Below are 55071 nucleotides of genomic sequence, written 5' to 3'. Positions count from 1 at the left end.
AATTAGCGCCTTTTTGATTACTGTGTAATTGTTATAATTGCCATTCTCTGGCTATCAGCTCACTTGGTTTACTAGTTAGCCACTCTTGCGGGCGTAAGTAATACTGATATAGGTTAGCTTCTGGGCTACTTGGCTCTGGTTTATAGTTATATTCCCAGCGTGCAAGTGGTGGCATAGACATTAATATAGACTCAGTGCGCCCGCCACTTTGTAATCCAAATAAAGTGCCTCTATCCCATACTAAATTAAACTCTACATAACGTCCGCGACGATAAAGCTGAAAATCACGTTGTTGTTCTGTGTATTCGTCATTTTTGCGACGTTCAATAATAGGTAAATAGGCATCTAAAAATCCATTACCCACCGATTGCATAAACGCAAAACTCTTTTCAAAACCAAGTTCGTTTAAATCGTCAAAAAACAAACCGCCTACTCCGCGCGTCTCGTCTCTGTGCTTTAAATAAAAATACTCGTCGCACCATGTTTTATATTTTGGATAAACTTCACTACCAAATGGCGCACAAATGTCGTGAGCAACTTGATGCCAATGCTGTACGTCTTCTAATACTGGATAAAAAGGAGTGAGATCAAATCCGCCACCAAACCACCATATTGGCTCTTCGCCTTCTTTTTCGGCTATAAAAAAGCGCACATTGGCATGACTTGTTGGTACATGAGGGTTTTTAGGGTGAATAACTAACGACACACCACACGCATGGAAGCTGCGTCCTGCAAGCTCTGGTCTATGTGCTGTTGCAGAACCTGGCATTGAAGCGCCAAATACATGAGAGTAATTAACTCCGCCTTGCTCTATTACAGCGCCATTTGTGGTTACACGTGTACGACCACCACCGCCTTCTGCTCGCTGCCAGTTATCCTCTATAAATTTAGCACTGCCATCTGCAGCCTCCAAACCTTGGCAAATAGTGTCTTGCAAAGCCATAAAGTATGCTTTTACTTGATTTAATAATTCGCTTTGCATATTAACCTCTAAATATTTTGCCAGTCATGGCGTCTTTTATTGTGCTTGGTTGAGTATTACCACCTAACGGCTCGTCAACGTAAAAGCCAACTTGTTCTGCAAATTGCGCTTTGGCTTGCTCAATACTAATTACCGTTTCTTGACCGGTTAAGTTTGCACTGGTTGATACCAGTGGCTTACCAAACTCTTGGCACAAACGCTTTACTGTTGGATGGTTTGTTACTCTTACCGCGATGGTATCAAACTGCCCTGTGAGCCATTTAGGCGTATTTTTAGATGCAGGCATAACCCATGTAATTGCAGCAGGCCAACTCGAAAAAATATCAGCGCGTTTATCCATTGGTATTTTTGCATCATCTACGTATTTTAATAATTGTCCGTAGTTATCAGCGATTAAAATAAGCCCTTTTTCAACTGGGCGCTGCTTAATAGCTAATAGTGCCTCAACGGCTTGTTGATTATCTGGATCACAACCTAAACCATATACAGCTTCTGTTGGGTATAAAATAACTTCGCCTTGCGTTAAGCATGTTATTGCAGTGGGCGTATTTGAAAGGTCTGACAAAGTAGTCTCCAGATATAATTAAACGTTATTCAGTTGGGGTGAGCTTATGCATGCAGCTTTTTTGTGGGCATTGCAATAATGTGCCGTTTGCCATATTTCTCTCTATGACGATAGGCCAGTTACATTCAGGACACGGGTGTTCAACCGGTTTATTATTAAGTGTGTATTTACAACTTGGATAGCAATCACAAGAATAAAATACTTTACCAAATTTATTACTGCGCGCGACTAAATGACCTTTTTTGCATTTAGGGCAACTTGGCAAAGTGTCTTCGCTTTGTTTTTCTTCATTTTCGTTAGCAATGTAATGACACTCTGGATATCCCGTACACCCAATAAACATACCGTAGCGCCCATTTTTAACCACCAGCTGTTTGCTGCACTGCGGGCATGCTGAATCTTCAAGAACTTTAATTTCGTTACTATCGTGATGTGCCAACGGCCTAATAAAATCGCATTTGGGATAACTTGCGCATCCTAAAAAAGGGCCTGATTTACTATTGCGGATCACTAACTCTGAACCACACTGTGGGCATATCTCGTATTCTTTTTCGAGGGCGTGCTTGTTCGCCGAGAAAAGCGAATGGTCGATTTTACTCATGGTGATCCTAATAGGTTAGTGAATTTTCGCCTAATATACCCAAACCACTTAAAGATACAAGCAATGCCGTGCTTATCCGTTTAAGTAATTTGAGTACAATTAAGATAATTATCTCTAATGAAGAAGTTCGCTGGGTTCATCAAAAATCAAATCTTCCATTTGCTCATATGCCTCTTCAGAGCCAGGAACATTAAACAAAATCATAAGTACAATCCATTTTAAATCTTCTAGGCTTATGGTTGGTTTATCTAGTGAGGCTAAACAGTCCATTACCATCTCACGAGTTACATTGTTAATTACGCCTATTTGCTCAATAAACATTAAAAAGCCACGACACTCAGCACTGAGCCTTTGGCATTCACTATCGGTAAATATACGCACAGCATCTTTAGGGTTAGTAATAAGATAAGGAGACTCGTCACTGTGTTGTAAATCGGCGAGTTGCTCTAACCAATCGAGTGCTTTAAATATCTCAGGCTTATTAAAGCCCGCGCGCAGTAGCTCATCGGTTAATTCATTTTGCTCTGCAAATATATCCGCTTCGCTGTGAATGTAATTTTCAAAAAGATATAAAAGAATATCAAACATATTACCTTCCTGCGCTTAACTTGATGTAACCATCTAACACTCGCTCAATCTGATCGTCTAATTCTAAATCGAGCAACCTACTGAGTACTTTATCTATTGGCCACTGCGCACGACGCACAATGTCATCTACACTGGTTACTTCAAAGCCAATACTATTTAAAACCTCACATTGAGAATTGGCTTGAATCGGCTGCTCTTTATTACATACATTATTGTCGTAAGTAAAACTCACCTCATCAAGAATGTCAGCCACGTTTTCTACCAGTTTAGCACCTTGCTTTATTAAAAAATGACTTGCCTGCGCTAACGGGTTTTTAATAGAACCCGGTACTGCAAATACCTCTTTATTTTGTTCAAGCGCATAGCGTACTGTAATTAACGAACCACTTTTAATTTCAGCCTCAACAATAAGTACTCCTAACGATAACCCAGAAATAATACGATTACGGCGCGGAAAGTTGTGCGCATGAGCAGCTGTGCCTGGTAAGAACTCACTCACCAGCAAACCGCTTTCTAAAACTTGGTCTGTTAATAGTTTATGGCGTTTGGGATAGTAAATATCAACCCCAGTACCAAGCACCGCTATGGTTTTACCCGTACCAGCAAGAGAGCCCTTATGTGCTGCTCCATCTATTCCCCGTGCCATACCTGAGGTAACTGTAATACCCGCTAAAGTTAACTCGTATGCAAATTCTGATGCTATTTCAAGCCCGGTAGGTGTGGCATTACGACTCCCTACAATTGCAATTTGTGGAGTAGATAATAACGAGACATCTCCCCTACAAAATAGTAATAAAGGCGCACTGGCAATCTGTCGGAGATCTTCTGGATAAAGCGCATCAAAAATACAGACAACCGTAATGTTGTGCAGCGTAATTAGTTGCTCATAATGGCTGACTTGTTGCCAATTGGTGTTGAGTAAATTACTCGCCTGATTAGCGGTTAATCCAAGCTGTAAAAGCTTGTCATGAGGTAAGTCGAATAACGACCCAAGGGAATAATTTGTAGATAGTGCTAAAAGGGTTTTGATACCCAACCCTTTACACATATAAAAGGCAAGCCAGTGGGCTAGCTTGCCAGATGACTGATCCATGCTCTCTCCTAGAGCACCGACTCGCTACTTCTTAATGAATAACTGCAATATCTCCAATGCGAATTGGGTGCTGGTTTTTAGTTATTAATGCATAACTTATTTTGTCATACACTTTAAAGACAATTAGCTCGCCAACTTTTTCTTTAGGCATAGTCCACGTTGTGCTCTCTTCGTCAGACTCATCACCAAATAATTGGCTCACATCAGATAAAAGCTTCTCGTATTTACTAGAATCTTCTGGGTAACGAGGGCCACGAGGACCATCAATAACCGTTGGCGATTGACGTTCTAGATCTAATACATGACCCGCTTCTATGTTTTGTTCACTGCCTAAGTTTAGCACTACAACATCCATTGTGCTGAATTCTCTAACTTGTCGTGGGGAAGCAATAATATTCCCTGTTACGGGCTCAGAAGGACGGTGAATATTAAAGTACGCAGGAAGCATTTGACCTTCCATTGCCGGCATTAAAAAATCGCCTTGCTGAATTTCTCGTTTAACAGACTCAACACGTAATGACGAAGGCACACCATTGTGTTCATCACCCGCTCTAAACGCACGTGCGATACCCACGTAAGATGCACGCGTTGCTAACACTTCACCGGTTAAATCAGTGTAAGGATCACCTTTATGGTAAATGGCATATGCCTTATGTACTTGTAAGTCGCCTTTAACATATAAAATATGGCCTAACGTTTGTGTTTTAGTATTTTCGTTAGCACCTAAAATATAAGGTTTGCCTTTAATATCGTCACTATTCATTGCTTGCTCGTAACTGATATACGGTTTGATCATTTCAAGCGGCAAAGTAGTAATAGCATTACGCCCTTTTGGTGTAATACGACCCTGAGGAGATAGCTTTCTATATCCTTTATTAATCACTAAACGTGGGTTTCCATCTGCATCGTATATCAGCGCTAATGCATCACCGGGGTAAATTAGGTGCGGGTTGTCAATTTGTGGATTCATTTGCCAAAGTTCAGGCCATAGCCAAGGCTCATCTAAATAGATGCCAGAAATATCCCAAAGTGTATCGCCTTTTTTTACAACATACTGTTTTGGTGCATCTTTTTTTATTTTAAGCACGTCAGCAATTGCGGGAAACGCAGCACTTAACGTAAGCATGATTGCAAGTAATGGAGATTTCATTGAGCTTCCTTGTATTGTTTTTTCATTATTATTGCCCAAAACCTGTTAAAGGTGAACGCGAATGGCTAAAATAAGAGCATACAATACCCTAAATTAAGCACAAGTGAAAAAGGTAACTATGGCTAGGTTAGAAGTTTTAAGATTTCCAGATGAACGTTTACGTACTATAGCAAAAGATGTTGCACAAGTTGACGACACAGTACGCCAAATTGTAAAAGACATGCTAGAGACAATGTACGATGAAAATGGCATTGGACTTGCGGCCACGCAAGTAGATATTCATCAACGAATCGTTGTTATTGATGTATCAGAAGAGCGCGACGAGCCACTGGTATTAATTAATCCACAAATCATTAAAAAAGACGGCTCTACCGTTAGCGAAGAAGGCTGTTTATCAGTACCTAACTCGTATGCAAAAGTAGACCGCGCTGAAACAGTAACAGTCGCTGCACTTAACGAAAACGGTGAAGAGTTTGTACTAGATGCAGATGAATTACTGGCTATTTGTATTCAACACGAACTAGATCACCTACAAGGTAAGCTGTTCATTGATTACTTATCTCCATTAAAGCGCCAACGTATTCGTAAAAAGCTTGAAAAAGAAGCTAAATTTGCAGATTAGTAATAAGTACCTTAGGAAAACTCAGTGACTCAACCATTACGCATTATATTTGCCGGTACGCCGGACTTTGCAGCACGTCATTTACAAGCGCTGATACAAAGCGAACACCAAATAGTGGGTGTATATAGCCAGCCAGATCGCCCTGCTGGTCGTGGTAAAAAATTAAAAGCCAGTGAAGTGAAAGCGCTAGCGCTTGAGCACAACTTACCGGTTTTTCAGCCACAGTCATTAAAAAATGATGAAGCACTAGCAGAGCTAACAAGCTTAAATGCCGACATTATGATTGTTGTAGCCTATGGCTTAATCTTACCTAAAGCTATATTAGAAGCCCCACGTTTGGGTTGTTTAAATGTGCATGGCTCTATATTACCGCGCTGGCGCGGCGCTGCACCTATTCAACGCGCAATTTGGGCAGGTGATGAACAAACCGGCGTAACAATAATGCAAATGGATGAAGGGCTAGATACCGGCGATATGCTACATATACGTCGCTGCCCTATTAGCACGACAGAAACTAGCGCTAGTTTATATACAAAGCTTGCTGAGCTAGGTCCAGACGCGTTAATTGAAACCATTAATAAATTAGCTAATGGCGAGATCACCCCTGAACCTCAAAATGATGAACTTGCTAACTACGCTAAAAAGCTTTCTAAAGAGGAAGCTAATATCGATTGGTCAATGAGTGCACTGCAAATTGAGCGAAACATTCGCTCTTTTAATCCATGGCCAGTGTGCTTTACCCAAATGGGTGGGCAAACAGTAAAGATTTATCAAGCGCAGGTTGTGCTGCAATCAGGTGATCCTGGGCAAATTTTATCAAGCGACAAAAATGGCGTAGTAGTGGCGTGTGGCGAACACGCTTTATGTATTACGCAATTACAGCCGCAAGGTAAAAAACCAATGGCAATTAACGACTTTTTAAATGGTCGTAGTGACTGGGTTACCCCTGGCACAATATTAGGCGAAAACAATGAGTAATGTTCCAAACGTACGAGCGCTGGCCGCTGAAACTTTATATAACGTAGTTGATAAAGGCGCATCGCTTAATCAAGAACTTCCATTTGCAAGCCAAGGCCTGCCGCCTAAAGATAAAGCGTTGCTACAGCAAATTTGTTATGGCGTTTTACGCTACTTACCGAGCCTTGAAAATTACTGCCAACACTTAGTAGAGCAGCCATTAAAAGGTAAACGTAGAATATTTCAGTTTTTATTATACGTAGGTATTTATCAACTGCAGCATATGCGCGTACCACCACATGCTGCAATTTCAGAAACTGTAAACGCACTGGCTCAACTGCGCGCTTTAGGATTAAAAGGGCTGATAAACGCCATTTTACGTAGTTTTCAGCGCCAACAAGCAGAGCTTGAAGAAAAAGCGAAGCTTATTCCGGTATGTTTATACAACCATCCAAATTGGTTTATTAAACAGGTGCAAACAGCCTACCCAGATAGTTGGGAAGCACTACTTGAAGAAAACCAGCAACAAGCGCCAATGTGGCTTCGTGTAAATCAAGCTCAATTTAGCACGCAAGAATACAGCGACATGCTTAGCGCTAACGATATTGAACACACCTTAAACCCTGATTTTATTGATGGGATTAAGCTTGCCAAACCACGTGATGTATTTTCGTTGCCTGAGTTTGATACAGGTGCATGTTCAGTACAAGATGCTGCAGCACAGTTGGCAGCCCGCTTTTTAGAACCTAAAGCAGATGACTATATTTTAGATGCCTGTGCAGCACCTGGCGGAAAAACGTGTCATATATTAGAGCTTGCTGATGCTGATGTACTTGCACTTGATAGCGACTCAACTCGCCTTGAACGCGTTAAGCAAAACTTAACTCGTATTGGCTTAGGTGCAGACCTTCAATGTGGCGATGCCTCACAACCACATACTTGGTGGGACGAAAAATTATTTGATCGTATTTTGCTTGATGTGCCTTGTTCAGCCACTGGTGTAATTCGCCGTCACCCTGATATAAAATGGTTACGTCGCGCATCAGATATCGAAGACTTATCTAAGTTACAAAACGATATTCTTGATAGCATTTGGCCACTGTTAAAACCAGGTGGCACATTGGTATATGCTACGTGTTCGGTTCTTCCACAAGAAAACCAACAGCAAGTTGCTAAGTTTTTAGCTAATAACGATGATGTAGAACATATACCTCTACACGAAAATGATACCGTAACAACTCCTGGTTTGCAGTTACTGCCCGGTGAAAGTGATGGATTTTATTACGCTAAGCTAGTTAAAAAAGCCTAATAGCCGTACACTAAATAGTTAGCCATTTATGAAACATTAAATGGCTATTTTTTTAATTAAATTATGATCAATACCACGGGTAAATAATGAAAATAATTATACTCGGTGCCGGGCAAGTTGGTGCTACGCTTGCTGAAAACTTAGTTGGCGAACAAAACGAAATTACCGTTGTTGATATAGACGGTAACCGATTACGTGAACTTCAAGATAAGTACGACTTACAAGGGGTTATGGGCCACAGCGCGCATCCTGATGTATTACGCCGTGCAGGCGCTGAAGATGCCGATATGATTATAGCAGTAACCAGTTCAGATGAAGTGAACATGGTTGCATGCCAAGTGGCGTACAGTATTTTTAAAACGCCCACTAAAATTGCCCGCATTCGCTCAGAGCAATATTTAAAATACCGCGAAAAACTATTTCAAAACGATGATTTACCAATCGATCATTACATTGCCCCCGAAGCACTGGTCACTAAGTATATTCGCCGTTTAATTGACTACCCTGGTGCTCTGCAAGTATTGCAGTTTGCTGATGGCATGCTCTCGTTAGTAGCCGTAAAAGCTTACTATGGGGGTTTATTAGTAGGTTATGCGTTATCTGCACTTAAAGAACATATTCCTAATGTAGAAACTCGTGTTGCCGCTATTTATCGTCAAGGTAAAGCAATCAAACCACTGGGTACCACCGTTATTGAAGCCGATGACGAAGTATTCTTTATTGCCGCTACAAAACATATACGCGCGGTAATGAACGAGCTACAAAAACTTGAGCGTTCGTACAAAAAAATTATGATAGCTGGTGGCGGTAACATTGGGGCAGGCCTTGCCCGCTCACTTGAAAAAAACCACACCGTTAAACTAATTGAACGCAGTAAAGAACGTGCCGAGCAACTCTCAGAAATGCTCGATAACACGGTCGTTTTTTGTGGTGACGCATCTGATCAAGAACTGCTCTCAGAAGAGCATATTGAACAAGTCGATGTATTTATTGCCGTAACTAACGACGATGAAGCAAACATTATGTCGGCCATGCTTGCAAAACGTATGGGCGCACAAAAAACCATGGTACTTATTCAACGTGGAGCTTACGTTGATTTGGTACAAGGCGGCGAAATAGATATTGCCATATCGCCACAACAAGCAACTATATCAGCGTTATTAACGCACGTACGCCGTGGTGATATTGTTAACGTGTATTCACTGCGTAAAGGCGCAGCGGAAGCCATTGAAGCGGTTGCTCATGGTGATGAAAACACATCTAAAGTGGTTGGTCGTGCGATTGCCGACATAAAACTTCCTGCAGGTACAACCATTGGGGCAATAGTACGTAATGACGATGTGCTGATAGCTCACGATGATACAATTATTATGTCGGGCGATCATGTCATCATGTTTTTAATCGACAAAAAACACATTACCGTTGTAGAAAAACTATTCCAAGTAAGTGCTATATTCCTTTAACTAGTTACTCTAATCAGTTAATTTAATACACAAAAAAGCCGCTGACTAAGGCGGCTTTAATGGAGTATGCTTAAATATTGATTACTGTACTTTTGAAAACTCTTCTTTAGAGATTTCACCATTACCATCAGTATCCAAATCATCAAAAATCTTTACAAGCTGAGGGTTAACCTTTGCTTCTTCCATTGTAATAGCACCGTTACCATCTGCATCAAAAGAGGCAAAATCTACTGCGGCATATGCTGCTGATGAAGATGCTAAAACGATAACTACAAGTGTTGTATTTAATGTTTTCATAATAATATTCCTAGTAATATGGGAAGTCCTTTTCAAAGATCCCTGACTGTGAAAAATGTTTAATCTGAAAAGATTAATTAGTAATTAGTAATTAGTAATTAGTAATTAGCGAATTCTTCTTTAGAAAGCTCGCCGCTACCGTCGGTATCTAGCTCAATAAATTCAGCCATTAAATCGGTATCGACTGCCGCTTCGCTTGGGCTAATTGTGCCGCTACCATCGATATCAAGGCTGTCAAAATCTGATGCTGCAAATGCAGCGGAAGAAGATGCTAGTACTATAAGTGCTAATGCTTTATTTAAATGTTTCATAACTTAATCCTTCAATGTTCTATCAAAAAAATTGCTTCGTTTAACTTAAAACGTAATTTTTCACTTCCTAGTTATCCTCTTTCGTAAGCTCCCTTGCCTACTTAGGTTGTCTTTGGCAACTCAGGATAAATACTTTTTAATTAAGCTTCTGAAAATTCTTCTTTTGATAACTCACCATTTTGGTCAGTATCAAGCTCAGAAAACATGCTCATTAGCTTTGCATCAACTGATGCTTCTGCTTGGCTAATTGTGCCACTGCCGTCTACATCCAGTGTGTCAAAATCTGTTGCAGCAAAAGCGGCTGAAGAAGATGCAATAGCGATAAGTGCTAAAGTTTTATTAATGCTTTTCATAATATGTATCCTTCAAATTTATGTGTGTGCGATTAAGTATTTCACTTTGAATCACGATTTCGTTCAGTACACTTAGACTATTACAACTTAGATGCCAACATTTAAAAGTCAATAATTTTCAATGAGTTAAATTCAAAACGTACAACAAGAAGGCGTTTTTAGAATAATCATTGTTGCCCTTTAGCAACACGTTTTAAAGGGTCTACATTAAAACCATTAAAAACATATAGTTATGTTTATATAAAAAGATACATTTTTAAATGTATGGTTTTAAAAGGAGGGATTTAAAAGAATAATTGAGATAAATTTTAACGAGGAAGCTTTAATAACAAAAAATAAGCTGTAAAAAATAATACGTAATCATTTGTTTTATTTAAATAATAATTTTAATTATGAAAGAGAAAAAAACATTTTATAAATACTGACGTAAAATGCCTTTTTGTTGCAAATAAGCGAAAACCTATTTATTCAACGGTAGGCTCAAGCGCAGAAGGGTCTATAAAATGCTCTTTCATAAAGGCTTTCATTTCATCCTCGCTTGCTAGTAGCTTAATTCCACAGTGCACACCTGCGGCATGCTCTTTAACACTGCAAATTTCACCTTCAAAATCTTTATCACTGCTATTAAGTACGACAGTGCATTGCATATCTTTAATACTTTCAACTTGCTGATCGCCTCTAATATCAAACATTACACCAGTGAGTGAAATGTCTTTAATAAGGCCTTCAAGTACCCTATCGTCACTTAGTTTTAGCTTTGCAGGTAATAAGGTAGGTATGCGTGTTTGTGAGCGTAGCGCAAATAACTGCACTTGCTTTGGAAAGTTTATAAACACGAGTTTAGCGGGATGAGAGGCTACCGACATAATTTGCTGGCGAAACGCAATAACTTGCCCACCACTACCTTCAATAAGCGCTCTTACAACAACCATTACGCCATCACGTAAATAGTCACTCGCCGCAGGTAAACGCTTTGCATTGGGATAATTTAAAATAATAAACTGTTTATCGAGTAAACCAACTAATTCAGTTTTAACACGCTTACTGCTTGTAGGTGTTAATATTTCTAGGTCGACTAAGCTGCCTACACTTATATGCTTTAGCTTTTCTAAATTTGTTGGCATATCCCTTTCCCAATAGTTCGTAATTTAAAACTTAAGCCGCTCGTTTATCCACGCCAAAAAGTAGGCGTAAATAACACTAATAAAGTAAATATTTCTAAACGACCAAACACCATTGCAATGGTAAGCAACCATTTAGCACCATCGGTTATAGCGCCATAATGCGATGCTACATCCCCCAGACCTGGACCTAAGTTATTTAAACAAGCCGCAGTGGCTGAGAACGCAGTTATGTTATCCATACCCGTGCCCATAAGCGCTAACATAATAATAATAAACACCAACGCATATGCAGAGAAAAATCCCCACACGGCTTCTACTACTTTGTCTGGCAACGCCTTTCGACCCAGCTTGATTGAATATATAGCCCGTGGGTGCACCAAACGATTAAGCTCACGCACACCCTGCAAGTACAGTAAGAACACGCGCACTACTTTCATACCACCACCAGTAGAGCCTGCACAGCCACCAATAAAGCTCGAAAATATAAGTAAAATAGGTAAAAACAAAGGCCATGTTGAAAAGTTATCAGTAGCAAAGCCTGCTGTTGTACTCATAGAAACAGCCTGAAATAACGCCTGATCGAGGGTTTCATCGCCATTAGCAAATATTTCGTTAGAGGAAAGTACGGTAAAACAAATAACCACCAGCGCTAATTGAATACACAAAAATACCTTAAACTCAGGGTCTCGAATATAAACTTGTACGTTTCGACTCGCCACTGCCGCGTAGTGCAGGGAGAAGTTAACAGCGGCAATAATTAAAAAGAACACACAAATAAAGTTAATTACAGGGCTGTCAAAGTGCCCCATGGAAGCATCGTAAGTAGAAAAACCACCTATCGCGACCGTTGAGAATGCATGACATATCGCATCAAACCACTCCATCCCTGCTGCCCAATAAGCCAGCATACAAGCAATAGTCAGTGACACATAAATATACCAAAGGTGCTTTGCTGTATCGGCAATTCGCGGGGTCATTTTGGAATCTTTTACAGGCCCAGGTATTTCAGCGCGATATAACTGCATACCACCAACACCTAGCATGGGGAGTATAGCAACAGCGAGTACGATTATACCCATACCGCCAAACCACTGGAGTTGCTGGCGATAAAACAACACCGACTTGGGTAAGTACTCAATACCGGTAAGTACTGTAGCGCCTGTTGTTGTTAAGCCAGAGAATGCTTCAAACACCGCATCGGCGAGCGATAAATTAGGTTCTTGTAAAAATATAAGCGGCAAGGACGCAAACGCCCCAAGTACCAGCCAAAACAAAACAACAATTAAAAAGCCTTCACGCGCTTTTAAGTCACCGTTTTCATGGCGGTTTGGGTAATAAGCCATCATGCCAATAACAACACTAAAGATAAATGCTAAAACAAAAGGAACACCACCACCGTCTTTATATATTAAAGACACCAGTGCCGGAGGCACCATGGTAATACTAAACAGCGCAACAAGTTGGCCAAGAATTTTTATGATGGTACGAAATTGCATTTAGCTTGTCGCTTTTATTATTAGTAAATTCAGGCTGAGTAGTATCAACCAAATTAAATAGGGTCAGTATGCATTACATGCAATTTGTGTAGGTTATTACTCTTTAATAGTTAACTCAACTGCGCCGTGACTTAAATCAAAAATATCTTTGATTGCTTGCTGAGCTTCGCGGCTATCTATTGTAATCACCCATTCAATATTAGCAGTAAATTGCTTATCAATATTAAGCACTTGATACTTTGTTTTTAATAACTGCTCAATCGCACCTTGCATGCTGTACTCACTACTCCCTGTAATTTCAACACTGGGAACTTTAAGTACCGTTTGCAATTTTACTAATGCATTATTTAATGAGCCACCATAAGCACGTACTAATCCGCCCGTGCCTAATTTTATTCCGCCAAAGTAACGTGTAACAACAGCTGTGATTTCGCCAAGGCCTGAACCCACCAGCACATTTAACATAGGTTTTCCTGCAGTGCCATTTGGTTCACCATCGTCCGAAAAACCATAAACATGGCTGCCACCGGGGTTGCCTGCCACATGTGCCCAGCAGTTATGACGCGCATCGCTATACTTTTCTTCAATGCTTTTAATAAATGCTTTAGCTGAATTTAAATCGGGGGTATGTGCAATGTGAACTATAAACGTACTTTTTTTAATTTCTTCTTGATGAAAAACGTCAGCAGCGGGATATTTATATTCAGGCATATTTTAAACTTGTAAAAAGGGGGCCAAAAGGCCCCTTTAAATAATGTACGTATTTTAACGTGTATAAACTAATTAGTGTTAACTAGAATTAATCGAGCGCTAAATCTCGTGTCATATTCTCTAAGCTATCTTCGTGAACAATAACGTTGTCTTCAATACGAATACCGCCAAATGGTTTAAATGACTCAATCTTTTCCCAATTAATAAACTGCTTATTATCGGTTTGCGCTAAATCACCAAGCAGTGAATCAATAAAATATAAGCCTGGCTCAATGGTAAACACTTGGTTTTTTTCAATCAGGCGAGTACAACGCAAGAACGGATGCCCTTCAGGCGATGGTTGATGTGTGCCCTTTTCGTCACTCATAAAACCGCCCATATCATGCACTTGTAAACCAAGATGATGCCCTAGCCCATGTGGGAAGAAAGTAGAGGTAATTTTACGCTCAACAATTTCTGTCGCTGGTAGGTTAACAATTTTAAAGTCACTGAGTATTTGTGCAATACGGTTATGGCATTCAACGTGTAAATCACCATAAAGCATACCCGGCTTTAAACCTTTACCTAACTCGATTTGTTGAACCGTCATCGCTTGTACAAGCTCAGCAAACTCACCCTGCTTTTTAAAATCATACGTACGAGTAATATCAGCGGCATAACCATTAAAGTTTGCACCAGCATCAATTAAAAATGAGTTATGAGTGTGTGGCGCTTTTGGATCAAAGTGCGTGTAATGCAAAATAGCGCAGTTTTCGTTAAGCGCAACAATGTTGCCGTACGGCATTTCATTTTCGCTTTGACGTGTTGCCATTAAGTACGCTTGCTGAATATCGAACTCGCTACCACCATTAAAGAATGTGTCGCGTGCAGCTTTATGCCCATCTACTGCAATGCGGTTAGCGTTGCGTAAACATTCAAGTTCGTACTGCGTTTTATAAGCGCGGTGGTAATGAAAATAGTTAAGTACAGGCTCAGGGTTCATAATACTAAAACCAAGTGCTTGCGCTACTTCAATATATTCGCCCATGTAAGCGTATTTAGCTTTATCGTATGGTAATAACTTTTCAACTTGATCAGGCTGAAGTAATAGCTCTATATCAAAGTACTCAGCCCAAAAGTCGCGAGGCTCGTCTGGTACTTTATGCCAAAAATCTACTGGACGATAAAATATTAGTTTTGGTTTGTCGCTGCCATTTACCACAATCCAGCAATGAGGATTGTCAATAACCGGTAACCACGCTTTAAACTGTGGATTAACTTTAAATGGATAATACATATCATCTAAAAACTGGCGCTTAGCTTGGCCTGAATGAATTACTAATCCTTCTAACCCTTCGCTATTACAAATTGTACGAGTACGCTGTTGCAGTGTTGCAATATGTTCGGCGTATAAAACGGCTAATTTATCCATTGTTAATCCATCTGTTAAATTTAACTTGCTCTGAGTCTACCACTTAAACACTAAGCGCTCAAAAAAGGGGGATATTTAACATGTAAACATCCCCCTTATTAATACCTATACCAATCGTGTTAAGTTATTGGTCGATTGGTATCATATATTCAACCGCCCATTTTCATTTCGAGTAGCGGCGCTAATACATTACCTTCTCGGCCCATTCTTGTATGGTAAACCTGCCTGTACGCAAATACATTTTTTACGTAATCACGGGTTTCGCGATACGGAATAAGCTCTACCCATAACTCAGCCGGAATAGCGTCATCAGGTAACCAACGCTTTATACGATGATATCCTGCATTATAAGAAGCTGTTGCCAGCACTTCATTGCCATGGTTTTTCTTTTTTAAGTATTGTAAGTAACTAGTACCTAACCTAATATTTGTTTTAGGTTGATATAAACGACTACTTGTCACACTGCCTTTATTTACATACTCAGCAGTACTAGGTAATAACTGCATTAAACCACGCGCATTAGCATGCGAGCGTGCATCTGGCGCAAAAGAGCTTTCGCGCCTTGCAATAGCAATACTCCAGGCAATATCTATCTTGCTACGTTTACTGTAGCGCTCAAAAACATCTTGAAACGCAAACGGAAAACGTTGCTCTACGTTATCCCACGCTTTAATTTTTGCTAAAGTAAAAATAGTACTGTCGTGCCAACCTAAATCGGTAGATAGTTGTGATGCTGCTAGCTTTTCTTCATCGCTAGACGTATCCGTTAAATAATTCCACTCACGGCGCGCCGACGTAAAGCGCTCAATATCATAAAGTGCTTTTGCACGCTTAAAGCCAGGTGCATTACTTACTTTATCTACAAGTACCTTATCGACTGCTAAAGGTTGATTATTTAAATCAACGGGCAAACCTAAACGTGCTGCTGCTAAAAAGCCGTAATAATCACGATTAGCCGCTACTTTTTTCCAAATATCGTCTGCTTTTTGCTGCTCGCCACGTTTAGCATAGCTATAAGCTAACCAATATTGCTGGCCAAGGCTTAAATCCTCTTTACCTGTAAAAAACGCAGCAATCCCTTCCCAATCTTGGGTTTTGAGCATATTGCCCAGTTGCCATTGAATAAGCTTGCTGTCTAATCGCTCTTTCGGCACTTTATTTAGCCAAAAGCTCGCTTGCTTATGCCCGCTTGAAGCAAGTGACAACGCAAAGGTGTAATACACGTCAGCTTTATCTTCATCACTATACTTAAATATTTTTTCTAGTTTTCCCCATGCTTTTAAAGCAAGCTCTTTATCGCGCCAAACCAAGCGTTTAACACCATAAATTGCTATTTGGCTTTCTTTAGCCGACTTATTTTTATATCGATATAATCCAGCTGCCGTGCTTGGATCTTTTCGCACTTTTAAGTATAAATCAGCTAAGTAACGATCCTTACTTGGCAATAAAGTTTTTAAGTAAGGTAATAAGCTTTGCGTCCCGCCTTGTGCAGCAAGTGTTACACGCTTCCAAACCGTTTCTTCTTTCATGTAGCCTTTTTTACGCCACGTAGAAAACAAACTATCACAGCTATTAGGTTGCGATTTACCAACGGCCCATAAGTCGGTCACCTGATTTAGAATCGCCTTTTCAGGCGCGCCCAGGTCGAGCTGAAAATCTAAATAAGTACAGGTAAGCCCAGTATTAGAAGTTTCACGGTAGTTGCGTATATACGCCGCTTTTTCATTGTTCTCTTTTAAATACTCCAACCACGCTTTGCGCACAGGCCACTCAAGCGGTGTATGCTGATATATATTTAAATAGTCTTCTATCTCTGCCTGATGCTTAATACTCGGGTGACGTTGCCAATATGTTTTTTCAACATACGGTTTTAACGGATGATTTAGGTTACTAACCGCTTGTTTAAAGTCTTGGTAACTTCCGTACCTTACTTTTTTTTCGGCATCTAAAAAGGCATCGTTATCGATACTTGCCTCGGCAGAGTGAAGAGGGAAAATGAATGCAGCTGCCGCAACACTTAGTAAATATTTTTTCATAATGTCCTTTAATAAAAATTAAAGTAGTGAATAAAAACTTTTCAACCACCTTAGCACCAAACCAGCTATATTTTAACCAGTCGATTGTAACCGAGTTAAATTTTTCGTTGCATTTTTAATTTAAAGCAAGCACACTGATTGAAATGCAAACTCATCGTACCAGTCTTAGTTCGTCAACTAGGGAGAATAATAATGTTATATAAAAGCGATTCCTTTGAAGTTAGCTTCCTAAAGGAAAACATCGCCGAGTTTAAGTTTTGTGTTGCAGGTTCTGTAAACACATTATCTCAAAAAACTCTTTCAGATTGCGCAGCAGCATTAAAAGAATTAGCTGCCAATACTGATATCAAAGGCATGATTTTTACCAGTGATAAAGACCACTTTATTATTGGTGCCGATATCTTCGAATTTTTACCTACATTTACTAAACCTGAAGAAGAATTAGTAGTGTGGATCAAAAACGCAACCGACGTTTTTGATGCAATCGAAGATTTACCATTCCCAACTCTAAGCGCTATAAACGGTATGGCACTTGGCGGTGGTTGTGAGTGGGCACTTGCTACCGATTATCGTGTGGCAAGCGAAACAGCTAAAATGGGCCTACCAGAAGTTAAACTTGGCATAATGCCTGGTTTTGGTGGCACAGTGCGCTTACCACGTATCATTGGCGCCGATAACGCGATGATGTGGATTACCTCAGGCGCAGAAAACCGCGCAGCAGATGCCCTTAAAGTAGGTGCGTTTGACGCGGTAGTTAGTGCTGACAAACTTTTAGAGTCAAGTGTATCAACACTTGAACTGGCAATTGCTGGCAAGCTAGATTGGCAAGCAAAACGCAACGTAAAACTACAGCCACTTAAATTAAACCGTGTTGAGCAAGGCATGAGCTTTGCTATGGCAGAAGGTATGGTAATGGGTAAAACCAAAGGCCACTATCCTGCACCGGTTATGGCTGTACGTACTATTAAAGCAGCGGCAAACTGTACTCGCGATGAAGCAATGGCAATCGAAAACGCTAACTTTGCTAAATTAGCACGTACACCAGAAGCAGCTGCACAAACAGGTATATTCCTAGCTGACCAATACATTAAAGGTAAAGCACGTAAATTTGCTAAACAAAGCGATGTAGAAATTAAACAAGCCGCTGTATTAGGTGCTGGTATTATGGGTGGCGGTATTGCATACCAGTCTGCTTATAAAGGCACACCTATTATAATGAAAGACATCCAACAAGATGCGCTTGATTTAGGTATGGGTGAAGCGTCTAAGTTATTAGGTGCAAAAGTTAAGCGTGGCCACATGCCAATGGAAAAAATGTTGGCAACACTTAGCAAAATTAAGCCAACACTTAACGCGTCAGACCTACAAAGTGCCAACATTATTGTTGAAGCCGTTGTAGAAAACCCTAAAGTTAAGCAAGCAGTACTCGCTGATCTTGAAAAGACCATGCCAGAAGGCACTGTACTTACTTCAAACACATCAACTATTTGTATTGATTTACTAGCACAAGCGCTAGATAAGCCAGAAAACTTTTGTGGTATGCACTTTTTCAACCCTGTGCCAAAAATGCCATTAGTAGAAATTATCCGTGGTGCTAAAACGTCAGATAAAACAATTAATGCAGTAGTCGATTACGCACTTAAATTAGGTAAATCACCAATTGTAGTTAACGATTGCCCAGGCTTCTTTGTAAACCGTGTTTTATTCCCTTATTTTGCAGGTTTTAGCAAATTAGTGGTTGAAGGCGCTAACTTTGCAAAAGTAGATAAAGTAATGGAAAATGTATTTGGCTGGCCTATGGGTCCGGCTTACCTACTTGATGTTGTAGGTATTGATACAGCGTTCCATTGTACTGGCGTAATGGCTGACGGTTTCCCTGAGCGTATGGCTCGTGCTGATAAAGACCCTGTGACTATTTTTGCCAACGAAAAACGTTTTGGTCAAAAGAACAAAGCCGGTTTTTACAAATACGAAACAGATCGTCGCGGTCGTCTTAAAAAGTCTCATGACGAGACAGCAATTGAGCTATTAAGCCCAATTACAGACGCACCAAAAGAATTTGATAAACAAGAAATCATCGACCGTTGTATGATTCCAATGATCAACGAAGTGCTACTGTGCTTGCAAGAAGGTATTGTTGCCTCTGCGCAAGAAGCAGATATGGCATTAGTTTACGGTGTTGGTTTCCCTCCATTTAGAGGCGGCGCGTTCCGTTACTTAGATCAAACTGGTTTAGCTAACTTTGTTGCAGCAGCAGACAAATACGCTCACCTAGGTGCGATTTACCAAGTATCAGAGCAAACTCGCAAGTGGGCCGAAGAAGGTCGTGTTTTCTATAAGGTGGAAGGTTAATATCATGAATAATCCAGTAATTGTAGATTGTATCCGCACACCAATGGGTCGCTCTAAAAGTGGTGTATTCAAACATAAACGTGCTGAAGACTTAAGCGCACATTTAATGAAAGGCTTACTTGATCGCAACCCAGCAGTTGATCCAGCATCAATTGACGATATTTATTGGGGTTGTGTACAGCAAACATTAGAGCAAGGCTTTAACGTAGCACGTAACGCAGCATTACTTGCCGGTATCCCACACAGCGTACCTGCTGTAACGGTTAACCGTTTATGTGGATCGTCAATGCAAGCATTGCATGACGCTGCACGCGCAATAATGACAGGCGCTGGCGACACTTACCTAATTGGTGGTGTTGAGCACATGGGTCACGTACCTATGACTCACGGCAACGACTTTCACCCAGGCCTTGCAACAACAATTGCACAAGCATCGGGCTCAATGGGTTTAACAGCAGAATACCTTGCAACGCTTCATGGCATTAGCCGTGAGCAACAAGATGAATTTGCTTACCGCTCACATCAACGTGCACAAGCGGCAACTGTTGAAGGCCGTTTCCGCCGAGAAATTTTAGCAATGGAAGGTCATGCAGCAGATGGTTCGCTTATATTAGTTGAAGACGACGAAGTAATTCGCCCAGAAACAACAGTAGAAGGCCTATCAAAGCTTCGCCCTGTGTTTAATCCTGCATCGGGTACGGTAACAGCCGGTACTTCTTCTGCGCTTTCTGACGGCGCATCTGCAATGTTAGTAATGAGCGAAGAAAAAGCCAAAGAACTTGGTTTACCAATTCGTGCACGTATTAAAGCAATGGCAGTCGCTGGTTGCGATCCATCAATTATGGGTTACGGCCCAGTACCAGCAAGTAAAAAAGCACTTGCTCAAGCCGGTATTACAATTGATGACTTAGGCGTAGTAGAGCTTAACGAAGCCTTTGCAGCACAATCATTACCTGTAATGAAAGATTTAGGGTTAATGGATGTTGTTGACGAAAAAGTGAATTTAAATGGCGGCGCAATCGCACTTGGTCACCCACTGGGTTGTTCGGGTTCGCGTATTAGCACATCGCTTATTCACTTAATGGAAGACAAAAATGTACGATACGGTTTAGCAACTATGTGTATTGGTTTAGGCCAAGGCATTGCCACTGTATTTGAACGTGTTCAAGACTAATTAGTTTGAGCATGTAAACCATCTTGGTGATTAAAAAGGCGGACTGATTTTATTCAGTTCGCCTTTTTTATTAGCTTTAATTTAGTAAAAATTATCAGCTATAACACCAGTATGTAGTATTACGGAATTATGTGATCGGGCGTATTATTAAATAACGTGTTTTGCAGCAATAATGTTTCAAATGAAATGGGCATATTAAGATAAGTAAAATAGTTAAATTACACTTAAAATTGCGTTAAACTCCCAAACTTATTAATTGCTATACCTAAGCACTCGCGTACGCAGCAATCACTTTAATTAAACAGGTCAATTTATTATGAGCTTTGATAATCCCGATCACCAATTAGATGCCATAGGCCTTCGCTGTCCAGAGCCAGTAATGATGGTACGTGCTGCTATTCGTAAAATGAGTGATGGTGAAACGTTATTAATAACTGCTGATGACCCGTCAACAACTCGCGACATTCCGAGTTTTTGTACGTTTATGGATCACACGCTGGTGGCTAAAGATGCAGAAGAAGCACCGTATAGATATGTGGTTAAGAAAGGGCTTTAAAATAACGTAGGTTGGGTTGAGTTTTACGAAACCCAACGTATTTAATAACCACCAAAATAGTTTTATGCGCCACACATGTTGGGTTTCGTTTCACTCTACCCAACCTACGAACCCCCCTTGGTGTTAATGTTGAATAAACACTACAACGTCCTTGTCACAAATCCATTAATTCACTCGGGCTGCTTTAAAAATACAGCTATCACTTCTTCGTTATCGTCACTTGTGGCTTGTCGTAGTCACTGTAATCAATACTTACTATGTATGTGCCTTTGATTGCTGGTGTGAAACTAAAGTAGTTATAAATAGTATTACAGTCTGCGATAGCTGGCTGGCCGAGTGTTAGGCTTTGTCCTGCTGGTTGTGCATCGCTGTAACCACAGTTGTAGCCTTCACTAAAATCGGCATCGGCTATTTTAAATTCGTACACTTTACCAGGCGTACTAAATTTAACTTGCGCTTGATAAAGCGCGGGTCCAACTGGCGCAAACTGATACTGGGGTTCTGCATCCCACAGTGTAAAGTCGCCACGTAAGTAAATTGTGCGGTCAAGCTCTTGCTGTGGCAATACATCGTTAATCGAAATTTGGCTTGTACAGGCAGTAAGTAAACCAGCAATTGCTAAAGTTAAAATTCGTTTCATAGAAATCATCAATGGGGTTTCCTTTGCATACAGTGAAAACTAAAAAGCCAGCAAAACGCTGGCTTTTAAAATTGCTAATCGGTGTTATTTTTGTAAAACAGAAATATCTGCAATACCTAAAAACAATCCGCTTAACTGGCTTAGCAGCGCAAGACGATTTTGCTTAACAGCTTCATCGTCGGCCATAACCATTACGTTGTCAAAAAAGTTATCAACACTTTCGCGAATACCTGCCAATTGGCTTAATGCTTCTTGGTAGTTTCCATCTGCGTAAAGTGGTGCAAGGTCAGTGGCAAATTTTGCTACTTGTGATGCTAATACTTTTTCAGCGTCGTCGCTTAATAAGCTCTCATCAACACTACCTTGGCTGGTAATGTCGTTTTTAGCCAGAATATTACCTACACGCTTATTAGCTGCTGCAAGCGCTTCTGCTGCGTCTAATGTACGGAAGTGGCTTACGGCTTTAACACGGCGATCAAAATCAACAGGTTTAGTCGGACGACGTGCAAGCACTGCTTGAATTACGTCTACTTCAATACCTTCGTCTTGATACCAAGCACGGAAGCGCCCTAGCATAAATTCAAATACGTCAGTTGATACATTTAAGTTAGTTAACTTGTCGCCAAACAATGTTTGCGATTTAGCTACTAGGTCTAAAATATCAAGTGGTAGTTCTTTTTCTACCATAATGCGAAGTGCACCAATAGCAGCACGACGAAGAGCAAATGGGTCTTTGTCACCTTTAGGTGCCTGGCCTATACCAAAAATACCCACCAGCGTATCAAACTTATCAGCAATAGCTACTGCACAGCTAATTAAATTTGTAGGTAAGTTGTCGCCTGCAAAGCGTGGCATGTACTGCTCGTTTTGCGCTACGGCTACATCTTCGGCTTCACCATCGTGGCGAGCGTAATGCATTCCCATTACACCTTGCACGTCGGTAAATTCCATTACCATTTCAGTCATTAGGTCAGTTTTACTTAATAAGCCTGCACGCTGTGCTAGTACTTTATCAGCACCTAATTGCTCAGCAATGTAACCCGCAAGTTCACTAATACGCTGAGACTTATCTTTAAGCGTACCAAGTTGCTTTTGGAACAATACGCTATCAAGCGATTCTAATCGGCTTTCTAGAGTTTTCTTTTTATCTGTTTCAAAGAAGAACTGTGCATCGGCTAAACGCGGGCGCACTACTTTTTCGTTACCAGAAATAACCACACTTGGATCTTTACTTTCTATGTTAGATACAAACAAAAATTTATTTAAAAGTTTGCCGTTTTGATCTAATAACGGGAAGTATTTTTGATCGTCTTTCATGGTATAGATTAACGCTTCGGCTGGTACATCTAAAAATGCTTCTTCAAATGTTGCCGTTAAAGTAACTGGCCACTCTACAAGTGATGTTACTTCTTCTAGTAAATCTTCATCCATAGCAACAATAGCGTTAACTGCTTTTGCAGCTTCTTCTATTTGTGTACGAATTTGCGCTTTACGTTGTTCGTAATCAGCAATAACGTAGGCAGATTTAAGTACGTCAAAAACGTCGTCCGCATGGTTTATGCTAATTTTTTCTGGGTGATGAAAACGATGACCCTGAAGCTGGTTAGTTATTTTCTTACCAAGGATCTCACCTTCAAGTAACTCATCACCAAACAAAATAGTTACCGTATGCACAGGACGAATAAATTGTGTTTTATTCGCGCCCCAACGCATTGGTTTAGGTATTGGTAATTTAGCTAGCGCTTTAGTGATTGCAGCTGTCATTAGCGTTTTAGTTTCTTTCCCTGCTACTTTAGCAATGTGCAATAACCATGCGCCTTTGTCTGTTTCGAGTGTTTGTGCATCTTTTACTTCAATACCACAACCACGTGCCCAACCCATTGCTGCCTTTGTTGGGTTACCGTCACCGTCAAATGCAGCTTTAGTTGCTGGACCACGTTTTTCAACTTCTTTGTCTTGTTGCTTAGCTTCAAGCGCTTTTACTTGTAAACCTAAACGACGAGGCGATGCATACCAGCTTACGCCCTGGTGTGCTAATTCTAGTGTTTCAAGCTCTGCAGTTAAGTTTGCAGCAAACGCTTCTGCTAATTTACGCAGTGCTTTTGGTGGCAACTCTTCTGTGCCTATTTCTACTAATAAATTTTGTGCTGACATACTTACTTATCCTTACACAGCGGGAAACCAAGCGCTTCGCGTTTGTCATAGTAACTTTGTGCACACGCTTTTGATAACGCACGAACGCGTAAAATATAACGTTGACGTTCGGTTACCGAAATTGCGTGGCGTGCGTCTAGTAAGTTAAATGCGTGCGATGCTTTCATTACTTGCTCGTAAGCCGGTAGTGGTAAGTTTGCTTCAATTAACTTTTGGCTTTCTGCTTCACATTTATCAAACTGAGCAAATAAGTCTTCTACGTTTGCGTGTTCAAAATTGTAAGTAGACTGCTCTACTTCATTTTGATGGAACACGTCGCCGTAGGTTACGCGCCCTAGTGGACCGTCTGCCCATACTAAATCGTAAATACTATCTACGCCTTGAATGTACATTGCTAAACGCTCTAGGCCGTAAGTGATCTCACCCGTTACTGGTGAACACTCAATACCACCAACTTGTTGGAAGTAGGTAAACTGCGTTACTTCCATGCCGTTTAACCAAATTTCCCAACCTAGGCCCCACGCACCTAACGTAGGTGATTCCCAGTTGTCTTCTACAAAGCGAACTTCGTGAGTTAGTGTATCGATACCCATAGCCGCTAAAGAGCCTAAATAAAGCTCCTGGATGTTATCTGGCGATGGCTTTAAAGCTACCTGGAATTGGTAGTAATGTTGTAATCGATTTGGATTTTCACCGTAGCGACCATCGGTAGGACGACGACACGGTTGCACGTATGCACTCGCCATTGGCTCTGGACCAATAGACTTTAAAAAAGTTTGCGGGTGAAATGTCCCTGCGCCCACTTCCATATCAAGTGGTTGAATAATGACACAGCCTTGCTGCGCCCAATAATCCTGTAAAGCCAGGATCAAACCTTGAAAGGTTTTTACGTCATATTTTTGCATATTTGGCTTTTTACTATCTAAGAAGTAGCGTGAAAATTACCCTTAGTATACCGTGTGTACACTCAGGTTTTAAGCAGTTTGTGTAATTGAAGAAAATAAAAAAGGAGCCAATAGGCTCCTTTTTTTCTACGTAAGCAATTTTTTACACGTCTAAGTTAACTACACGTAGTGCGTTCTTTTCAATAAACTCACGACGAGGCTCTACTTGGTCACCCATTAAGGTCGCAAATAATTGATCCGCGCCAACAGCATCCTCGATCGTTACTTGTAACATACGACGAGCACTAGGATCCATTGTGGTCTCCCAAAGCTGGCTTGGGTTCATTTCGCCCAGTCCTTTATAGCGTTGAATATAGATCCCGCGCTTCGATTCTGTGATCAACCATTCCAAAGCATCCACAAAGTTATCAACAGGTTTTGTTTTCTCACCACGTTGAATATATGCACCTTCGCTAAGGATGTTTGCGATGTTAGTACCAGTCACAGCAATGCGTTGGTAGTCACGTGACGCAATAAAGTCATAATGAAGTACGTGTGCTTTATCCACACCGTGCTGACGAATATTCACAACCGGGTAATACATATTACGCTCAGCATCATGCTCTGTACCAGCATGGAAAATAGTCGCATCTTCATCACGTGCAATCAGGTCGTCAACCAACACTTTAGTCCAAGCAATTACTTTAGCTTCGTCTTTAAGGTCATCAGTTTTCAACTCTGTTTGGTAGATTAAGCGTTCCATTACCGTGTTAGGGTATTTACGTTTTAAACGCTCAATAACCTTAACTGTATTTTGGTAATCGTGAACGATTTCTTCTAGTGCTTCACCTTCAAGAGCAGGTGCATCTGTACTTGCATACAACGCTGCACCATTAAGAGCAAGCGATGTTAGGTATTCAACTAATGCAGGATCATCTTTAATATAACGCTCTTGCTTACCTTTTTTCACTTTATAAAGTGGTGGTTGAGCAATATAAATATAGCCGCGTTCTACAATTTCAGGCATTTGACGATAGAAGAATGTTAATAGTAACGTACGAATGTGAGAACCATCCACGTCCGCATCGGTCATGATTATAATGCGATGATAACGTAATTTCTCAGGATTATATTCGTCACGACCAATACCACACCCTAATGCAGTAATTAGTGTTGCTACTTCTTGCGAAGATAACATTTTATCAAAACGTGCTTTTTCTACGTTTAAGATTTTACCTTTAAGCGGAAGAATAGCTTGGTTTTTTCGGTTACGTCCCTGCTTGGCTGATCCGCCAGCAGAGTCCCCTTCCACTATATATAGTTCAGATTGGGCAGGATCTTTTTCTTGGCAATCAGCTAGCTTACCAGGTAAGCCTGCTAAGTCCATTGCACCTTTACGACGTGTCATTTCACGGGCTTTACGCGCCGCTTCTCGAGCACGTGAGGCATCAATAATCTTACCTACAACAATTTTGGCATCCGTTGGGTTTTCTAATAAAAACTCAGTGAATTTTTCAGCCATTGCTTGTTCAACTGCAGACTTAACTTCACTTGAAACAAGCTTGTCTTTAGTTTGCGATGAGAACTTAGGATCAGGAACTTTAACACTAACAACAGCCGTTAAGCCTTCACGGGCATCATCACCGGTAGCATTGCTGGTTGTTTTAGCTTTTTTGTTAAAGCCTTCTTTTTCCATGTAGTTATTAAGTGTACGTGTTAGCGCTGATCTAAAACCGGCTAAGTGAGTACCACCATCACGTTGTGGAATATTATTTGTGAAACAGTAAATATTTTCTTGGTATGCATCATTCCACTGCATTGATACTTCAACGCTAATACCATCTTCTTCACGTTCGTGAGTAAAATGGAATACACCTTTATGTATAGGTGTTTTATTACGGTTTAAGTATTCAACGAAAGCTTGAATACCGCCTTCGTATTTAAAGTGGTCAGATTTATTTTCTTCACGTTCATCATTTAAAATGATGCTCACACCTGAATTTAGGAATGAAAGCTCGCGTAAACGCTTAGCTAAAATTTCGTAATGAAAATCTAAGTTTGTGAATGTTTCACCACTTGGCCAAAAACGCAGTTCTGTACCTGTCGTGTCCGATTCGCCAATAACAGCTAAAGGTGCATCTGGAACACCCATAGTGTAAAACTGCTCATGAAGTTTACCTTCACGGCGAACTGTAAGTTTTAGCTTTTCTGAAAGTGCATTTACAACAGAAACACCAACACCGTGTAAGCCACCTGATACTTTATAAGAGTTATCATCAAACTTACCACCGGCATGAAGTACCGTCATAATAACTTCGGCTGCTGATACGCCTTCTTCTTCATGGATAGAAGTTGGAATACCACGACCGTTATCTCGTACTGAGACAGAACCGTCTAAGTGAATCGTTACATAAATATCATCACAATGACCTGCTAAGGCTTCATCGATCGAGTTATCAACGACCTCAAACACCATGTGGTGTAAGCCTGTGCCATCATCGGTGTCCCCAATATACATTCCAGGACGCTTTCTTACTGCGTCTAATCCTTTAAGTACTTTAATACTCGACGAGTCATAATTCTCAGACATGGTTAATCCCACTTATCTTGTTATTAGGTTGCCATGTTTCACGTGGAACATTTGTAGTTCTCGTTGCATGGGTTCCACCACAGCAGAAATACTTTCAGACAAAATTGAAGAGATAAAAATTTGAGAACTGCAGTGAGCAAGTAATTGTCCCACTTTCTCTTTTGTATCTTCGCCTAACTCTGAAGGTAGATCATCTATTAGCAATATAGATTGCTTATCTGTCTCTGACTCAATTAAGCTATTTTGCGTAACTTTTAACGCATATAATAGTAACTTCAATTGACCGCGTGAGAATGTATTCTCCACACTGTTGCCAGCGACACTAAAACTAAAATCGGCCTTATGAGGGCCTTTACTTGTAAATCCTTGGCGAGCATCTCGCTCAAAGTTTTGCTCTAACGCATCTGCAAGAGATTCGGTCTCTTTCCAGCCTGCATTAAAGGTCATTTCTAAATCACGTACAAGCGTTAATTCTGCACACATTTTATCAAAAAACTGCTGCTTAAACCTACTTATATACGCCAATCTTAATTTATTTATTTCTTCAGCCAGTCTAACAAATTCTTTGTCCCAAAACTTAATTTGGTCAAAATAATTCTTGGGCTTAGTTTTTAACAATGCATTACGTTGTTTAAGTACTTTATTAAACGATTGCCATAAAAAAAAGAACTCATGTTCCACGTGGAACAAACCTAAATCTAAAAACTTTCTGCGCTCTTTAGGCCCACCAAAAAATAAAGAATAGCTCTCTGGTGTAATAATTTGCACTGGCATGAGTTGAGCTAGTTCGGATATTTTACGGCTCGCCTTACCTTGAATTTTTAAATTAGTTTCACCCGTTTGAGTTTTACTAATACCAATTGGAATAGATAAGTCGTGTATTGTTTTGCGCCCGTGAATTACAAACTGCTCTTGCTGATGCGCGATAATACTTTTGTGTTTTGGAGTACGAAAAGATTTGCCGTGAGAAAGGTAATAGATAGCCTCTAAAAGGCTGGTTTTTCCGCTGCCATTTTCACCATATATTATATTAACGCCGTTAACTGGTTCTAGCGTCAGCGCCTCAATATTACGAAAATATTTGAGGCTCAAATGACTTAAGCTCATTATGTATTTATAGTCTTATAAACGCATAGGCATAACAACGTACATTGCTTCTTCATCGCCTGCACCTTCAATTAATGCACTGCTGTTTGAGTCGGCTAATGTAAATAGTACGTCTTCTGTTTTTAATGTGTTTAGTACGTCTAATACGTAAGACACGTTAAACCCTATTTCTAGGTCAGCACCTTCGTAACTTACTTCAACAACTTCTTCAGCTTGTTCTTGCTCTGGGTTGTTGGCCGTAATTTTTAATAAACCATTTGATAAGTTTAAGCGTACGCCACGAAACTTTTCATTAGATAAAATAGACACTCGTTGGAACGCATTACGTAACCATTCTCGGTTAGCTGTAATTACTTTGTCGCCACCACGTGGTAATACACGACGGTAATCTGGAAAACGCCCATCAACCAGTTTACTTGTAAATGTAAACTCAATATCAATAATACGGATATGGTTAGCACCAAACTGAATTGTTACCAATTCATCGTCAGCTACCATAAGGCGCATAATTTCTTGCACACCTTTGCGAGGTATAATTAATTGACGTTGTGTATTAAGCGATTGCGTTAATTGCTTTTGCGCTATAGCTAAACGGTGACCATCTGTTGCTACTGTTTTTATATCGGTATTATCTACTTCAAACGACATACCATTTAAGTAATAACGTACGTCTTGATTTGCCATCGAAAAATGCGTGCTTTCGAGTAACTTACGAAGCTCTAAACGAGTTAGTTGAAATTCAACCTCTCCGTCCCACTCTTCTAAATTAGGAAAATCATCAGCAGATAAAGTCGTCAATGAAAAACGGCTTTTACCACTGGTTAAAAGTAATTGATGCTCTTGCAAGCTTAAAGTAATGTCTGAACCATCTGGTAGACTTTTACAAATATCGAGTAACTTTTTAGCGGGTAACGTTAGTTTTGTATCGGCAATATCATCACCTACAAATACGCCAGAAACTAGTTCAATTTCAAGGTCAGTACCCGTCATTGAAAGTTGTCCGTTTTCTACCACTAACAAAACGTTAGATAAAATTGGCAACGTGTGTTTGCGCTCTATTGCGCCCGACACTTGCACCAATGGCTTTAAAAATTGTTGTCTTGATATTGTTATTTGCATAATAAAGTCAGCCCTAAGATGACAATGTTCTTATTAAGTTTTGGTAATCTTCTTTAATTTCGTGGCTTTCGTCACGTAGTGATTTTATCTTACGACATGCATGTAATACGGTCGTATGATCGCGTCCACCAAATGCGTCACCAATCTCAGGTAAGCTGTGATTAGTTAATTCTTTAGATAAGGCCATAGCTACTTGGCGCGGCCTCGCTATAGAGCGGCTGCGGCGCTTAGATAACAGGTCTGATATACGAATTCGATAGTACTCAGCAACAGTGCGCTGAATATTGTCTATGGTAACCAGTTTATCTTGCAAGGCAAGTAAATCGCGTAGCGCTTCTTTTACAAAATCGATTGAAATAGGACGACCGGTAAAGTTCGCATTAGCGATTACACGGTTAAGTGCACCCTCTAGCTCACGAACATTTGAACGTAATTTTTTGGCAATAAAAAAAGCAACTTCGTGTGGTAAGTTAATCTTACTTTGCTGGGCTTTTTTCATTAAAATAGCAACGCGTGTTTCAAGCTCTGGTGGCTCAATCGCAATTGTTAATCCCCAACCAAAACGTGATTTTAGCCTGTCTTCGACCCCTTCAATCTCTTTAGGGTAACGGTCAGAGGTTAAAATAATTTGTTGGTTGCCTTCAAGCAATGCATTAAAGGTATGAAAAAATTCTTCTTGTGAACGCTCTTTGTTAGCAAAAAATTGAATATCATCAATCATTAATGCATCAACACTACGGTAATAACGCTTAAATTCTTCTATCGCATTATTTTGAAGTGCCTTTACCATGTCTTGAACAAAGCGTTCTGAATGCATGTAAACAATTTTAGCATCTGGCTTATTTGCCATAATGCCATTACCTACTGCATGTAATAAGTGAGTTTTACCTAAACCAGTGCCACCGTATATAAATACAGGATTAAAAGCAGAGCCAGGATTGTCGGCAACCTGTGTGGCCGCAGCTTTTGCTAATTGGTTTGATTTACCTTCAACAAAGCTATCAAAAGTATAGTTTTCTTTAATGTTAGATTTGTAACCTGACTTAGGTGCAGGTTCAACAACTGGCTTTTGCTCGCGAGGCTGTTGTTTTGCTGAAGCGTGTGCACTTGGTGCCGATTGAGTTTCTATAACCGGTGCAGCTTGTGCATTTAATAAAGGTTTACTACCTACATCAAAACGTAGTTTTGGTGCTTCAACACCACAAATCTCTACTAGTAATTCGTTAATTCTATTTAGGTACTTTTCTCTCACCCAATCAAGCACAAAGCGATTAGGTGCATAAATCGTCAAGGTATCTTCGGTACTTTCTGCTTGTAGCGGTCTTACCCACATACTGAATTGCTGCGAAGGCAGCTCATCTTGCAATACATATAAACAACTTTGCCAAACCGACAGATACACAGTTAAACTCCCAGAGATATAATTTTTATTCCCGCACATCATTAATGATTATAAATCATACATTTATTGCGTTCAAATGGTCCAATAAGCGACCCAAGACCGCGTATTATGAAGACACTTTATCCACAAGTAAAAGATTGATTTTTATAAAATTGTTGATATCGATGTATAAAATCATTAACAAGCTGATTTAAAACAGTTTTTATTTTAGATCCTGAGAGGAGATCATAACAAAATAACACCAAGATCGCGAACCAAATTTACGATCCAATTTACTTTTCCCCCGCTTTTATTCACTTTTTATACAGGGGCTGTGGAAAACTTCTTATTTATGATGATCCTAACAGATCGCCTTATATGATCTCTTATATAGTAGTAGGTGGGTTATATACCCTTAACGTAATTATGATTGACTTTACATTACTTACTCTATAATATCTCGCGCTCGCAATGGCACCTATGCCAGGATCGCGACCTGTATAGGATGTTTTAACTTTAACCGATCGGATGAGATTGTTATGAAAAGAACTTTTCAACCTAGCGTTTTAAAACGCAAACGTGCACACGGCTTCCGTGCTCGCATGGCAACTGTAAATGGCCGTAAAGTATTAGCACGTCGCCGCGCTAAAGGCCGCAAAGTTCTTTCTGCTTAATTTATAAGTGGAAGACTTTAGCTTTGGCAGGGAGTTACGTCTGTTAACTCCCTCGCATTACTCTCGCATATTTAATGAACCCGCTCGGGCTGCAACTCCTTTCTTTACTCTATTAGCTAAACCAAATGACCAAGAAAAACCTCGGTTAGGTCTTACTGTTGCTAAAAAACGTGTAAAAAAGGCATGCCAACGAAACCGTATTAAACGTCTCGCTCGCGAAAGTTTTCGTTTAAATCAACACAGCATCGATAATATTGATATTGTGCTTATGGTTAAAAATGGTATTGATGAGCAGTCTAATGAAGAAATAACCAAACAACTTACTAAATTATGGCGAAAAATTAACGAACGCTGTAAACCAGGTGCACCTAAACCGCCACCTTTTAAGAAACGCCCAAACAAATCAGCTAAATCTAACAAACAAACCTAATTGCAATAGAATTGCAGGGTTAATTAATGTATCTTTAGCTCACCTTTTAATCATGCATTTAAATTTTCTAATTGAGTCTTTAAATACATGATATCTATCTCACTAAACTTAAGTAGGGGCATAAACATCATGAGGTTACTTAAACCACTTGTTGCTTTACCAACTTTTTGTTTAGTGTTATTTATCCGCGGTTATCAAAAGTGGATTAGCCCGCTGTTAGGTCCGCATTGTCGTTTTAATCCAACCTGTTCTAGTTATGCTATTCAAGCAATTAAATTGCATGGATCGGTAAAAGGTAGTTGGTTAGCTTTAAAACGCATATTAAAATGCCATCCTTTACATTCAGGCGGAGACGACCCCGTTCCTGAAAAATTAACCCATATTAACCACCAACACGAGAAATAAGAGCTGTTATGGAATCGCAACGCACGTTTTTATTAATTGGCCTAATGCTAGTGTCGTTTTTATTGTTCCAAGAATGGGATAATGATTACAACAAGCCTAAAGTCGATCCAAGTGCCACAACACAAACACTACAAGCAAATTCACCAGAGTCGGATGATTATATTCCTTCATCGTCAGATTCAGAGTTACCTGCTTCAGCAACTTTAGCTAAGCGTTCAGTTATTGAAATTACAACTGACGTTTTTAAAGTTAAAATTGACACCAAAGGCGGTGACATTGTTGAAACAGACCTTCTTCAATACGAAGAGACAAAAGGCAGTGACACGCCTTATATGCTTCTTGGTCAGCTTGATGGTGGCAAACAATACTTTTCACAAAGTGGCTTAATTGGTTTAAATGGCCCTGACGGATCAGCTAATGGTCGCCCTACTTATAGTACCGAACAAAAATCATATACCTTAACGGGTGATGAGCTTCGCGTTCCACTTCAGTTTACTGATAGTAATGGTGTTAGTTTTACTAAAACGTATGTATTCAAAAAAGGTCAGTATGACGTAGGCTTAGAATACAAAATTAACAACACTACCAGCGCACCTCTTCAAGTACAGCTATACACGCAAATTAAGCGTACCGTACAAGAAAAAGGTAGCATGGTTGATCAAAACTATTTAGGTGCTGCATACGGTACTGATGAAGAAAAATACGAAAAGTATAGTTTTTCAGATATGGCTGATAAAAACCTAAATAAAAGCACACAAGGTGGTTACGTTGCCTTTATTCAACATTACTTTGTAAGTGCTTGGGTTCCAATGCAGGATCAATCAAATACACTTTATAGCTTAATTACAAAAAGTAATGCCGCTATTATTGGTGCTAAAGATCCCGCTGTAAATATTCAAGCTGGTAGTGAGCAAACATTAACTGCTACTTATTATATGGGCCCGAAAGAGTCAGATATTCTTGAAGCGATTCACCCAGACCTAGACCTAACCGTAGATTACGGTTGGTTATTTTTTATCTCGCAACCTTTATTTGTATTGCTAAAATGGCTACACAGCATTTTAGGTAACTGGGGTGTAGCAATTATTGCCATCACTATTATCGTTAAATCGTTAATGTACCCACTTACTAAAGCGCAATACACTTCAATGGCAAAAATGCGTGCCCTACAGCCTAAAATGGCAGCCCTTAAAGAAAAGTTTGGTGATGACCGTCAAAAGTTCGGCCAAGCAACTATGGAAATGTACAAAAAAGAAAAAGTTAACCCAATGGGTGGCTGTTTCCCTATTTTGCTACAAATGCCAATTTTCTTAGCCTTATTCTACGTATTCTTAGAGTCTACTGAACTTCGCCATGCTGAATTCATTTTTTGGTTAACTGACCTTTCTGCGAAAGACCCGTACTACGTATTGCCAATATTATTTGGTGCGAGTATGTTTGTAACGCAAAAGCTACAACCTATGACGGTTACTGATCCAATGCAGCAAAAAATGATGACCTTTATGCCGGTTATCTTCTCTGTATTCTTCTTATGGTTCCCATCTGGTTTAGTTCTTTACTGGTTAGTGTCTAACCTTATTTCTATTGTCCAGATGTTAATCATCTACCGTGGCATGGAAAAGAAAGGAATTAAAGTAAGAGGCTAACTAAGCTCCTACTTATATAAAGGCGACTTCGGTCGCCTTTTTTATTGCCTGTTTTTCACCACAGCTATTCGCTACAAATAAATCGATAGGTTACAATACGGGCATAAAGTTACTCATCGTTGGCAAATTAATAGCATGATCAATCAAGATACAATTGCAGCACAAGCAACAGCACCTGGACGTGGTGGTGTTGGTATTATTCGCGTTTCAGGTAGCCTTGCTAAAAGTGTCGCCGAAAAAGTAGTAGGTAAAATACCTAAAGTTCGCTACGCCGATTATGTGCCATTTAAAAGCCTTGCTGGCGAGCAACTTGATCAAGGTATTGCCATTTACTTTGCAGGTCCTAACTCATTTACTGGTGAAGACGTACTTGAATTACAAGGCCACGGCGGTCCTGTAGTACTGGATATGTTACTTAAAGAAATTAGTAAAATAGAGGGCGTTCGTTTAGCAAAGCCTGGTGAGTTTTCTGAGCGCGCATTTATGAATGACAAGCTTGATTTAACACAAGCAGAAGCTATCGCCGACTTAATTAATGCCACTAGCGAGCAAGCCGCTAAAAGCGCCCTACAGTCTCTCCAAGGTGAATTTTCTAAGCACATAGAAACACTCGTAGAAAAAGTAATTCACTTACGCATGTATGTAGAAGCGGCAATAGATTTTCCTGATGAAGAAATTGATTTTTTATCAGATGGTAAAGTGTCAGGCGACTTAGACGCGATTATTACTCAGCTTAACACTGTAACCAACCAAGCCAAGCAAGGTAGCATCATGCGCGAAGGTATGCGTGTTGTTATTGCAGGTCGCCCTAATGCGGGTAAATCAAGCCTGCTTAACGCTCTAGCCGGTCGTGAAGCCGCAATCGTAACAGAAATAGCCGGTACCACTCGCGACGTACTACGAGAGCATATACATATAGATGGTATGCCACTGCATATTATAGATACAGCAGGCCTACGCGAAAGCCCAGACAGAGTAGAACAAATAGGTATTGAGCGTGCATGGGATGAAATAAACCAAGCCGACCGCGTTTTATTTATGCTTGATGGCACTGACACTATAGATACTGACCCGCACAAAATTTGGCCTGAATTTATGGCAAAATTACCAGAAGGTATGGGGGTTACGGTCATCAGAAATAAAGCTGATTTATCGGGCGACATAGTCGGAATGGAGCAAGAGCAACAATACCCGGTCATCAGCTTAAGTGCTAAAAATGCTGACGGTATTGAACTTGTTCGCGAGCATTTAAAAGCTTGTATAGGCTTTCAAGGTGCAACAGAAGGTGGCTTTATGGCGCGCCGTCGTCATTTGGATGCACTAGAAAGTGCTGCGTATCATTTAGAAACGGGTAAAACACAGTTAGAAATGCACATTGCTGGTGAAATACTCGCTGAAGAACTGCGTTTAACACAGCAGTATTTGAATGAAATAACCGGTGAATTTACCTCAGACGACTTACTTGGCAAAATATTTAGCTCGTTTTGTATTGGTAAATAAACACCCTATTACATATATATTTTTATTATAAGAGCACTTAGGTGCTCTTTTTTTATGTAAAATATTCTGCTGTAAAATATGTATTTATACACCTGATGCCTGCAAATTACTGCCAATAAAATCATATCCAAAACTACCTTTGTTACGTGCTAAGAGAGGTCTGATTATATAGAGTAGGCAATACTGAGAGTGCTTATTGGGGGAATTAATAGCACAAATTACACCTATTATTAAGGCTAAAACCGATGCCTTTTCAAACAACCGCACGCTTTAATAGCGTTATATGTCATACAAAAAGTAGTTATAAATGGCTTCCTTATACTTGCTTTAGCTCACAAAAATGCACTAAAACACACCCCATACACGCAAAAAATGATGCTATTCGCTCAATTAAAGAGCTAAAAAACACTGATTAGTACTCTAAAAAGCTTACTTTTGACAACATATAATTTGATAATCACTGTGATTTTTAAATAAAATAACTCAACTGCTAAGTATTCAAAACTTTTGATCTGCTAACTCCACCAGCAAAATTAATAAAAATAGCAGCTCTAAATTCGCATAAAATTAAAAATACCGAGATCACTTATCCACAATACCTAATTTTCAGCTCAAATAAATACCAAAACTAGGTAAATCAGCTGCAAAAACCTCATGATCAATTGTAATTTATCTATTTATGAACTTATTTTTAATTAATTTCATTAGATCTGCTTTATTAGATCATTTTTAAAAATTATTTTCGATCTAAATTTAAGGTTATCAACAGGCTTTATATCCACATTATGATCAACATGTATTTTTAATTGGGATATTTATAATTTAATTTTTTACTGACAAGTAATATCAATAACTTAGCGAATATAAAACAACCTAAAAAAACAGTTTAAGCAGAGCTTTCCCCACTGTTATCAACAACTTGATCAGAAGATTACATTTAAAGATAATTTGTTAAACACTATATTATCAACAACTTAAAGACACAATTTTGAATGAGTGTAAAATTACCGCAAAAATAGTTATACAAAAAAGCACTCTTAACTTTACTGTTATCCTCACTCAGTTATCATAGGCGGCAATTAAAACCAATGTGATCACTAATATTCATGAGTTCAGTAAATCTTATTGTCGGCAGCCAAATGGGATCAGCCGAGTATGTTGCAGAGCAATTAAGCGACGCGCTTAATAACCTTGGTATTACTACGCAACTACATGATCAACCTGAATTTAGCGATATTGATCAGCAAAATACCATTTGGTTAATCTGCACATCAACTTATGGTGCAGGTGATTACCCTGAAAATCTTATTAGTTTTGTTGAAGATGTAACTCAAGCAGATGATTTATCTGAATTAAAATATTCAGTAATCGCTTTAGGCGACACTAGTTATGACACTTATAACCTAGCAGGACGTAATATAGATGCCTTATTAACTCAAAAAGGCGCTATAAAAGTAGCAGAACGTTTAGAGCTTAATATTCTCGATGAAGCACTACCAGAAGACACTGCATTAACATGGTTAGACTCTTGGATAGCTCAAACAGGCATAAAATAGATAGATCAAGTAAAAAGTTATATATAAAGTTACCCACAATTTACTAATAATTTAATAGGTTTTGTGGATAAAGATTGAATAAACTGCGTTTTAAAGCATGCTTATCCATTGGATAAGATCCAACTGATTCAACCCTGTGCATAAAGTGCCTTTTTGATCAGAGCTTATTTGCTGGATGATCCGATCATATTAACACCTTTAGATCTGATCTAATTTCATGTTTTAAATGAAGATCTAAACCTTATCAACAGAAAAGTCGATCAGTAGTAGTAATAGTAATAAAAGATCTCTTTAAAAGATCCTTTATATTATTAGAGATCACATACTTAGATCTTGCCCTTTGTTTAATCATTTATCTTCTGCCAATTTCTAGGTAGAATACGCTCCCTTTTGAAGTTTACCGGTTTGATTTAAGTAGGATCCCATTAATGATTTTTCACGAAAATTTTGACGTTATCGTAGTAGGTGGTGGACATGCTGGCACTGAAGCCGCATTAGCAGCTGCCCGTATGGGGATGAATACCCTGCTACTGACTCACAATATGGATACCCTTGGTCAAATGTCTTGCAACCCAGCAATTGGTGGGATTGGCAAAGGTCATTTGGTAAAAGAGATCGACGCGCTTGGTGGTGCAATGGCACAGGCCATTGATAAAGGCGGGATCCAATTTCGTACACTAAATTCTTCAAAAGGACCTGCTGTTCGTGCTACTCGAGCACAAGCAGATCGCGCTTTGTACAAAGCGGCTATTCAAACAACATTACAAAACCAAGATAACCTTAAGATTTTTCAACAATCATGTGATGATCTTATTGTTGAAAACGATCGTGTTACTGGCGTAGTAACTCAAATGGGTTTACGTTTTAGTGCACCAAGTGTTGTTTTAACCGTGGGTACTTTTTTAGGCGGCTTAATTCATATTGGTTTAGAAAATTATAAAGGCGGTCGCGCAGGCGATCCTCCTTCAATCGCTTTAGCTGATCGCTTACGTGAACATCCATTTAGAGTTGATCGTTTAAAAACAGGTACACCTCCACGTATTGATGCACGTACTGTTGATTTTACAAAAATGGAAGCACAGCCAGGTGATACACCAACTCCTGTGTTTTCGTTTATGGGTAAACAATCAGATCACCCACAACAGATACCGTGTTACATAACTTACACAAACGAAAAAACACATGATGTTATTCGTAAAAACTTACATCGCTCACCTATGTACTCAGGTGTTATTGAAGGTATTGGTCCACGATACTGCCCTTCAATTGAAGATAAAATTGTTCGTTTTGCAGATAAAGATAAACATCAAATATTTGTTGAGCCTGAAGGTTTAACATCATACGAATTATACCCAAATGGTATTTCGACTAGTTTACCGTTTGATGTACAACTTGAAATTGTGCAATCGATTACAGGTTTTGAAAATGCACATATTTGTCGACCTGGTTACGCAATTGAATATGATTACTTTGATCCACGTGATTTAAAACAATCTTTAGAAACTAAATTTATTGAAGGTTTATTTTTTGCGGGTCAAATTAACGGTACTACCGGCTATGAAGAAGCGGGTGCACAAGGCTTAATTGCAGGTATGAATGCTGCACTAAAAGTGCAAGGCAAAGATTCTTGGACACCACGTCGTGATGAAGCTTACGTTGGCGTATTAATCGACGACTTAGCAACACTGGGTACAAAAGAACCATACCGCATGTTTACCAGTCGTGCCGAATACCGTTTATTACTTCGTGAAGATAATGCTGATATTCGTTTAACTGAAAAAGGCCGTGAGCTAGGTTTGGTTAATGACGAACGCTGGCAGGCATTTAACGAAAAAATGGAAGTAATCGAAAAAGAGAAGCAACGCATTAAAGATACATGGATCCATAAGGATCATGCCGTTGTAGATCAAGTAAACGCATTACTTAAAACTCCGCTTACACGTGAAGCAAGTTTAGAGGAACTACTGCGTCGTCCTGAGATCCGTTATAACGATCTTATGGCTATAGAAGGATTAGGCTCTGAATTTACAAACAAAGCGGCATTAGAACAAGTTGAAATCCATACTAAGTACGCAGGTTACATTGCGCGTCAACAAGATGAGATCAACAAACAGCTTCGTCATGAGCAAACAATTTTACCAAAAGAGTTTGATTATAAAACCGTATCTGGTTTGTCAAATGAGGTAGTTGCCAAGCTTATTGAGTCGCGTCCTGACACTATTGGTCAAGCATCGCGTATTTCTGGTATCACCCCAGCGGCGATTTCGCTATTATTAGTGTATCTGAAGAAGCAAGGCTTATTACGCAAATCCGCGTAACGGTAAGGGTACATAGTGTTACAGCAACAATTAACTACATTGTTAGCGCAAACTGATATTGCGCTAACAGAAAAACAACAGCAACAGCTAGTTCGTTACGTCGAGTTATTGAATAAGTGGAATAAGGCTTATAACTTAACCTCAGTACGCTTACCTGAAGAAATGATGATTAAGCATATTATGGATAGCTTAGTTGTTGCGCCTTACTTACCCGGTCATCATTATATTGATGTTGGAACGGGTCCCGGATTACCGGGTATCGTATTAGCAATTGCATTACCTAATACACATTTTGTGTTATTAGATAGCTTAGGTAAACGTGTACGATTTTTAATGCATGTTAAACATGAGCTTGGTCTTGATAATGTAACCCCGGTTCAGTCAAGAGTTGAAGAATATCAACCAAGTGTTAAATTAGACGGCGTACTAAGTCGTGCTTTTGCTTCATTACAAGATATGGTTGACTGGTGTTCGCACTTAATCGATCATTCGGGTAAATTTATAGCACTTAAAGGCGTGTTCCCTAGCGAAGAGCTAGAGTCACTACCTGCAGGCGTTAAGTTTGAGCAAAAAATTGCATTAGAAGTACCTAATTTAGATGCACAACGACATTTAATTATTCTTTCTAAAGACTAGGGATCAGAGACACCGTGGCAAAAGTCATCGCATTAGCAAATCAAAAAGGTGGAGTGGGTAAAACTACAACCGCTGTTAACCTCGCTGCGTCTATGGCTGCAACGAAACGTAAAGTGCTGTTAATTGATCTCGATCCGCAAGGTAATGCGACTATGGGTAGTGGCGTAGATAAGTATGGCGACGTGCCAACTATTTACGACTTACTTATTGAAGATAAACCTATAGAAGACGTTATCATCAAAGAAACGTCTGGTGAATACCACATGATTGCTGCAAACGGTGATGTAACCGCTGCAGAAGTTAAATTGATGGAATTATTTGCCCGTGAAGTGCGTTTACGTAACGCACTTGAAAAAATTCAGGACCAGTACGAATTTATTTTTATCGACTGTCCACCCTCTCTAAATATGTTAACTGTTAATGCAATGGCCGCAGCTGATTCTATTTTAGTGCCAATGCAGTGTGAGTATTATGCACTTGAAGGGTTAACCGCATTAATGGATACGATTACGCAACTTGCTAAGTTAGTGAATCCTAGCTTACAAATTGAAGGCATACTTCGTACTATGTACGACCCGCGTAACCGTTTGGCAAATGATGTATCAGAACAATTAAAACAACATTTTGGCGATAAAGTATACCGTACGGTGATCCCGCGTAATGTTCGTTTAGCTGAAGCACCCAGTTTTGGTACTCCTGCTATGTACTATGACCGGGCATCAAGTGGCGCTAAAGCGTATTTAGCACTCGCTGGTGAAATGTTACGCAGAAAAGAAAAAACAGCGTCCGTTGTCGCCTAACTTTGAGGTAAAAAAATAACATGTCTGCTAAAAAACGAGGTTTAGGCCGAGGACTCGATGCACTTTTAAGTTCGTCAAAGCCTGCACCAAGCCCAAGCAAGGAACAAGACACATCAAACGTTTCTGAGGCTATGCAAAATGCCGCGGCTAATAATAGTGAATTACAAAAACTCCCAATAGAGTTCTTACACTCTGGTAAATACCAACCTCGTAAAGACATGTCTGAAGAGGCGCTAGAAGAGCTTGCTAGTTCTATTCGCTCACAAGGTATTATTCAACCTATTGTTGTGCGCCCTATTGCACACAATAGCTTTGAGATTATTGCTGGTGAGCGTCGTTGGCGCGCAGCGCAAATAGCTAAGCTTGAAACAGTACCGTGTATTATTAAAGATGTACCTGATGAAGCTGCCGTTGCGATTGCACTGATAGAAAACATTCAGCGTGAAGACTTAAATGCCATGGAAGAAGCGGTTGCACTTAATCGTTTACTAATAGAATTTGAGTTAACACATCAGCAAGTAGCCGATGCAGTGGGTAAATCACGTACGACTGTAACTAACTTACTGCGTTTAAATAACTTAAATAACGATGTAAAGATTCTGTTAGAGCATGGCGATATTGAAATGGGCCATGCTCGTTGCCTGTTAGCACTTGAAGGTGAAGCGCAGTCAGATGCTGCTCGTTTAGCTGTAGCTAAAGCATTAACAGTTCGAGAAACTGAAAAGCTCGTACGTTCAATTATAGAACCTTTACCTGCTAAAGAAATAACCGAAAAAGATCCAGATGTTAAGCAGTTAGAACAACAACTCGCTGAAAATCTAGGTGCTAAAGTAGAGATTAACTACAATAAAAAAGGCAAAGGTAAACTGGTTATTTCGTATACTAACCTAGATGAACTTGACGGCATTTTAAATCGTATCAATCACGACAATACCCACCATTAGTTTTCTACATGTCTAAAAAGGGACATTTGTAGCTATTTCGTGTTACAAAGCATCTACTCAAGTTGCAAAACTGGCAGGATTAAGTATAATTTCGCCAGTTTTCACACCCTAACAATTAGAACGCAATAAAGGTTAACTAAACGTGACTGATAAGTTAGCGAGTCCATATCGACTTGCCGTATTAAAGTTAATTTGCCTTCAGGGTGTTGTAGCATTAGTTGCTGCTGTAATTATTTTTTTTAGTTCGGGAGTCAATGCCTCGCTTTCATCACTCGCTGGTGGAGCTGTAGCAGTACTTCCGCACTTTGTATTTGCACTTTATGCATTCAGATATATGGGTGCAAGTCGAGCAAATCAAGCGTATGCCTCGTTGAAACGCGGCAACGGATTAAAGTTTATGCTAACAATTGTATTGTTTGCGCTGGTACTGAAGCATTTTCCGGTAATTTTATTACCCTTTTTTAGTACTTATATACTGGCGCTCTTTACTGGATTGTTCGCACCCGTTTTTTTTAAACATTAACTTTTGGGATATAACATGGCAGCAGAAGAAGTTACTCTATCTGGCCATATCCAGCACCATTTGACCAATGCTAAGATGTGTTCGACCGATACAGGTCTCGCCTTCAATAAAGCATGTACGGACAGTGGATTCTGGACATGGCATATAGATACCCTTGCATGGTCTATCGGTTTAGGTCTTATATTTTTATGGATCTTTCGTAGTGCCGCTAAAAAATCAACACTAGGTGTACCTGGAAAATTTCAGTGTTTTATTGAAATAATCGTAGAATTTGTTGGCGACAACGTACGCGATACTTTCCATGGTAAAAGCAAGCTTATTGCACCATTAGCCTTAACGATTTTCGTTTGGGTGTTCTTAATGAACTTAATGGATTTAATACCAGTTGATTTCATTCCAGCACTTGCAGGTTTCGTTGGTGAGACTGCATTTGGTATGGATTCACACGATGTGTACATGAAAATTGTACCAACGACTGACATTAATATGACTTCAGCGCTAGCGCTGGGTGTATTTATACTAATGGTTGGCTTTTCAATCAAAATAAAAGGTATTGGCGGGTTTATTAAAGAGTTAACGCTTCATCCGTTCAACTCAAATAACGTGTTCGTTCAAATTATTTTGATACCATTTAACTTATTACTTGAACTGATTGCACTCGTTTCTAAACCGTTTTCATTAGCACTACGTTTGTTTGGTAACTTATATGCGGGTGAGTTGATTTTCATCTTGATCGGCGCTATCGGTTTTATGCAACTACCGTTGCACTTTGTTTGGGCAGTATTCCATATTCTAGTTATTACATTACAAGCATTCTTATTCATGATGCTTACGATTGTATACCTAAGCATGGCAAGTTCAGATAATCACTAATTTTTAGATTTACAATTTTACTTTTACTTTTAACTTTACAATTGAAACTTTGGAGAAATAAATGGAAGCTTTAGAATTATTAACAGGCTTAAAATACATCGCAGTAGCTTTACTAATCGGTTTTGGTGCAATCGGCACAGCAATCGGCTTTGGTAACATGGGCGGTAAATTCCTTGAAGCATGTGCGCGTCAACCTGAGCTTGCACCTTCGCTACAAGTTAAGATGTTTATTCTTGCTGGTCTAATCGATGCTGTAGCAATGATTGGTGTTGGTATCGCTATGGTATTGTTGTTCGTACTTTAATTTTATTCTTTGAACAGCTTACTATTTAAGGAGGAGCGGTTGTGAATTTAAACGCCACTCTTATCGGTGAATTGATTGCGTTTACGGTGTTCGTATTATTTTGTATGAAATACGTATGGCCACCACTAAACGGTGCAATTGAAGCTCGCCAGAAAAAAATCGAAGATGGTTTAGCTGCCTCTGATAGAGCCGAAAAAGACTTAGAACTTGCGCAAAAGAAAGCTGCTGAACAGCTTAAAGATGCAAAAGCTCAAGCGGCTGATATCATTGATCAAGCTAAAAAGCGTGCAGTGCTAATTGTTGACGAAGAAACACTTCGTGGTCAACAAGAGCGTGAAAGTATCATTGCTCAAGGGCACTCTGAAGTTGAGTCTGAACGTAATCGCATAACAGAAGAACTACGTAAGCAAGTAGCAACTCTGGCAGTGATTGGCGCAGAACGTATTTTAGAGCGTGAAATTAATCAAGCCGCACATAGTGACATCGTTGAAAAACTTGTCGCTGAGCTGTAATTAGGAGGGTATGAGCATGTCTAATTTGACTACTATCGCTCGCCCATACGCTAAAGCGGCTTTTGAACTTGCCGTTGAGAAAGGCACTCTAGAAAGCTGGAATGATATGTTGTTCTTTGCAGGCCATGTAGCCAGCAATGAGCAAGCATCGTCTGTTTTAGCGAGTATGCCTACAGCTACTGCACAAGCTGAATTATTTATTCAACTTTGTGCTGAGCAGCTCAACGAACAAGGTCAGAACCTAGTTAAGGTGATGGCTGAAAATGGACGTTTGACAGCTCTACCTGAAGTTGCACAGTTATTTGCTGAATTTAAAGCAGAATACGATAAAGAAATCGAAGTAGATGTGATTTCTGCAACTCCTCTTGTTGCTGCGCAACAAGAGTCATTGGTAGCGGCACTTGAAAAACGTTTCGCACGCAAAGTTAAGCTGAATTGTAGTGAAGACGCGTCAGTGGTTGGTGGACTTATTATTAGGTCTGGCGACACTGTAATCGACGGTACTATTCGCGGTAAATTAAACCGCTTAGCTACAACACTACAATCGTAATTGGGAAAAAGAGCATGCAACTTAATTCCACTGAAATTTCAGATCTGATCAAACAACGTATTGAGAAGTTCGAAGTTGTAAGTGAAGCTCGTAACGAAGGTACTATTGTATCTGTTACTGACGGTATCATCCGCATCCACGGTCTTGCTGACTGTATGCAAGGTGAAATGATTGAGCTTCCTGGCAGCCGTTATGCTATCGCACTAAACCTTGAGCGCGACTCAATTGGTGCAGTAGTAATGGGTCCGTACGCTGACCTTACTGAAGGCGTAAAAGTATATACAACTGGTCGTATTTTAGAAGTTCCTGTTGGTCCTGGTTTACTTGGTCGTGTTGTAAACACACTAGGTGCTCCAATCGATGGTAAAGGCGCTCTAGATAACGACGGGTTTGAACCTGTAGAAAAAATTGCACCGGGTGTAATCGAGCGTAAATCTGTAGATGAGCCAGTTCAAACTGGTTATAAATCTATTGATGCGATGATTCCAGTTGGTCGTGGTCAACGTGAACTTATCATTGGGGATCGCCAAACAGGTAAAACTGCACTAGCAATCGATGCAATCATCAATCAAAAAGACACAGGCGTTAAGTGTGTGTACGTTGCGATTGGTCAAAAAGCATCTACTATTGCAAACGTAGTTCGTAAATTAGAAGAGCATGGTGCACTAGCAAATACTATCGTAGTTGTTGCATCTGCTTCTGAATCTGCGGCACTTCAGTACTTAGCACCGTTCGCGGGCTGTACTATGGGTGAATACTTCCGTGACCGTGGTGAAAACGCATTAATCGTATATGATGATTTGTCTAAGCAAGCAGTTGCTTACCGTCAAATTTCATTACTACTTAAGCGTCCACCAGGCCGTGAAGCATACCCAGGTGACGTATTCTATCTTCACTCTCGTCTTTTAGAGCGTGCATCGCGTGTAAACGCAGATTACGTTGAAAAGTTCACTAATGGTGAAGTGAAAGGTAAAACTGGTTCATTGACGGCATTGCCAATCATTGAAACTCAAGGCGGCGACGTTTCTGCGTTCGTACCGACTAACGTTATCTCTATCACCGATGGTCAGATCTTCTTAGAAACTGACTTATTCAACTCAGGTATCCGTCCGGCAGTAAATGCTGGTATCTCGGTATCGCGTGTTGGTGGTGCTGCACAAACTAAAATCGTTAAGAAACTAGGTGGCGGTATTCGTCTAGCCCTAGCTCAGTACCGTGAATTAGCTGCGTTTTCGCAGTTCGCGTCTGACCTTGATGATGCAACTCGTGCTCAACTTGAGCATGGTGAGCGTGTAACAGAGCTAATGAAGCAGAAACAGTACGCGCCAATGTCTGTTGCTGATATGTCTTTGTCGTTATTTGCTGCTGAAAAAGGCTTCCTTCAAGACATCGAAATCGCGAAAATCGGTGACTTTGAAGCAGCTTTACTTTCGTATGCAAATAGCACATACGCAGAGCTTGTGGCTCAAATCAATGAAACTGGTAACTTGAATGCCGAGATCGAAGCGCAGCTTAAAGAACTTCTAACGAAGTTCAAGTCTACGCAAACTTGGTAATTTAGTTATTAATGGTGCGCTTTAGGAAACTAAAGCACACCTTGATTCGGAGAGAGAGTCATGGCCAGCGGAAAAGAGATTAAAAGCAAGATCGGGAGTATTAAAAATACTCAAAAGATCACTAGCGCAATGGAAATGGTTGCTGCGTCTAAAATGAAAAGGGCGCAAGAACGCGTTGCTTCAAGCCGTCCATACGCTGACAAATTACGTGAAGTAATTGGTCGTGTTGCTCAAGCAAATCTTGATTTTACTCACCCGTTCTTAAAAGATCGTGAAGTGAAACGAGTTGGTTATATTGTTATCTCTACAGACCGTGGTCTGTGTGGCGGTCTAAACTCAAACGAGTTTAAGAAAGTTGCACTTGATGTTAAAGCGTGGAAAGAAAAAGGTGTTGATGCTGAATTTGCTACTTTAGGTAGTAAAGCAGCTGGCTTCTTTCAACGTTTTGGTGGTCAACTACTCGCTAAAAAAGCGGGCCTAGGAGATAAACCTTCAGTACAAGACGTTATTGGTCCTGTAAAAGTTATGCTTGATGCATTTTCTGAAGGCAAAATAGACCGTTTATTCTTGGTATATAACAAATTCGTTAATACCATGAGGCAAGAGCCAATTATAGATCAGTTACTCCCTTTGCCAAAAGCTGAAGAAGAAGTATCTGCTCACACATGGGATTACTTATACGAGCCAAATCCAGAGGCTATTTTAGAGTCTTTGTTAGTACGCTTTATTGAGTCTCAAGCATACCAAGGTGTGGTAGAAAATGCTGCCTCTGAACAGGCTGCTCGTATGGTTGCAATGAAAGCTGCAACTGATAACGCAGGTGACCTTATGGACGAGCTACAGCTTGTTTATAACAAGGCTCGCCAAGCAGCAATCACACAAGAAATTAGTGAGATTTGTTCTGGCTCAGCAGCAGTTTAATGCTTCGGGTAAAGATTAACGAGAGGAATAGACATGAGTTTAGGTAAGGTCGTCCAAATTATCGGCGCCGTTGTGGATATTGAATTTCCACAAGATAGCGTGCCAGCGGTATACCACGCACTAAGAGTAACAGATGGCGATTTAGCTGGTTTGACTCTAGAAGTTCAACAACAGCTAGGTGGCGGTGTAGTGCGTACTATCGCTATGGGTACTACTGATGGTTTACGTCGTAGTGCTTTAGTTATGAATACAGGTGAATCGATTCAAGTTCCAGTTGGTAAAGCAACACTTGGTCGTATCATGAACGTACTTGGTGAGCCAATCGATGAAGCGGGTCCAATCGGCGAAGAAGACCGTATGTCTATTCACCGTGCAGCACCTTCATACGAAGAGCAATCAAGTTCAGTTGAACTTTTAGAAACTGGTATCAAGGTTATCGACCTTGTATGTCCGTTTGCTAAAGGTGGTAAAGTTGGTTTATTCGGTGGTGCCGGTGTTGGTAAAACTGTAAACATGATGGAACTTATCCGTAACATCGCAATCGAGCACAGCGGCTACTCAGTATTCGCAGGTGTTGGTGAGCGTACACGTGAGGGTAACGATTTCTACCATGAGATGAACGATTCAAACGTACTTGATAAAGTATCGCTTGTATACGGTCAGATGAACGAGCCTCCAGGTAACCGTTTACGCGTAGCGTTAACAGGTCTTACTATGGCTGAAAAGTTCCGTGATGAAGGTCGCGATGTACTTTTCTTCGTAGATAACATCTACCGTTATACTCTTGCTGGTACAGAAGTATCTGCACTACTTGGTCGTATGCCATCAGCGGTAGGTTACCAGCCTACACTTGCTGAAGAAATGGGTGTGCTTCAAGAGCGTATCGCTTCTACTAAGACGGGTTCAATTACATCAATCCAAGCGGTATACGTACCTGCGGATGATTTAACGGATCCATCTCCAGCAACTACCTTTGCTCACTTAGACGCAACAGTAGTACTTTCACGTGATATCGCATCACTTGGTATCTACCCAGCGGTAGACCCACTTGATTCATCTTCACGTCAACTTGACCCACAAGTAATTGGTCAAGAGCACTACGATACAGCACGTGGCGTTCAAACAGTTCTTCAGCGTTATAAAGAACTTAAAGACATCATTGCAATCCTAGGTATGGACGAGCTTTCTGACGAAGATAAGCAACTTGTATCTCGTGCACGTAAAATCCAACGTTTCCTATCTCAGCCATTCTTCGTGGCAGAGGTGTTTACAGGCGCGTCTGGTAAATACGTATCACTGAAAGATACAATTTCTGGCTTTAAAGGCATCTTAAACGGTGAATTTGATGATATGCCAGAGCAAGCGTTCTACATGGTTGGCTCTATCGAAGAAGCTCAAGAAAAAGCCAAAGGCATGTAACTAGGAGGGTAGTATGACAGCTATGACTGTACATCTTGACGTAGTAAGCGCTGAGCAGAGTTTGTTCTCTGGTCTTGTTGAATCGATTCAAGTATCTGGTAGTGAAGGCGAGCTGGGTGTAAACCTAGGCCATGCTCCACTACTAACTGCCCTTAAACCTGGTATGGTACGTTTAGTTAAGCAATTTGGTCACGAAGATGTGATATATGTTGCTGGCGGTACATTAGAAGTTCAACCAAATCACATCACGATTCTTGCAGATACTGCGGTTCGTGGTGAAGATTTAGATGAAGATTCTGTACAAAAAGCTAAACGTGAAGCTGAAGAACATATGGCGAATTCGTCAGCTGTTGAGTTTGATTATCAGCAAGCGGCTACGCGACTGGCAGAAGCAGTTGCTCAGTTACGCGTAATTCAGCAATTACGTCACAAGTAAGCCTATCCGGTTTGTAAAAAGCCCACTTTAAGTGGGCTTTTTTGTGCCTGTTACTTTTGTATTTACACTAAATACCTTAGTCCGATTATTATCTACACTTTTACACTTATATCCTGCCGGAATCCTCGCTACAATAACGTCATCCAATTAAGTGTGTTTTTTCAGTCAAGATTCAGTACTAATAAACTAACCTACTGAGTATTTGCACAAGAAGTGATTTACGTAATCTTCTGATCAAACATAAGACTTATTTAGCTAAAACAACGAAAAAAGGAAATTGTTTTAATGGCTCTAACAACTATTATTCTTGCTGCGGGTAAAGGTACTCGTATGCGCTCTGCTCTACCTAAAGTTTTGCACAAAGTTGCAGGTAAACCAATGGTGCAGCACGTTATTGATAATGCGATGGCATTAGGTGCAACGACTACAAACCTAGTTTACGGACACGGCGGCGAACTATTACAACAACAACTTGCCGATAACAATGTAAATTGGGTACTTCAAGCTGAACAACTTGGTACTGGCCACGCAGTAGCGCAAGCCAACTCTCATGTTAATGATGAAGACACGGTATTAATTTTATACGGTGATGTACCACTAACAAAACAATCAACACTAGAGCGTTTATTAGCCGCAACACCTAAAAATGGTTTAGCTGTATTAACGGTAAATTTGGTAAACCCAAATGGCTATGGTCGAATGCTTCGTGCCGGTGGTAAGTTAGTTGGTATTGTTGAGCAAAAAGATTCAAGTCCAGAGCAGTTACTTATTAACGAAGTAAATACAGGCATTATGGCTGTTAACGGTAAGCTATTAAAAACATGGTTAGGTAACTTATCTAACAATAATGCACAAGGCGAGTACTACTTAACAGATATCGTTGCAATGGCTCACAGTGAAGGCGTAGAAATCACTTCAGCTCAGCCAGACCATGCAATGGAAGTTGAGGGCGCAAATAACCGCGTACAACTTGCAGGCTTAGAGCGCGCTTACCAAGCATGGCAAGCAGAAGAGTTAATGTTAAATGGCGCAACACTTGCTGACCCTGCGCGTATTGATGTGCGAGGAACAGTTACCACCGGTGAAGATGTACTTATCGACGTAAACGTTATTTTTGAAGGCACGGTCACGCTTGGTAATAATGTACAAATAGGTTCTAACTGTGTCCTTAAAAATTGTAGTATTGGTGATAACGTTATTATTAAAGCTAATACACTGATTGAAGATGCCACAGTTGCAGATAAGTGTACGCTTGGTCCTTATGCTCGCCTTCGCCCAGGCGCTGTAATGGAAGAAGACTCACACATTGGTAACTTTGTTGAGATGAAAAAAACCCGTCTAGGTAAAGGCTCTAAAGCCAACCACTTAAGTTATTTAGGTGATGCTGAAATTGGCGAAAAAGTGAATATTGGCGCTGGCACTATTACCTGTAACTACGATGGTGTTAACAAAGCAAAAACTATTATTGGCGATAATGCCTTTATTGGTTCTAATTCATCACTCGTTGCCCCAGTAAATATAGGCGCAACTGCAACAATTGGTGCAGGCTCTGTGATCACCAGTACCGTTGAAGATGACCAATTAGCAATAGCACGCTCTAAACAGCGTAATTTAACGGGTTGGAAACGCCCAGTTAAAAAATAACAATAGAGGCTACTTAGGTAGCCTTTTTTATTTTAGCTGAAGTTTAAATTGCTCTTTATAGCGTCTAGACAAGTTAAGTACTTTACCTGTTGTTAGTTTTATTTCACTGTCGCCACTGGGGAGTGCTGTAATGGACTCCACTTTATCGAGTTTTACGCCATGGCTGCGGTGAATTCTACAAAACCCCTGCACTTCAAGTTGTTTGCTCAATGCTGTAAGCGTTGCCCTTAAAGGATATATACGTGAGCCTATATGTAGGTTTACATAATTACCCGACGATTCAAGCCAATCAACATCCTCTATTTTTATAATGAATTCTTTTCCGAGCTTTTTAACCAATAAGCGATTTATGGTCGATGTTGTTTGCTGCTCACTTTCTTCAATTGAAGAAGCTTCACCTAATAATTGCTGCACCACATATTGATATACTTTGATAAGTACGATGAAAAATACAAAGCTTATAGCATCTTTCTGGTATTCATAAATAAGCTCAAACCAACTAAGTCCAAAGTTGTAAGACCCATCATTCAACAAATATATGAATTTACGAACCCCTACCATAATACCAACGTGTAACACGCTGAATATAATAGAGGCACCAAAGTACATACCTAATGAGGCTGTAATGTTTTGCCAATTAAAAGGTAAGTATCTTAAAAACCAAATTAAAATAGGGAATATAAGCAAAGTACTCAAGGCACTTGAATACTCCCAAACAAAAGGTTCCCACATTAAAAATGTTAAAACACCCTCTCTTTGGGCTTCCATTATTTGGGTTGTAGCGTTTACTGTATTATTAATTAATACGTAAGCACACAGTAATACTGATGCGTAAATGCTTTGAAAACGTTGAAAGTGCTGTAGGTTCATAAATATATGCTTATTGCTGATGTGGCACGCTTATCCCTGTATACCACCTTTTATCACTATTGCTTGTAATATAAGCACTTATAGATAGTTTTAGCGAGAGCTTTAGGTATGAATAACGCATAACATACATAAAGTAGTAAAAGCATGAGCACTCAAGTACAACAACCTTCATTAGTTAATTCGCGTAAATATTATCTTGATTGGCTTAGGATAATCGCATTTGCGTCGCTAATTTTTTATCACATTGGCATGTTGTATAGCGAAAACTGGGGATTTCATTTTAAAAGTAATTATACATCACAGTATGTTGAATATTTAATGTTGGTGTTTTCACCTTGGCGCATGTTGCTCATTTGGTTTATATCGGGCGTAGCACTGCGTTTTATGATTGATAAAGTAAGCGGCTTTAAGCCTTGGTTATTGTTCACTTTAAATCGTTCCATTTTTTTACTATTACCCTTGCTGGTGGGATTATGGCTAATAGTGCCTTTTCAGCTGTTTGCAGAAATGTCGCAGCAAGGTGTTATTGATATTAGCTATTGGCAATTTTATTTAGCTTTTATAGAGACGAACAATACGCTTTTTATTAATTATCAGTCTGGAGTGTGGCCGAATGTGGATGTAAATCACTTATGGTATTTGCGCTCGTTGTGGCAATTTATGCTGATCATTATTGTTTTAACTCTTTTTGCACGCTTGCCCTTTATTGCGCCTTTAAAAACATTTGTTAAAGGGGGTATGTCATTTGGGTTTTTAATTACCTTGCTCATTATTGCCAAACTATTTACAAGCCATTACTTAACTGGCGATTCAATCAGAGAGACTAACGGCTTAATACTGCTACTCTCAGGATACATACTTGCTAAAAACACTTACTTTTGGAACTGCTTAAATAAAAACTTGGTATTACTGGCTTTGAGTTTTGCGGTTTTGTTTGTACTTATAATATTAAGTTATCAGAAGGTGTTTACTCTTCCTCATTTTATTTTAATCGGTAGCTACAATATTCAACGTGTTGTAGGTGTATTTTTTGTACTTGCGTTCGCTCACCGATTTTTAAATTTTAATACTTACTATTTAAAACAGCTCAATGTATGGGTGTTTCCCTTTTATTTATTGCATCAAAGCATTTTGATTATTTTGTGTTTTTTACTACAGCCTTTAAGTTTAGGGCCTGTTGCTGAACCATTAATTATTATTACAGGGACTTGGTCTTTTTGCGGTGTTATTACATGGGGTATTACACGTATTGATGTACTTAGACCTTTGCTAGGGGTTGCAATTAAACGAGATTATTCCCCTACTGTAAAAATTCTTGGTTATACGGCCGCTTTAATTTTAATAACTCCGCTAGCGTATAAGCTAATTACTTAGACTGAGGGGGTGTATTAAAACTGCCATAATCTTGTCATGCCTGTGTGTTGATATTTAGCAAATACAATACTAAGGAAAATTACATGTTTAAAAAATCAATTATTGCGCTGTCACTTATATCTGTTCTTACTGGTTGCTCACTTGATGGTGACGATGGTCAAAACGGCTCTCAAGGATTACAGGGAGAACAAGGCACAGGTGGGACTAATGGGTTAAATGGTATAAATGCCAATTCAGCATTAAATATTAACCTTGTGGGTAGAGGTGTATTAAATGCACAAAGCCCAGAAGGTGCAGCTGAAATAGTTGCATATCAAGCATCTAAAAAATGGATTTACGCTATTAACAGTTCAGGTGATGACGCTGTTGTTAATATTTTACCCGCCGACACCTTTGATACTGCCGCACTCGTTAAAGATAACGAAGGGGTTATCAGCGCCACAAATTTAACATCCGTTATTACGTTGCCTTTAAACGAGCATACCCAAGGCGATGCAAACAGCATTGCTATTGATGAAAATAACAATCTACTTGCAGTGGCAATGGCTGCTGAAAGCACGGGTGATACAGGTCAAATTGCTTTTTACGATATAAGCGGCGACTCACCTGTATTTATTAAAAATGTTACAGTCGGATTTTTACCAGACATGGTGACGTTCACCCATGATGGCGCAAAGGCAGTGGTTGCTAACGAAGGTGAACCAAGTGGCGACTACAGCGTAGATCCTGAAGGTTCTATTAGTATTATCGATATAACAAATAATGTAATAGCCGATACAGCAATAAATATTGATTTTAAAGCCTATAACAACAAACAAACCGAACTAGAAGCGCAAGGGGTCGTTTTTGCAAACCCAAATGGTCGTACTATTAACGGTAATCTAATAAATACCACAGTAGCTATGGATTTAGAGCCCGAGTACGTTAGCATTTCTAAAGATAACAAATATGCTTATGTATCTATTCAAGAAAACAATGCACTTGCAATAGTTAACCTACAAGACAACAGTCTTGAGCTAAAGGGCTTAGGCTTTAAAGATTGGTCAAGCTTACAACTTGATGCCTCAGATAAAGACGGCGGCGTTAATTTTAAATCATACCCAGGGCTCTATGGTATGTACCAGCCCGATACTATCTCAAGCTTTAGTTGGAAAGGCGCTAACTTTATAGTTACTGCCAACGAAGGTGACGCAAGAGAATACTTTTTTGATACAACGGATGAAGCAGACTGTATAGCAAAGGGCGGGCTTGATTTCGATAAAGACGATGGCTGCTTAGCTTATATAGATGAGAGCCGCGTTGAAGACTTAACGCTTGCTACTAATTTTGATTACTTAAATAATGACGATGATGATATTGGTCGCTTAAAAGTAACAACAATAAAAGGCGATACCAATAACGACGGGCAATACGAATCGCTTTACGGCTATGGCGCACGTTCTTTTACTATTTGGGATAGCAATGGGCTGGTGGTTTTTGATTCAGGTGACGATATAGCACGTATAACAGCATCTGTGCATGGTGAATCATTTAACAATAATGAAGATGAAAACAAAGGTGACTCACGTTCAGATGATAAAGGCGCAGAGCCTGAAGCGCTGACTATTGGTAAAATTGACGATCGTACATTTGCTTTTGTTGGATTAGAACGTATGGGCGGTATTATGGTTTACGACATTACTAATCCATACAATGTGCAATTTGAAGACTACTTCTATAATAGAGGCTTAATTAAAGGAGCGAATATTACAGGCGATTTGGCACCTGAAGGAATGGTATTCGTTTCAGCAGAGCAAAGTGCAACAGGAAATCCACTCTTAATTGTTGGAAATGAAATATCAGGCTCTATTGCCGTATGGGAAATAGCATCTAAATAAATCTTTAATTTTAAATAAAGCTGTGTGTTGTTTGTTTAACATACAGCTTAGTTTAAACCTTACTAATACATCATCAATTGATACATAAATTATGAGTGTTTTTTAAACTAAAAGTATCCTGCAGCCCTTTATTTGTATAGCTTTCATACTAAATTCATTTAATTGTCAAAAAGCTGAAATAAAACATTGACCCCCGCTCGAATCTCCCTATAATGCGACCCCACTGAGACAGGAAACGCCAACGCATAGCGAGGCACGAACTACTCAGAGAGTTAAG

General features: G+C 39.8%; 51 protein-coding genes. 29 read left to right on the top strand and 22 right to left on the bottom strand.

What is annotated here, in order from left to right; translation table 11 throughout:
• Positions 1-31: 31 nt before the first annotated feature.
• The 6 genes from hemF to CXF89_RS04450 form a co-directional block, all read right to left on the bottom strand.
• Entirely contained in the window at positions 32-982 is a 951-nt protein-coding gene (gene hemF, locus CXF89_RS04475) for an oxygen-dependent coproporphyrinogen oxidase (RefSeq protein WP_121953921.1), read from the bottom strand.
• Position 983: 1 nt separating this feature from the next.
• Positions 984-1547: an L-threonylcarbamoyladenylate synthase type 1 TsaC gene (locus tag CXF89_RS04470; protein ID WP_004335153.1), complete on the bottom strand. Its 564-nt coding sequence runs from the start codon at positions 1545-1547 to the stop codon at positions 984-986.
• A gap of 25 nt (positions 1548-1572) precedes the next feature.
• On the bottom strand, positions 1573-2148 hold the full coding sequence (locus tag CXF89_RS04465) for a DNA topoisomerase family protein (protein ID WP_121953920.1): 576 nt from the start codon (positions 2146-2148) through the stop codon (positions 1573-1575).
• Positions 2149-2262: 114 nt separating this feature from the next.
• Positions 2263-2736: a DUF494 family protein gene (locus CXF89_RS04460; RefSeq protein ID WP_010555161.1), complete on the bottom strand. Its 474-nt coding sequence runs from the start codon at positions 2734-2736 to the stop codon at positions 2263-2265.
• Between the two features lies 1 nt (position 2737).
• Positions 2738-3829: a DNA-processing protein DprA gene (gene dprA, locus CXF89_RS04455; protein ID WP_121953919.1), complete on the bottom strand. Its 1092-nt coding sequence runs from the start codon at positions 3827-3829 to the stop codon at positions 2738-2740.
• Positions 3830-3860: 31 nt separating this feature from the next.
• Positions 3861-4979, bottom strand: a complete 1119-nt coding sequence (locus tag CXF89_RS04450; protein WP_010555159.1) for a LysM peptidoglycan-binding domain-containing protein — start codon at positions 4977-4979, stop codon at positions 3861-3863.
• Between the two features lie 118 nt (positions 4980-5097).
• On the opposite strand from CXF89_RS04450, the gene def reads away from it, so the two are divergent.
• From def to trkA, 4 genes are all read left to right on the top strand, one after another.
• Positions 5098-5601: a peptide deformylase gene (gene def, locus CXF89_RS04445; protein WP_007584168.1), complete on the top strand. Its 504-nt coding sequence runs from the start codon at positions 5098-5100 to the stop codon at positions 5599-5601.
• 24 nt (positions 5602-5625) lie between these two features.
• Complete coding sequence (fmt, locus tag CXF89_RS04440; RefSeq protein WP_121953918.1) at positions 5626-6579, top strand: methionyl-tRNA formyltransferase; 954 nt, start codon at positions 5626-5628, stop codon at positions 6577-6579.
• A complete protein-coding gene (rsmB, locus tag CXF89_RS04435; protein WP_024593219.1) occupies positions 6572-7867 on the top strand; it encodes a 16S rRNA (cytosine(967)-C(5))-methyltransferase RsmB in 1296 nt (431 codons plus the stop codon). Before fmt ends, rsmB begins: the two co-directional genes overlap by 8 nt.
• A gap of 86 nt (positions 7868-7953) precedes the next feature.
• Positions 7954-9330: a Trk system potassium transporter TrkA gene (gene trkA / locus CXF89_RS04430; protein ID WP_004335170.1), complete on the top strand. Its 1377-nt coding sequence runs from the start codon at positions 7954-7956 to the stop codon at positions 9328-9330.
• Positions 9331-9411: 81 nt separating this feature from the next.
• On the opposite strand, the gene CXF89_RS04425 is transcribed toward trkA, so the two are convergent.
• The 8 genes from CXF89_RS04425 to CXF89_RS04390 form a co-directional block, all read right to left on the bottom strand.
• Positions 9412-9627, bottom strand: a complete 216-nt coding sequence (locus CXF89_RS04425) for an EF-hand domain-containing protein (RefSeq protein WP_121953917.1) — start codon at positions 9625-9627, stop codon at positions 9412-9414.
• Positions 9628-9725: 98 nt separating this feature from the next.
• A complete protein-coding gene (locus tag CXF89_RS04420) occupies positions 9726-9938 on the bottom strand; it encodes an EF-hand domain-containing protein (protein ID WP_004335174.1) in 213 nt (70 codons plus the stop codon).
• A gap of 140 nt (positions 9939-10078) precedes the next feature.
• Entirely contained in the window at positions 10079-10291 is a 213-nt protein-coding gene (locus CXF89_RS04415) for an EF-hand domain-containing protein (protein WP_004335175.1), read from the bottom strand.
• A gap of 464 nt (positions 10292-10755) precedes the next feature.
• Positions 10756-11415, bottom strand: coding sequence for a flagellar brake domain-containing protein (locus CXF89_RS04410; protein ID WP_007584185.1), 660 nt, complete (start codon positions 11413-11415; stop codon positions 10756-10758).
• Positions 11416-11459: 44 nt separating this feature from the next.
• A complete protein-coding gene (locus CXF89_RS04405; protein ID WP_121953916.1) occupies positions 11460-12911 on the bottom strand; it encodes a TrkH family potassium uptake protein in 1452 nt (483 codons plus the stop codon).
• Positions 12912-13007: 96 nt separating this feature from the next.
• The gene (locus CXF89_RS04400; protein ID WP_101216558.1) at positions 13008-13622 is read right to left on the bottom strand and encodes a YigZ family protein; all 615 of its coding nucleotides are present in this window, start codon (positions 13620-13622) and stop codon (positions 13008-13010) included.
• 88 nt (positions 13623-13710) lie between these two features.
• Positions 13711-15033, bottom strand: coding sequence for a Xaa-Pro dipeptidase (pepQ, locus tag CXF89_RS04395; protein WP_121953915.1), 1323 nt, complete (start codon positions 15031-15033; stop codon positions 13711-13713).
• Between the two features lie 149 nt (positions 15034-15182).
• The gene (locus CXF89_RS04390) at positions 15183-17069 is read right to left on the bottom strand and encodes a transglycosylase SLT domain-containing protein (protein WP_121953914.1); all 1887 of its coding nucleotides are present in this window, start codon (positions 17067-17069) and stop codon (positions 15183-15185) included.
• Positions 17070-17261: 192 nt separating this feature from the next.
• Here CXF89_RS04390 and fadB point away from each other — a divergent pair, with 192 nt between their 5' ends.
• The 3 genes from fadB (at position 17262) to tusA (ending at position 21151) form a co-directional block, all read left to right on the top strand.
• Positions 17262-19421, top strand: a complete 2160-nt coding sequence (fadB, locus tag CXF89_RS04385) for a fatty acid oxidation complex subunit alpha FadB (RefSeq protein WP_121953913.1) — start codon at positions 17262-17264, stop codon at positions 19419-19421.
• Positions 19422-19425: 4 nt separating this feature from the next.
• A complete protein-coding gene (gene fadA, locus CXF89_RS04380) occupies positions 19426-20595 on the top strand; it encodes an acetyl-CoA C-acyltransferase FadA (RefSeq protein WP_007584192.1) in 1170 nt (389 codons plus the stop codon).
• 316 nt (positions 20596-20911) lie between these two features.
• Positions 20912-21151, top strand: a complete 240-nt coding sequence (tusA, locus tag CXF89_RS04375; protein ID WP_007377644.1) for a sulfurtransferase TusA — start codon at positions 20912-20914, stop codon at positions 21149-21151.
• Between the two features lie 199 nt (positions 21152-21350).
• Here the strand turns inward: tusA and CXF89_RS04370 are convergent, their stop codons facing one another.
• The 7 genes from CXF89_RS04370 to dnaA form a co-directional block, all read right to left on the bottom strand.
• Positions 21351-21800, bottom strand: a complete 450-nt coding sequence (locus CXF89_RS04370) for an early set domain-containing protein (RefSeq protein WP_010555151.1) — start codon at positions 21798-21800, stop codon at positions 21351-21353.
• Between the two features lie 75 nt (positions 21801-21875).
• Positions 21876-23945 (bottom strand): glycine--tRNA ligase subunit beta, encoded by a 2070-nt coding sequence (glyS, locus tag CXF89_RS04365; RefSeq protein WP_121953912.1) that lies wholly within the window; start codon positions 23943-23945, stop codon positions 21876-21878.
• Between the two features lie 2 nt (positions 23946-23947).
• Positions 23948-24850, bottom strand: coding sequence for a glycine--tRNA ligase subunit alpha (gene glyQ, locus CXF89_RS04360; protein ID WP_121953911.1), 903 nt, complete (start codon positions 24848-24850; stop codon positions 23948-23950).
• A gap of 142 nt (positions 24851-24992) precedes the next feature.
• Complete coding sequence (gene gyrB, locus CXF89_RS04355) at positions 24993-27419, bottom strand: DNA topoisomerase (ATP-hydrolyzing) subunit B (RefSeq protein ID WP_121953910.1); 2427 nt, start codon at positions 27417-27419, stop codon at positions 24993-24995.
• 12 nt (positions 27420-27431) lie between these two features.
• Positions 27432-28526 (bottom strand): DNA replication/repair protein RecF, encoded by a 1095-nt coding sequence (recF, locus tag CXF89_RS04350; protein ID WP_008138030.1) that lies wholly within the window; start codon positions 28524-28526, stop codon positions 27432-27434.
• Between the two features lie 15 nt (positions 28527-28541).
• Positions 28542-29645 (bottom strand): DNA polymerase III subunit beta, encoded by a 1104-nt coding sequence (gene dnaN, locus CXF89_RS04345; RefSeq protein WP_010555149.1) that lies wholly within the window; start codon positions 29643-29645, stop codon positions 28542-28544.
• A 13-nt stretch (positions 29646-29658) separates the two neighbouring features.
• Positions 29659-31047 (bottom strand): chromosomal replication initiator protein DnaA, encoded by a 1389-nt coding sequence (gene dnaA / locus CXF89_RS04340; RefSeq protein ID WP_010555148.1) that lies wholly within the window; start codon positions 31045-31047, stop codon positions 29659-29661.
• 518 nt (positions 31048-31565) lie between these two features.
• Between dnaA and rpmH the strand changes: the two genes are divergently transcribed.
• The 20 genes from rpmH to glmU all read left to right on the top strand — a co-directional run bounded on the left by rpmH (position 31566) and on the right by glmU (position 50673).
• On the top strand, positions 31566-31700 hold the full coding sequence (gene rpmH, locus CXF89_RS04335) for a 50S ribosomal protein L34 (protein ID WP_004335215.1): 135 nt from the start codon (positions 31566-31568) through the stop codon (positions 31698-31700).
• Positions 31701-31707: 7 nt separating this feature from the next.
• Entirely contained in the window at positions 31708-32130 is a 423-nt protein-coding gene (rnpA, locus tag CXF89_RS04330; RefSeq protein ID WP_007584204.1) for a ribonuclease P protein component, read from the top strand.
• A 129-nt stretch (positions 32131-32259) separates the two neighbouring features.
• Positions 32260-32535, top strand: a complete 276-nt coding sequence (gene yidD / locus CXF89_RS04325; RefSeq protein WP_008138026.1) for a membrane protein insertion efficiency factor YidD — start codon at positions 32260-32262, stop codon at positions 32533-32535.
• An 8-nt stretch (positions 32536-32543) separates the two neighbouring features.
• The gene (gene yidC, locus CXF89_RS04320; RefSeq protein WP_024607967.1) at positions 32544-34181 is read left to right on the top strand and encodes a membrane protein insertase YidC; all 1638 of its coding nucleotides are present in this window, start codon (positions 32544-32546) and stop codon (positions 34179-34181) included.
• A gap of 135 nt (positions 34182-34316) precedes the next feature.
• Positions 34317-35681, top strand: coding sequence for a tRNA uridine-5-carboxymethylaminomethyl(34) synthesis GTPase MnmE (mnmE, locus tag CXF89_RS04315; protein WP_007584209.1), 1365 nt, complete (start codon positions 34317-34319; stop codon positions 35679-35681).
• 1106 nt (positions 35682-36787) lie between these two features.
• Complete coding sequence (gene mioC, locus CXF89_RS04310; protein WP_024591277.1) at positions 36788-37237, top strand: FMN-binding protein MioC; 450 nt, start codon at positions 36788-36790, stop codon at positions 37235-37237.
• Positions 37238-37665: 428 nt separating this feature from the next.
• Complete coding sequence (mnmG, locus tag CXF89_RS04305) at positions 37666-39555, top strand: tRNA uridine-5-carboxymethylaminomethyl(34) synthesis enzyme MnmG (RefSeq protein ID WP_007585991.1); 1890 nt, start codon at positions 37666-37668, stop codon at positions 39553-39555.
• A gap of 15 nt (positions 39556-39570) precedes the next feature.
• Positions 39571-40191 (top strand): 16S rRNA (guanine(527)-N(7))-methyltransferase RsmG, encoded by a 621-nt coding sequence (rsmG, locus tag CXF89_RS04300; protein ID WP_121953909.1) that lies wholly within the window; start codon positions 39571-39573, stop codon positions 40189-40191.
• Positions 40192-40205: 14 nt separating this feature from the next.
• Positions 40206-40991, top strand: coding sequence for a ParA family protein (locus CXF89_RS04295; RefSeq protein WP_004335235.1), 786 nt, complete (start codon positions 40206-40208; stop codon positions 40989-40991).
• Positions 40992-41011: 20 nt separating this feature from the next.
• Positions 41012-41935 carry a ParB/RepB/Spo0J family partition protein gene (locus CXF89_RS04290; RefSeq protein WP_121953908.1) on the top strand — a complete coding sequence of 308 codons (924 nt, stop codon included), beginning with the start codon at positions 41012-41014 and terminating at the stop codon, positions 41933-41935.
• 142 nt (positions 41936-42077) lie between these two features.
• Positions 42078-42458: an ATP synthase subunit I gene (locus tag CXF89_RS04285; RefSeq protein ID WP_007585983.1), complete on the top strand. Its 381-nt coding sequence runs from the start codon at positions 42078-42080 to the stop codon at positions 42456-42458.
• Between the two features lie 15 nt (positions 42459-42473).
• Entirely contained in the window at positions 42474-43331 is an 858-nt protein-coding gene (gene atpB / locus CXF89_RS04280) for a F0F1 ATP synthase subunit A (protein WP_121953907.1), read from the top strand.
• A gap of 61 nt (positions 43332-43392) precedes the next feature.
• A complete protein-coding gene (atpE, locus tag CXF89_RS04275; RefSeq protein WP_007585980.1) occupies positions 43393-43635 on the top strand; it encodes a F0F1 ATP synthase subunit C in 243 nt (80 codons plus the stop codon).
• Between the two features lie 41 nt (positions 43636-43676).
• Entirely contained in the window at positions 43677-44147 is a 471-nt protein-coding gene (gene atpF / locus CXF89_RS04270) for a F0F1 ATP synthase subunit B (protein ID WP_004335264.1), read from the top strand.
• Positions 44148-44163: 16 nt separating this feature from the next.
• Positions 44164-44697 (top strand): F0F1 ATP synthase subunit delta, encoded by a 534-nt coding sequence (atpH, locus tag CXF89_RS04265; protein ID WP_007585978.1) that lies wholly within the window; start codon positions 44164-44166, stop codon positions 44695-44697.
• 14 nt (positions 44698-44711) lie between these two features.
• The gene (atpA, locus tag CXF89_RS04260) at positions 44712-46253 is read left to right on the top strand and encodes a F0F1 ATP synthase subunit alpha (RefSeq protein WP_007585976.1); all 1542 of its coding nucleotides are present in this window, start codon (positions 44712-44714) and stop codon (positions 46251-46253) included.
• A gap of 60 nt (positions 46254-46313) precedes the next feature.
• Positions 46314-47174 carry a F0F1 ATP synthase subunit gamma gene (atpG, locus tag CXF89_RS04255; protein WP_007585974.1) on the top strand — a complete coding sequence of 287 codons (861 nt, stop codon included), beginning with the start codon at positions 46314-46316 and terminating at the stop codon, positions 47172-47174.
• A gap of 33 nt (positions 47175-47207) precedes the next feature.
• Complete coding sequence (atpD, locus tag CXF89_RS04250) at positions 47208-48593, top strand: F0F1 ATP synthase subunit beta (protein WP_007585971.1); 1386 nt, start codon at positions 47208-47210, stop codon at positions 48591-48593.
• Positions 48594-48606: 13 nt separating this feature from the next.
• Positions 48607-49029, top strand: coding sequence for a F0F1 ATP synthase subunit epsilon (locus CXF89_RS04245; RefSeq protein ID WP_007377666.1), 423 nt, complete (start codon positions 48607-48609; stop codon positions 49027-49029).
• Between the two features lie 285 nt (positions 49030-49314).
• Positions 49315-50673, top strand: a complete 1359-nt coding sequence (glmU, locus tag CXF89_RS04240; RefSeq protein ID WP_121953906.1) for a bifunctional UDP-N-acetylglucosamine diphosphorylase/glucosamine-1-phosphate N-acetyltransferase GlmU — start codon at positions 49315-49317, stop codon at positions 50671-50673.
• Between the two features lie 27 nt (positions 50674-50700).
• On the opposite strand, the gene CXF89_RS04235 is transcribed toward glmU, so the two are convergent.
• Positions 50701-51543 (bottom strand): LytR/AlgR family response regulator transcription factor, encoded by an 843-nt coding sequence (locus tag CXF89_RS04235; RefSeq protein WP_121953905.1) that lies wholly within the window; start codon positions 51541-51543, stop codon positions 50701-50703.
• A 144-nt stretch (positions 51544-51687) separates the two neighbouring features.
• Here CXF89_RS04235 and CXF89_RS04230 point away from each other — a divergent pair, with 144 nt between their 5' ends.
• Both CXF89_RS04230 and CXF89_RS04225 read left to right on the top strand, forming a co-directional pair.
• Complete coding sequence (locus CXF89_RS04230) at positions 51688-52917, top strand: acyltransferase family protein (protein ID WP_121953904.1); 1230 nt, start codon at positions 51688-51690, stop codon at positions 52915-52917.
• 83 nt (positions 52918-53000) lie between these two features.
• Complete coding sequence (locus tag CXF89_RS04225; RefSeq protein ID WP_121953903.1) at positions 53001-54794, top strand: choice-of-anchor I family protein; 1794 nt, start codon at positions 53001-53003, stop codon at positions 54792-54794.
• Positions 54795-55071 lie beyond the last annotated feature (277 nt).

The sequence above is a fragment of the Pseudoalteromonas sp. MelDa3 genome, assembly GCF_002863625.1.
GTDB classification, from domain to species: Bacteria; Pseudomonadota; Gammaproteobacteria; order Enterobacterales; family Alteromonadaceae; genus Pseudoalteromonas; species Pseudoalteromonas arctica.
The sequence above is the reverse complement of the archived record's forward strand: the minus strand, read 5'-3'. Positions and strand labels throughout refer to the sequence as shown.

Excerpts from the sequence above, each read along its gene's own strand:
- CXF89_RS04410 (WP_007584185.1), bottom strand. The coding sequence starts at position 11,415 with ATGCCAACAAATTTAGAAAAGCTAAAGCATATAAGTGTAGGCAGCTTA.
- trkA (WP_004335170.1), top strand. The coding sequence starts at position 7,954 with ATGAAAATAATTATACTCGGTGCCGGGCAAGTTGGTGCTACGCTTGCT.
- atpB (WP_121953907.1), top strand. The coding sequence starts at position 42,474 with ATGGCAGCAGAAGAAGTTACTCTATCTGGCCATATCCAGCACCATTTG.
- CXF89_RS04425 (WP_121953917.1), bottom strand. The coding sequence starts at position 9,627 with ATGAAAACATTAAATACAACACTTGTAGTTATCGTTTTAGCATCTTCA.
- mnmE (WP_007584209.1), top strand. The coding sequence starts at position 34,317 with ATGATCAATCAAGATACAATTGCAGCACAAGCAACAGCACCTGGACGT.
- hemF (WP_121953921.1), bottom strand. The coding sequence starts at position 982 with ATGCAAAGCGAATTATTAAATCAAGTAAAAGCATACTTTATGGCTTTG.
- mnmG (WP_007585991.1), top strand. The coding sequence starts at position 37,666 with ATGATTTTTCACGAAAATTTTGACGTTATCGTAGTAGGTGGTGGACAT.
- yidD (WP_008138026.1), top strand. The coding sequence starts at position 32,260 with ATGAGGTTACTTAAACCACTTGTTGCTTTACCAACTTTTTGTTTAGTG.
- atpH (WP_007585978.1), top strand. The coding sequence starts at position 44,164 with ATGTCTAATTTGACTACTATCGCTCGCCCATACGCTAAAGCGGCTTTT.
- glyQ (WP_121953911.1), bottom strand. The coding sequence starts at position 24,850 with ATGCAAAAATATGACGTAAAAACCTTTCAAGGTTTGATCCTGGCTTTA.
- atpD (WP_007585971.1), top strand. The coding sequence starts at position 47,208 with ATGAGTTTAGGTAAGGTCGTCCAAATTATCGGCGCCGTTGTGGATATT.
- CXF89_RS04460 (WP_010555161.1), bottom strand. The coding sequence starts at position 2,736 with ATGTTTGATATTCTTTTATATCTTTTTGAAAATTACATTCACAGCGAA.
- pepQ (WP_121953915.1), bottom strand. The coding sequence starts at position 15,033 with ATGGATAAATTAGCCGTTTTATACGCCGAACATATTGCAACACTGCAA.
- atpG (WP_007585974.1), top strand. The coding sequence starts at position 46,314 with ATGGCCAGCGGAAAAGAGATTAAAAGCAAGATCGGGAGTATTAAAAAT.
- CXF89_RS04400 (WP_101216558.1), bottom strand. The coding sequence starts at position 13,622 with ATGCCTGAATATAAATATCCCGCTGCTGACGTTTTTCATCAAGAAGAA.
- glyS (WP_121953912.1), bottom strand. The coding sequence starts at position 23,945 with ATGTCAGCACAAAATTTATTAGTAGAAATAGGCACAGAAGAGTTGCCA.
- CXF89_RS04230 (WP_121953904.1), top strand. The coding sequence starts at position 51,688 with ATGAGCACTCAAGTACAACAACCTTCATTAGTTAATTCGCGTAAATAT.
- rsmB (WP_024593219.1), top strand. The coding sequence starts at position 6,572 with ATGAGTAATGTTCCAAACGTACGAGCGCTGGCCGCTGAAACTTTATAT.
- recF (WP_008138030.1), bottom strand. The coding sequence starts at position 28,526 with ATGAGCTTAAGTCATTTGAGCCTCAAATATTTTCGTAATATTGAGGCG.
- rpmH (WP_004335215.1), top strand. The coding sequence starts at position 31,566 with ATGAAAAGAACTTTTCAACCTAGCGTTTTAAAACGCAAACGTGCACAC.
- CXF89_RS04415 (WP_004335175.1), bottom strand. The coding sequence starts at position 10,291 with ATGAAAAGCATTAATAAAACTTTAGCACTTATCGCTATTGCATCTTCT.
- CXF89_RS04370 (WP_010555151.1), bottom strand. The coding sequence starts at position 21,800 with ATGATTTCTATGAAACGAATTTTAACTTTAGCAATTGCTGGTTTACTT.
- CXF89_RS04450 (WP_010555159.1), bottom strand. The coding sequence starts at position 4,979 with ATGAAATCTCCATTACTTGCAATCATGCTTACGTTAAGTGCTGCGTTT.
- dnaN (WP_010555149.1), bottom strand. The coding sequence starts at position 29,645 with ATGCAAATAACAATATCAAGACAACAATTTTTAAAGCCATTGGTGCAA.
- glmU (WP_121953906.1), top strand. The coding sequence starts at position 49,315 with ATGGCTCTAACAACTATTATTCTTGCTGCGGGTAAAGGTACTCGTATG.
- CXF89_RS04225 (WP_121953903.1), top strand. The coding sequence starts at position 53,001 with ATGTTTAAAAAATCAATTATTGCGCTGTCACTTATATCTGTTCTTACT.
- atpA (WP_007585976.1), top strand. The coding sequence starts at position 44,712 with ATGCAACTTAATTCCACTGAAATTTCAGATCTGATCAAACAACGTATT.
- CXF89_RS04420 (WP_004335174.1), bottom strand. The coding sequence starts at position 9,938 with ATGAAACATTTAAATAAAGCATTAGCACTTATAGTACTAGCATCTTCT.
- fadB (WP_121953913.1), top strand. The coding sequence starts at position 17,262 with ATGTTATATAAAAGCGATTCCTTTGAAGTTAGCTTCCTAAAGGAAAAC.
- CXF89_RS04235 (WP_121953905.1), bottom strand. The coding sequence starts at position 51,543 with ATGAACCTACAGCACTTTCAACGTTTTCAAAGCATTTACGCATCAGTA.
- def (WP_007584168.1), top strand. The coding sequence starts at position 5,098 with ATGGCTAGGTTAGAAGTTTTAAGATTTCCAGATGAACGTTTACGTACT.
- tusA (WP_007377644.1), top strand. The coding sequence starts at position 20,912 with ATGAGCTTTGATAATCCCGATCACCAATTAGATGCCATAGGCCTTCGC.
- CXF89_RS04465 (WP_121953920.1), bottom strand. The coding sequence starts at position 2,148 with ATGAGTAAAATCGACCATTCGCTTTTCTCGGCGAACAAGCACGCCCTC.
- fadA (WP_007584192.1), top strand. The coding sequence starts at position 19,426 with ATGAATAATCCAGTAATTGTAGATTGTATCCGCACACCAATGGGTCGC.
- CXF89_RS04405 (WP_121953916.1), bottom strand. The coding sequence starts at position 12,911 with ATGCAATTTCGTACCATCATAAAAATTCTTGGCCAACTTGTTGCGCTG.
- yidC (WP_024607967.1), top strand. The coding sequence starts at position 32,544 with ATGGAATCGCAACGCACGTTTTTATTAATTGGCCTAATGCTAGTGTCG.
- dprA (WP_121953919.1), bottom strand. The coding sequence starts at position 3,829 with ATGGATCAGTCATCTGGCAAGCTAGCCCACTGGCTTGCCTTTTATATG.
- CXF89_RS04245 (WP_007377666.1), top strand. The coding sequence starts at position 48,607 with ATGACAGCTATGACTGTACATCTTGACGTAGTAAGCGCTGAGCAGAGT.
- CXF89_RS04290 (WP_121953908.1), top strand. The coding sequence starts at position 41,012 with ATGTCTGCTAAAAAACGAGGTTTAGGCCGAGGACTCGATGCACTTTTA.
- mioC (WP_024591277.1), top strand. The coding sequence starts at position 36,788 with ATGAGTTCAGTAAATCTTATTGTCGGCAGCCAAATGGGATCAGCCGAG.
- CXF89_RS04390 (WP_121953914.1), bottom strand. The coding sequence starts at position 17,069 with ATGAAAAAATATTTACTAAGTGTTGCGGCAGCTGCATTCATTTTCCCT.
- gyrB (WP_121953910.1), bottom strand. The coding sequence starts at position 27,419 with ATGTCTGAGAATTATGACTCGTCGAGTATTAAAGTACTTAAAGGATTA.
- atpE (WP_007585980.1), top strand. The coding sequence starts at position 43,393 with ATGGAAGCTTTAGAATTATTAACAGGCTTAAAATACATCGCAGTAGCT.